This window comes from Curvibacter sp. GW821-FHT01G03, assembly GCF_059422285.1.
Genome location: NZ_JBWKWP010000024.1, coordinates 1 through 56,002 on the forward strand (window position 1 = coordinate 1; position 56,002 = coordinate 56,002).

Annotated in this window: 51 protein-coding genes; 29 read left to right on the forward strand and 22 right to left on the reverse strand. The window is 64.8% G+C overall.

Translation table 11 applies throughout. The features are described from left to right. Positions 1-50: 50 nt before the first annotated feature. The 5 genes from AC07VS_RS25545 to AC07VS_RS25565 all read right to left on the reverse strand — a co-directional run bounded on the left by AC07VS_RS25545 (position 51) and on the right by AC07VS_RS25565 (position 6,293). Positions 51-575, reverse strand: a complete 525-nt coding sequence (locus AC07VS_RS25545) for an SNIPE associated domain-containing protein (RefSeq protein ID WP_494752364.1) — start codon at positions 573-575, stop codon at positions 51-53. A gap of 287 nt (positions 576-862) precedes the next feature. After that, the gene (gene rtcA, locus AC07VS_RS25550) at positions 863-1,912 is read right to left on the reverse strand and encodes an RNA 3'-terminal phosphate cyclase (RefSeq protein ID WP_494752365.1); all 1,050 of its coding nucleotides are present in this window, start codon (positions 1,910-1,912) and stop codon (positions 863-865) included. A 40-nt stretch (positions 1,913-1,952) separates the two neighbouring features. Beyond that, positions 1,953-2,768 (reverse strand): nucleotidyltransferase domain-containing protein, encoded by an 816-nt coding sequence (locus AC07VS_RS25555; RefSeq protein WP_494752366.1) that lies wholly within the window; start codon positions 2,766-2,768, stop codon positions 1,953-1,955. A 50-nt stretch (positions 2,769-2,818) separates the two neighbouring features. Next, on the reverse strand, positions 2,819-4,045 hold the full coding sequence (locus tag AC07VS_RS25560) for an RtcB family protein (protein WP_494752367.1): 1,227 nt from the start codon (positions 4,043-4,045) through the stop codon (positions 2,819-2,821). 673 nt (positions 4,046-4,718) lie between these two features. Beyond that, positions 4,719-6,293: a vWA domain-containing protein gene (locus AC07VS_RS25565; protein ID WP_494752368.1), complete on the reverse strand. Its 1,575-nt coding sequence runs from the start codon at positions 6,291-6,293 to the stop codon at positions 4,719-4,721. A 206-nt stretch (positions 6,294-6,499) separates the two neighbouring features. Between AC07VS_RS25565 and rtcR the strand changes: the two genes are divergently transcribed. The 7 genes from rtcR to AC07VS_RS25600 all read left to right on the forward strand — a co-directional run bounded on the left by rtcR (position 6,500) and on the right by AC07VS_RS25600 (position 14,288). Continuing rightward, a complete protein-coding gene (gene rtcR, locus AC07VS_RS25570; RefSeq protein WP_494752369.1) occupies positions 6,500-8,107 on the forward strand; it encodes an RNA repair transcriptional activator RtcR in 1,608 nt (535 codons plus the stop codon). A 156-nt stretch (positions 8,108-8,263) separates the two neighbouring features. After that, a complete protein-coding gene (locus tag AC07VS_RS25575; protein ID WP_494752370.1) occupies positions 8,264-9,133 on the forward strand; it encodes a cysteine hydrolase family protein in 870 nt (289 codons plus the stop codon). A gap of 23 nt (positions 9,134-9,156) precedes the next feature. Beyond that, positions 9,157-10,344, forward strand: coding sequence for a nicotinate phosphoribosyltransferase (gene pncB, locus AC07VS_RS25580; RefSeq protein ID WP_494752371.1), 1,188 nt, complete (start codon positions 9,157-9,159; stop codon positions 10,342-10,344). A 25-nt stretch (positions 10,345-10,369) separates the two neighbouring features. Then, complete coding sequence (locus tag AC07VS_RS25585) at positions 10,370-12,070, forward strand: NAD+ synthase (RefSeq protein WP_494752372.1); 1,701 nt, start codon at positions 10,370-10,372, stop codon at positions 12,068-12,070. 9 nt (positions 12,071-12,079) lie between these two features. Further along, positions 12,080-13,153: a bifunctional nicotinamide-nucleotide adenylyltransferase/Nudix hydroxylase gene (locus AC07VS_RS25590; RefSeq protein ID WP_494752373.1), complete on the forward strand. Its 1,074-nt coding sequence runs from the start codon at positions 12,080-12,082 to the stop codon at positions 13,151-13,153. Then, on the forward strand, positions 13,150-13,734 hold the full coding sequence (gene pnuC / locus AC07VS_RS25595; RefSeq protein ID WP_494752374.1) for a nicotinamide riboside transporter PnuC: 585 nt from the start codon (positions 13,150-13,152) through the stop codon (positions 13,732-13,734). Before AC07VS_RS25590 ends, pnuC begins: the two co-directional genes overlap by 4 nt. Further along, entirely contained in the window at positions 13,731-14,288 is a 558-nt protein-coding gene (locus AC07VS_RS25600) for an adenylyltransferase/cytidyltransferase family protein (RefSeq protein WP_494752375.1), read from the forward strand. Before pnuC ends, AC07VS_RS25600 begins: the two co-directional genes overlap by 4 nt. Before the next feature lie 20 nt (positions 14,289-14,308). Here the strand turns inward: AC07VS_RS25600 and AC07VS_RS25605 are convergent, their stop codons facing one another. Genes AC07VS_RS25605 through AC07VS_RS25625 form a run of 5 tightly spaced genes read right to left on the reverse strand, consistent with a single transcriptional unit; the run spans position 14,309 to position 17,850 of the window. Then, on the reverse strand, positions 14,309-14,902 hold the full coding sequence (locus AC07VS_RS25605) for a DUF4291 domain-containing protein (RefSeq protein WP_494752376.1): 594 nt from the start codon (positions 14,900-14,902) through the stop codon (positions 14,309-14,311). 10 nt (positions 14,903-14,912) lie between these two features. Beyond that, entirely contained in the window at positions 14,913-15,287 is a 375-nt protein-coding gene (locus tag AC07VS_RS25610) for a hypothetical protein (protein ID WP_494752377.1), read from the reverse strand. Continuing rightward, positions 15,284-15,835 (reverse strand): RNA 2'-phosphotransferase, encoded by a 552-nt coding sequence (locus AC07VS_RS25615; RefSeq protein WP_494752378.1) that lies wholly within the window; start codon positions 15,833-15,835, stop codon positions 15,284-15,286. The genes AC07VS_RS25610 and AC07VS_RS25615 overlap by 4 nt, the downstream gene beginning before the upstream one ends. Before the next feature lie 36 nt (positions 15,836-15,871). Next, positions 15,872-16,804, reverse strand: a complete 933-nt coding sequence (locus tag AC07VS_RS25620) for a diacylglycerol kinase catalytic domain-containing protein (RefSeq protein ID WP_494752379.1) — start codon at positions 16,802-16,804, stop codon at positions 15,872-15,874. After that, a complete protein-coding gene (locus AC07VS_RS25625; protein ID WP_494752380.1) occupies positions 16,801-17,850 on the reverse strand; it encodes an SPFH domain-containing protein in 1,050 nt (349 codons plus the stop codon). Before AC07VS_RS25625 ends, AC07VS_RS25620 begins: the two co-directional genes overlap by 4 nt. Before the next feature lie 90 nt (positions 17,851-17,940). Between AC07VS_RS25625 and AC07VS_RS25630 the strand changes: the two genes are divergently transcribed. From AC07VS_RS25630 to AC07VS_RS25680, 11 genes are all read left to right on the forward strand, one after another. Continuing rightward, on the forward strand, positions 17,941-18,708 hold the full coding sequence (locus tag AC07VS_RS25630; RefSeq protein WP_494752381.1) for an NUDIX hydrolase: 768 nt from the start codon (positions 17,941-17,943) through the stop codon (positions 18,706-18,708). Positions 18,709-18,841: 133 nt separating this feature from the next. Then, complete coding sequence (locus tag AC07VS_RS25635; RefSeq protein ID WP_494752382.1) at positions 18,842-19,357, forward strand: O-acetyl-ADP-ribose deacetylase; 516 nt, start codon at positions 18,842-18,844, stop codon at positions 19,355-19,357. An 811-nt stretch (positions 19,358-20,168) separates the two neighbouring features. Continuing rightward, positions 20,169-21,482, forward strand: coding sequence for an ABC transporter substrate-binding protein (locus tag AC07VS_RS25640; protein WP_494752383.1), 1,314 nt, complete (start codon positions 20,169-20,171; stop codon positions 21,480-21,482). An 83-nt stretch (positions 21,483-21,565) separates the two neighbouring features. Then, complete coding sequence (locus tag AC07VS_RS25645; RefSeq protein WP_492350093.1) at positions 21,566-22,426, forward strand: carbohydrate ABC transporter permease; 861 nt, start codon at positions 21,566-21,568, stop codon at positions 22,424-22,426. Positions 22,427-22,433: 7 nt separating this feature from the next. Next, entirely contained in the window at positions 22,434-23,264 is an 831-nt protein-coding gene (locus tag AC07VS_RS25650; protein WP_492350092.1) for a carbohydrate ABC transporter permease, read from the forward strand. A 21-nt stretch (positions 23,265-23,285) separates the two neighbouring features. Continuing rightward, entirely contained in the window at positions 23,286-24,338 is a 1,053-nt protein-coding gene (locus AC07VS_RS25655; protein ID WP_494752384.1) for an ABC transporter ATP-binding protein, read from the forward strand. A gap of 32 nt (positions 24,339-24,370) precedes the next feature. Next, complete coding sequence (gene dalD / locus AC07VS_RS25660; protein ID WP_494658479.1) at positions 24,371-25,786, forward strand: D-arabinitol 4-dehydrogenase; 1,416 nt, start codon at positions 24,371-24,373, stop codon at positions 25,784-25,786. Beyond that, complete coding sequence (locus AC07VS_RS25665) at positions 25,783-26,571, forward strand: L-iditol 2-dehydrogenase (protein WP_494752385.1); 789 nt, start codon at positions 25,783-25,785, stop codon at positions 26,569-26,571. Before dalD ends, AC07VS_RS25665 begins: the two co-directional genes overlap by 4 nt. A 48-nt stretch (positions 26,572-26,619) precedes the next feature. Then, entirely contained in the window at positions 26,620-27,543 is a 924-nt protein-coding gene (locus tag AC07VS_RS25670; protein WP_492350088.1) for an AraC family transcriptional regulator, read from the forward strand. 12 nt (positions 27,544-27,555) lie between these two features. Continuing rightward, positions 27,556-29,019 (forward strand): xylulokinase, encoded by a 1,464-nt coding sequence (gene xylB / locus AC07VS_RS25675; protein WP_494752386.1) that lies wholly within the window; start codon positions 27,556-27,558, stop codon positions 29,017-29,019. Between the two features lie 55 nt (positions 29,020-29,074). Beyond that, on the forward strand, positions 29,075-30,103 hold the full coding sequence (locus AC07VS_RS25680) for a PfkB family carbohydrate kinase (protein WP_492350086.1): 1,029 nt from the start codon (positions 29,075-29,077) through the stop codon (positions 30,101-30,103). 27 nt (positions 30,104-30,130) lie between these two features. On the opposite strand, the gene AC07VS_RS25685 is transcribed toward AC07VS_RS25680, so the two are convergent. Then, complete coding sequence (locus AC07VS_RS25685) at positions 30,131-32,086, reverse strand: GspE/PulE family protein (RefSeq protein WP_492350085.1); 1,956 nt, start codon at positions 32,084-32,086, stop codon at positions 30,131-30,133. 372 nt (positions 32,087-32,458) lie between these two features. Here AC07VS_RS25685 and AC07VS_RS25690 point away from each other — a divergent pair, with 372 nt between their 5' ends. Continuing rightward, complete coding sequence (locus AC07VS_RS25690; protein WP_492350084.1) at positions 32,459-33,343, forward strand: LysR family transcriptional regulator; 885 nt, start codon at positions 32,459-32,461, stop codon at positions 33,341-33,343. A gap of 10 nt (positions 33,344-33,353) precedes the next feature. Here the strand turns inward: AC07VS_RS25690 and AC07VS_RS25695 are convergent, their stop codons facing one another. Together AC07VS_RS25695 and AC07VS_RS25700 are read right to left on the reverse strand one after the other, a co-directional pair. Next, positions 33,354-34,343 carry a Tim44 domain-containing protein gene (locus AC07VS_RS25695; protein WP_494752387.1) on the reverse strand — a complete coding sequence of 330 codons (990 nt, stop codon included), beginning with the start codon at positions 34,341-34,343 and terminating at the stop codon, positions 33,354-33,356. A gap of 164 nt (positions 34,344-34,507) precedes the next feature. Next, a complete protein-coding gene (locus tag AC07VS_RS25700; protein WP_492350082.1) occupies positions 34,508-35,296 on the reverse strand; it encodes an exodeoxyribonuclease III in 789 nt (262 codons plus the stop codon). A 10-nt stretch (positions 35,297-35,306) separates the two neighbouring features. Here AC07VS_RS25700 and pyrE point away from each other — a divergent pair, with 10 nt between their 5' ends. Both pyrE and AC07VS_RS25710 read left to right on the forward strand, forming a co-directional pair. After that, positions 35,307-36,005, forward strand: coding sequence for an orotate phosphoribosyltransferase (gene pyrE, locus AC07VS_RS25705; RefSeq protein ID WP_492350081.1), 699 nt, complete (start codon positions 35,307-35,309; stop codon positions 36,003-36,005). Between the two features lie 3 nt (positions 36,006-36,008). Beyond that, a complete protein-coding gene (locus tag AC07VS_RS25710; RefSeq protein WP_494752388.1) occupies positions 36,009-36,632 on the forward strand; it encodes a DUF4124 domain-containing protein in 624 nt (207 codons plus the stop codon). 59 nt (positions 36,633-36,691) lie between these two features. Here the strand turns inward: AC07VS_RS25710 and gatB are convergent, their stop codons facing one another. The 3 genes from gatB to gatC are packed head-to-tail and all read right to left on the reverse strand — an operon-like array spanning position 36,692 to position 39,951. Next, positions 36,692-38,143 (reverse strand): Asp-tRNA(Asn)/Glu-tRNA(Gln) amidotransferase subunit GatB, encoded by a 1,452-nt coding sequence (gene gatB / locus AC07VS_RS25715; protein WP_494752389.1) that lies wholly within the window; start codon positions 38,141-38,143, stop codon positions 36,692-36,694. A 2-nt stretch (positions 38,144-38,145) separates the two neighbouring features. Continuing rightward, entirely contained in the window at positions 38,146-39,639 is a 1,494-nt protein-coding gene (gene gatA, locus AC07VS_RS25720; RefSeq protein ID WP_492350078.1) for an Asp-tRNA(Asn)/Glu-tRNA(Gln) amidotransferase subunit GatA, read from the reverse strand. A gap of 12 nt (positions 39,640-39,651) precedes the next feature. Continuing rightward, on the reverse strand, positions 39,652-39,951 hold the full coding sequence (gene gatC, locus AC07VS_RS25725) for an Asp-tRNA(Asn)/Glu-tRNA(Gln) amidotransferase subunit GatC (RefSeq protein WP_019577859.1): 300 nt from the start codon (positions 39,949-39,951) through the stop codon (positions 39,652-39,654). A 235-nt stretch (positions 39,952-40,186) separates the two neighbouring features. Between gatC and AC07VS_RS25730 the strand changes: the two genes are divergently transcribed. The 4 genes from AC07VS_RS25730 (at position 40,187) to mrdA (ending at position 44,728) form a co-directional block, all read left to right on the forward strand. Next, positions 40,187-41,230 carry a rod shape-determining protein gene (locus AC07VS_RS25730; RefSeq protein WP_019577858.1) on the forward strand — a complete coding sequence of 348 codons (1,044 nt, stop codon included), beginning with the start codon at positions 40,187-40,189 and terminating at the stop codon, positions 41,228-41,230. 83 nt (positions 41,231-41,313) lie between these two features. Continuing rightward, the gene (gene mreC / locus AC07VS_RS25735) at positions 41,314-42,231 is read left to right on the forward strand and encodes a rod shape-determining protein MreC (RefSeq protein ID WP_492350077.1); all 918 of its coding nucleotides are present in this window, start codon (positions 41,314-41,316) and stop codon (positions 42,229-42,231) included. Beyond that, positions 42,228-42,749: a rod shape-determining protein MreD gene (gene mreD, locus AC07VS_RS25740; protein ID WP_492350076.1), complete on the forward strand. Its 522-nt coding sequence runs from the start codon at positions 42,228-42,230 to the stop codon at positions 42,747-42,749. Before mreC ends, mreD begins: the two co-directional genes overlap by 4 nt. Further along, positions 42,746-44,728, forward strand: coding sequence for a penicillin-binding protein 2 (gene mrdA / locus AC07VS_RS25745; protein ID WP_492350075.1), 1,983 nt, complete (start codon positions 42,746-42,748; stop codon positions 44,726-44,728). The genes mreD and mrdA overlap by 4 nt, the downstream gene beginning before the upstream one ends. A 39-nt stretch (positions 44,729-44,767) precedes the next feature. Here the strand turns inward: mrdA and AC07VS_RS25750 are convergent, their stop codons facing one another. Continuing rightward, a complete protein-coding gene (locus tag AC07VS_RS25750; RefSeq protein WP_492350074.1) occupies positions 44,768-45,526 on the reverse strand; it encodes a sulfite exporter TauE/SafE family protein in 759 nt (252 codons plus the stop codon). A 334-nt stretch (positions 45,527-45,860) separates the two neighbouring features. On the opposite strand from AC07VS_RS25750, the gene AC07VS_RS25755 reads away from it, so the two are divergent. Both AC07VS_RS25755 and AC07VS_RS25760 read left to right on the forward strand, forming a co-directional pair. Further along, entirely contained in the window at positions 45,861-47,198 is a 1,338-nt protein-coding gene (locus AC07VS_RS25755; RefSeq protein WP_494752390.1) for an ammonium transporter, read from the forward strand. A gap of 45 nt (positions 47,199-47,243) precedes the next feature. Continuing rightward, complete coding sequence (locus AC07VS_RS25760; RefSeq protein WP_494752391.1) at positions 47,244-47,567, forward strand: hypothetical protein; 324 nt, start codon at positions 47,244-47,246, stop codon at positions 47,565-47,567. Positions 47,568-47,585: 18 nt separating this feature from the next. Here the strand turns inward: AC07VS_RS25760 and AC07VS_RS25765 are convergent, their stop codons facing one another. From AC07VS_RS25765 to AC07VS_RS25780, 4 genes are all read right to left on the reverse strand, one after another. Continuing rightward, on the reverse strand, positions 47,586-48,311 hold the full coding sequence (locus AC07VS_RS25765; protein ID WP_494752392.1) for a TonB family protein: 726 nt from the start codon (positions 48,309-48,311) through the stop codon (positions 47,586-47,588). Then, on the reverse strand, positions 48,308-48,703 hold the full coding sequence (locus tag AC07VS_RS25770) for an ExbD/TolR family protein (protein ID WP_494658488.1): 396 nt from the start codon (positions 48,701-48,703) through the stop codon (positions 48,308-48,310). The genes AC07VS_RS25765 and AC07VS_RS25770 overlap by 4 nt, the downstream gene beginning before the upstream one ends. A 6-nt stretch (positions 48,704-48,709) precedes the next feature. Then, positions 48,710-49,360, reverse strand: a complete 651-nt coding sequence (locus tag AC07VS_RS25775) for a MotA/TolQ/ExbB proton channel family protein (RefSeq protein ID WP_492350069.1) — start codon at positions 49,358-49,360, stop codon at positions 48,710-48,712. Between the two features lie 91 nt (positions 49,361-49,451). Further along, positions 49,452-51,710, reverse strand: coding sequence for a TonB-dependent receptor (locus tag AC07VS_RS25780; protein ID WP_494752393.1), 2,259 nt, complete (start codon positions 51,708-51,710; stop codon positions 49,452-49,454). 185 nt (positions 51,711-51,895) lie between these two features. Here AC07VS_RS25780 and AC07VS_RS25785 point away from each other — a divergent pair, with 185 nt between their 5' ends. Next, the gene (locus AC07VS_RS25785; protein ID WP_494658490.1) at positions 51,896-53,071 is read left to right on the forward strand and encodes a metallophosphoesterase family protein; all 1,176 of its coding nucleotides are present in this window, start codon (positions 51,896-51,898) and stop codon (positions 53,069-53,071) included. 6 nt (positions 53,072-53,077) lie between these two features. Here AC07VS_RS25785 and AC07VS_RS25790 read toward each other — a convergent pair whose 3' ends face one another. Beyond that, entirely contained in the window at positions 53,078-54,817 is a 1,740-nt protein-coding gene (locus AC07VS_RS25790) for a GMC family oxidoreductase (protein WP_494752394.1), read from the reverse strand. 142 nt (positions 54,818-54,959) lie between these two features. Between AC07VS_RS25790 and AC07VS_RS25795 the strand changes: the two genes are divergently transcribed. Next, on the forward strand, positions 54,960-55,871 hold the full coding sequence (locus AC07VS_RS25795; RefSeq protein ID WP_494752395.1) for a LysR family transcriptional regulator: 912 nt from the start codon (positions 54,960-54,962) through the stop codon (positions 55,869-55,871). The last annotated feature ends 131 nt before the right edge of the window (positions 55,872-56,002 follow it).

The following is a 56,002-nucleotide window of genomic DNA, read 5'->3' on the forward strand; positions in this document are numbered from 1 at the left end:
TGATGGTGGCCTGACTTAAACCAAACAGCCTCCTCGAAACCCGGGGCGATTCACTCGCTGTTGAAGGACCTAAGAGCAAACTTGAGTACGTCCTTGCGGAGTTGCTTCCACTCAGCCTTGGTCAAGGTGACGCCAGGCGCATCCCATGCGTCGACTGATGCGCTCAGCCCTCTTGCAGTCGCCTTCTGGTCTTCTCGGATCTGTTCGAGCCGCGCTTTGTATTCAAGGCTGTTCGTGAACTGGTACTTCGGGTTGTAGAGAGCAAACTCTTCAAGTTCGATGGTGTCCTCAGCGACGAGGATCTGCTTGCGCAGTTGTGCAAGCTTCTCCTGTGCTTTGGTCAGCTGCGCCTGGGCGGCTTCAACCTCGGTGCAAACACCGGCCAGGCGAGCTTCCTCGCCCCTGATCCGCTCCTGCACCTCCAACAGACTCAGAAGCCCCATCTCCTTTGTCTTGGCTTCCAGATCGTCGAACCGGGCCTGGAGGGAGCAGTACTCCTGCCGTGCGCGATCCTTGACCGCCAGCAGGTCTGCCTCGAGGCGCACTGCCTTGGCCGCGTGCTCCGGGCCCTTCAATTAGTGCCACACATGCCTCCCTTCAGTTCCTTGACGTGTCTGGGCAACTGGGGCTGCTCTCAACGGCCGCCGGGGTGGGGTTACCTCCGGCGGCGCAGATCCTCGCACGCTAGCCTGCCCGGGGCGGATTCTCACTGTTTCGCACGCTCTGTGTCATAGGAGACGGGGCGTTCCGCCACGAACCCGGACATGGACTGGACCTAGTTGCAGTTCTAGTTCGATGGGTTGCGCGGCTCACCGATCAGACGAGAATTCAGATGCCCTCCCGAATCTGCTAGATCGCTTCCCTATATGTGAAGGGCCTGCGGTGCGGCGCGAACTTGCCAGCCATTTCCGCTCGAGGAACTCGAGAACCGAACGGGAAGGAACCGCTCAATCACCTCGAAATTGGTCTTCGCATGAGCGGTCAGCTCCGTGCAGGTGTAAGTAGCTTCGCGCTGACGCTTCCACACCGCCAAAGCCAGCGGCAATGCCCATTGGTCAGCCAGGTGCGATCCCAGCGCAGCCTCGCTCAGCTGGTAGGCCCGCACCTCGCGCACCAGGTCCCGCGCGACCTTCTCTGAGCTGACCCCCTTCTCGCCAAATTGCGTGAAGACCTCGATGAGGTTCTCGTACACGAGCGTCGCCAGCAAGGCGTTCCCCGGCCCTTCGTTCTGCCGGACGGGCGCCACGCGCAGCTGTTCTTCGCTCCAACCCAGGGCGGCCCCCAGTTGCTCCAGCTCACGCTGGGCAACCGTGCGAGGTAGCGCTGGTGCAAAGCATTCGGCGTAGCCCTCGACCTTTGGCCCACGCTCAGTCAGATCGAACGGTTGCAGCTTGTTCTCGGCGGGCCAGATCGTCACCTCGATTTCACCGCCGCCCGCCGGATAGAAGCCCAGCCGACGCAGGGTCAGTTCGACGTCTGCGCCAAGCCTGCGCATCAGCGGCGCATAGCTGCGCTCCAGGAAATGGAAGGGCGGAGCCATCGGGTTGTGGGTGCCGCCACCCAGCTTCAGACGGCTGGGCGCTTCCGCCATCAGCAATGCCGGCCAGACAGTCTGAAGCACGAGCGTGCAGCTGCCTGCCGTGCCGACATTGAAGCTGTAGTCGCCCGCGCGAAGCTTGCCGGGCATGAAGGTCAGCGACTGAGAGTTCATCTCGGCCCCATGAACCTCGGCCCCGCAGATTTCGGTGGCGGCATTCACGCAGGTCAGATGCTGACGCATCAAGCCAGGCTTCGCGCGGCCGGCACGGATTCGAGTCAATGTGAAGGGCTGGCCTGTGCAGACGGACAGGGCCAGCGAGGTGCGCAGGATTTGTCCGCCGCCTTCGCCGACGGAACCATCAATTTCGATCATCTTCTTGTTTCTTCTTTTCTTCTTTTCTTCTGTTCTTGTACTAAGACTGGGCGGCGAAGTGCTGCACCGCATCGTGCAGAAACTGGTCGAGCGGGTGCCCGTCAGGCTTCGGTCCCTTGTCGAACGAATGAGCCATTGCGATGGCCAGTTCGCGCTCGATAAAGTCGTGGATGCCGACCCAGCGTGGGCTGGTAGCCGACTCCCCCGCGCGCATCTTGACTTCGAGCAACGCATTGACCTCGTCGATCAGCGCCTGGTCCGTCAAGGACTGAGCTGCCAGCTCCGCGAAGCGCATGGGCGGAACGCCGTGTCCCTCTCTTATCCAGCGAGCTGCCAGCAATGGACGCAAGACATAGAGGTACTTCTTGTACCGCACCACATCGCCGTAGAGGTGCTCTCGGAGGTTCTTCTTGGCCATCGACACATAGTGGTGGTATCCGCGAACCGGAGAGAAGCCCTCTTCGGCCAGCACCCGCAGGCGATCCGCCCAGGGTGCTGCTTGCTGGTACACGATGGGCGAACGCAACCATTCGAGCAGAGTCGGGTTGGACTCGCGCAGCAACTGGAGCGTCTTGCGCAAGTCCCAGCCGTTGATGTCAAGTTCGCCGCTTATGGGCTGCTCAATGATGTCTCGGCCTGGCTCGACGGTCAAATACCAGGGCAGCCTATTGACGTAGACGAAACGCACGTCGTAGTCGCTGTCCGGCGAGGCGAAGCCCCAACCGCGGCTGCCCGACTCGCAGGCGAACAGCACCTTCACTTGATGCCGACGCTCAAGCTCTGCCAAATTTTCCAGAACTGCGACGCGCATCTCGTCGGAAACGGGATGCGCGCTCAACAAGGTTTCGGCCTTCATTCCCTCACTCCCATCTTGTAGAGGGGTGAGGGCACCCGGCCCTCACCCATTCATCCCTTCACGCACACCACTTGCTTCAAGGTGTGTACCACTTCGACCAGGTCCTTCTGGGCCGTCATGACGGCGTCGATGTCCTTGTAAGCCATCGGAATTTCGTCGATGACGTTGGCGTCCTTGCGGCATTCGACGCCTTCCGTCGCCTTGATTTGGTCTTCCACGGTGAACATCTTCTTCGCCTTGGTACGACTCATCACGCGGCCAGCACCGTGGCTGCAACTTTCGAAGCTCTCCGGGTTGCCCAGACCGCGCACGATATAGCTGCGCGCGCCCATGCTGCCCGGGATGATGCCCAGTTCGCCGCGCTTGGCACTGACCGCGCCCTTGCGGGTCACGAACACGTCCTCGCCGAAGTGGCGCTCTTGCTGCACATAGTTGTGGTGGCAATTCACCGCCTCGACGTGCGACTCGAAGGGCTTCGCGATGACCTTGCGAACCGTGGCGATCAGGTTGGCCATCATCACTTCGCGGTTCTTCATCGCAAAGCGCTGCGCCCAGCCAACACCGCGTACGTAGTCGTCAAAGTGCTCGGCACCTTCTTCGAAGTACGCCAGGTCCTTGTCGGGCAGGTTGCGTTGGTTGCGCTCGGCGTCCTTTTTGGCCAGCTCAATGAAGTGAATACCGATGGCGTTGCCCACGCCGCGCGAACCCGAATGCAGCATGAACCACACGAAGCCCAACTCGTCGAGACAGACCTCGATGAAGTGGTTGCCGGTACCCAGGGTCCCCAGGTGCTTGCGGTTGTTCGTGTTCTTCAGGCGCGGGTGCAGTTCGCACAACGCGTCGAAGTCGTCAGCCAGTGTTGCCCAGACCTGGTCCACTGACACGGGCGGGTTCTCCCAGCTGCCCGTATCACGGCCACGGCCGCGCGGCACGGAACCGTGAGGCACGGCCTTCTCAATGGCCGAGCGCAGCGGGCCGAGGTTGTCAGGCAGGTCCTCAGCGCGCAGCGTGGTCTTCGCGGCCATCATTCCGCAACCGATGTCCACGCCGACAGCTGCCGGGATGATGGCCTTGATGGTCGGAATCACCGAACCGACGGTGGCGCCGATGCCCAAGTGCACGTCCGGCATCGCCGCGACGTGCTTGAACACGATGGGCAGGCGCGCCGCATTGGCAAGCTGCTCCATGGCTTCGGTCTCTACGGGCACGCCCTTGGTCCACATCTTCACCGGCACACCGCCAGGGACGTCTTCAATGTTGTAGTTCAGGTCTGACATGTTGTTCTTCTCAATCAAAAGTGCGGCGACAAGAGGCGATGAAATCTTCACTCCGCCATCCATTGCTGGACCGGGACTTGAACCCGGGCGCCCCGTGATCGCTCACGGGACACGCAGCAAATGCTGCGTGCGTCTACCTGTAATTCCATCTGCATTCACCGCCAAAAGAGTGATGCCATGCTGCGACAAGGTCTTGGTGAAACATCGTGCTCTACCAACTGAGCTACGGCTCCTTGAGAGGGCCGACGGGACTCGAACCCGCGACACCGAGATTAATAGTCTGTAGTTCCACCTGCATTCGCAGCAGGGCATCGCAAAAGTGCGCGACAAGGGACAGCAAGAAGATGCCATGCCGGTTTCCCGGTTGAGGATTCGAACCCCCGGCGTTCCGATGTACTCCTGCCAGCATTCGCGCGAAATCAATTCCTTGACCAATGCCCCCGCGCGTGACGACTAAGCGGTGATGAGACGCTAACAATCTGAATGTAGTCTCATCGGCATTCGTCCAACAAAGGTACCGGCTGGGGGATGCCGCAAGCGACGAAATTCACAAGAGGTGCCGGCCGCCTTCGCAAGCTCGGGCAGCTGCGGGCTTGCTGGCCCGCGTGGCTGGTTGGTGCTGTACTCCTGTGGGCATTCGCAAGCGACATCCCTTACTTCTTCATCCATCCGTTTACTGCGGTGCCAGCGAGACCTTGTCGATCTCGCCGACCCAGTGTTCGGCGTCCATCTTGCCGTCGGCAAAGGTCGCCACCATCGTGAACACAGCATCGGAGAAGCCGCCGACATTCAGAATGTCGTGGCGCTCCGCCGCCTGGGTGGTCGCGGTCGGCTGGATGTCGATGCACACCAGGCGCGCCTTCGGGTTGCGCTTCTTCAGCACCTCCCATTCGCGCAAGGTCTGCGTCCCACCACGCCGGTTAGCATCGACCCAGGACTCGTTGTCCGAGACCAGGACCACCAGGTCCACCGAAGCACGCTCACGGTTCAGCAGAGCCAGCGGCGCACTGCAGTTGGTCCCACCACCGCCGATCTTGGCCAGCGCTTGCGCATTGGTCATGACCGAGTCGCGGGCGTTCAACGACAGCTTCACCACATCCTGCTCGAATGGCAGCACACGGGCCTGCGGGTTCTTGCGCAGTACCGCCGCAGCCACCAGGGCAGCCACGTCGATGCAACGCACGCTGGACGTCGCCGAACCGCGGTTGCCCGTGACGGCCGAGCTCATCGAGCCCGACACGTCGGGGCACACCACCACGCGCCCCTCAAAGCTGGGCACGTTGTTCAGCGCGACTTCCATCGCATCCTGCAGCGCGTCACGAACCACCTGCGGCACAGTTTCGACGGTCGCCTTGAACGCCGCCATGAGCTGGTACGGCATTACCCGGGCCTTCGCCACGGCTTGCGGATCGCTCAACTTGACAGCGACAACGTCAGCCATGCCTTCGATGTCGAACACCCTATGACGAGCAAAGGTGTTCAGGTTCTGACGCACCATCTGCCACGAGCCGGTGCGAGCGATCTGCGCCCACTGGGCTGAACTCAGCTCCAGTGCGGTCAGCATCTGGAACGGAACGTCCGGCACATCGGTCGCAGCGCCTTGAGCACTTTCGCGCTTGAAGCGTTCGAACGCTTGGGTGATGGGCGGCAGAGCCGATTCATCAACCGGCTTGCCGATCAGCCATGCGAACCAGGCGGCACGCCAGGCTTCGGCAGGCTTGGGATGAACCATCTTGACCACGTCAGCCAGCGACGGCGTACTACCCACGGCCGCATTGAGCAACTGCTTTTCGGTTGCCGTCAGCAGCCATTGCTGCGCCAGCTTCTTCGGGCGAGTACCCAGCGACTTGCGACCTACGGCGCCACTGCGCAGGAATTGCACGAAGTTGCGCAGCATCTTGCCGTTGTCGACCACGCGCGAGAACACCTGGGTCAGCAGGGCCACGTCACGAACAGCGAGGCCGGCCGCCAGCAGCGCCGGCATGTCCTTCATGTGGCCGGAATGACGGGCGTAGATCGCAGTCTTTGCGACGAAAGCGGCTTCGACTTCTTGCGCCAGCGCCGTCACCTTGTCGAGCTGGTCTTCCGCGTTGGCGTAGAAGGTTTGGCTCAGGCAACTCGTGGCTGCGAGTTGAGCCAGCTGATGGCGGGGGGTGAAGGCGTAGGCCGGTGCTTGCTCAGCGTTGCGCGCTGTGGCGGCAGGCAGCAGAGCTCCCTTGAGGGTTTGGAAGAGTTGCGTGTTGACCATGAGTGTTCTCCTCTTTGCATTCAACTTGTTGTTCGTACCTTCTTATTCGCAAAGCGTGTGCCAGCTGTGCCCGTTTTTGATGACTGGTTCGATAACTCATTGATTTGCATAAAGATATTTTTCATTCCCCGGTGCGTTCGCAGAAATCAACCCCCATAAGATCTCCTATTAACTAGAATTGTCGCTAGTTAGTTATCCAAATGGCTATGACGAAGAAGAACGTTGTCATCGGATTCATGGGAACCCAACTGGATTCCGGGCAGGGTGCCGGCCGCTGGGAGAAGTGGCGGCCTACGATTTCCTTGGTCCAGCACGAAGACACGCTGATTGACCGGCTGGAGTTGCTCTATCCGACGCGCTACGAGGCGCTGGCGCAGACCCTGCTGCGCGACGTTGCGAATGTGTCGCCCGACACCGTCGTGAACCTGGTGCCGATGGACGTCGCCGATCCTTGGGATTTCGGGGTGATGTACGCGGCGCTGTATGACTGGGCGCGTGCCTATCGCTTTGACCCAGCGCATGAGCAGTACTGGGCACACATCACGACCGGCACACATGTGGCGCAAATCTGCATGTTCCTGATGGTGGAGTCGCGCTTCATCCCCGGCGTACTGCTGCAGACGGCACCGCCGAAGAAGCAGGAACGAGGCAATCCCGGCAGCTACACACTGATCGACCTGGACCTCTCGCGCTACGACGTCTTGGCCCAGCGCTTCAACCAGGCTCACACGGAAGCTCTGGAGTTTCTAAAGAGCGGTATTCCGACCCGCAACAAGCGCTTCAACGCGCTGATCGAGGAGATTGAGCGCGTGGCGGTTCGGTCGCAGGCGCCCATCTTGCTGACTGGCCCCACGGGCGCCGGCAAGTCTCACCTGGCGCGACGCATGTTCGAGCTGAAGAAGTCTCGTCACCAAGTCCAGGGCGACTTCGTCGAAGTGAACTGCGCCACGCTACGCGGGGATGGCGCGGCATCGACCCTGTTCGGGCACAAGAAGGGCGCGTTCACAGGTGCGGCGGCCGACAGACCTGGCCTGCTCCGCACCGCGCATCACGGCGTGCTGTTTCTTGATGAGATCGGCGAGCTCGGGCTGGACGAGCAAGCCATGCTGCTCAAGGCCGTGGAGGAAAAGCGGTTTCTACCTATGGGCAGCGACAAGGAGGCGAGCAGCGACTTCCAGCTTATTGCGGGAACCAACCGTGACTTGCGCGTCGATGTTGCGCAGGGTCGTTTCCGGGAAGACTTGTTCGCCCGTATCAATCTCTGGTCCTACACACTGCCGGGTCTGGCGCAGCGACCCGAGGACATCGAGCCCAACGTCGAACACCTGCTCACCCGAGCAGCGACCGAGACCGGACGAGCCGTTCGGTTCAACGCCGAAGCCAAGACCCGGTATATGCAGTTTGCGAAGTCGGCAGAGGCGCTGTGGAGCGGCAACTTCCGCGACCTTTCGGCGAGCGTCACGCGGATGGCGACACTGGCAGATTCAGGACGGATTTCTGCAGGTCTGGTCGATGCCGAAGTCCAGCGACTTCAATGGCTATGGCAACGTGCCGGTGAGTCGAACAAGTCCGGAGACGATCCTGCCACCATGCTGCCGGCCGACGTTACCGAGGGCCTAGACCTATTTGATCGAATGCAACTAGAGGCAGTCGTCCGCATATGTCGTGAGTCGCAAACCCTGTCCGACGCGGGCCGCAAGCTTTTCGACGTCTCGCGTGCGCAGCGCTCGGTAGTCAATGACGCAGACAGGCTGCGCAAATACCTACTCAAATTCGGACTGAACTGGGAGTCGATTGCGGGCGGCACTGTGTGAACGCAGACGGCGTTCGCCCCACTTGCCTGCTCACGCCAGCACCCGCCGACCATAGCCGTGAGGCAGCTTGGCCAGCCGAATATCAGATCCTTCTTTATTAGTTGTTCAGTACATCTTATTGGGATACACTGCTTTCACGCAAACAAGGGAGGCCACATGAAGCAAGCCATCCATCTCCTGGTGATTGACCCGCAAAACGACTTTTGCGATTTGCCCGAAAGTTATCTGAGCAGTGATCCCCTCACAGGGGTCAGGCTGATGCCGGCCCTGCCAGTGACCGGTGCTCATCAAGACATGCTCCGTTTGGCCAATCTGATACGTGTCGGCAGTGGCGGGCTGTCTGACATCACCATCACGCTCGATTCACATCAGCGCCTCGACATCGCCCACCCGACCTTTTGGCAGCAGGCCGACGGATCGCAGGTCGCACCCTTCACCACCATCACCGCCGCACAGGTGAGGGCGGAAGAGTTCCGGCCGCGCAGCAGCGAAGCACTGCCTCGCACGCTAGCCTATCTGGACGAACTCGAGGCGCGCGGGCGCTACACGCTGATGATCTGGCCCGTGCACTGCGAGATCGGGACATGGGGTCACAACGTCCATGCCGACCTGCGCGTCGCCTACAACCGATGGGAAGAGCAGGCGCTGCGTGTGGCCACCAAAGTCACCAAGGGCGAGAACCCCTGGACCGAGCACTACAGCGCCGTGCAAGCCGAAGTGCCGGACGGTGAGGACCCGCACACGCAGCTCAACAGCCAGCTGATCGCCCGGCTCGATCAAGCGGACATCTTGCTGATTGCTGGCGAGGCCAGCAGCCACTGCGTCCGCGCCACCACCGAGCATGTCGTCGCCAACTTGCCGGGCGGCCGACCAGAGCGCGTGATCCTGCTGACCGACTGCATGAGCCCGGTCAGTGGTTTCGCGGCCGAGCACGATGCCTTTCTGGCCGACATGAGCCGCCGCGGCGTGCGACTGAAAACCGCCGCAGAGGTACTGCCCATGCTCCTGGCCAATGCCGCAGGCTGACTTGATCCATCGGACATCAAACCATGACACCCATCATCCACAGCCTGCTCGAGACGGATCTCTATAAGTTCACGATGTGGCAGGCCATGCTTCACCGGCATCCTCAGGCACAGGCCGAATACCGCTTCGTCTGCCGCAACACCCCGGCATTCCCCTTGAGTGAACTTCTGCAGGAGGTGAACGCGCAGCTGGACAGCCTTTGCGCCATGTCATTCACCGAAAATGAGCTCGGCTACCTTGGCGGGCTGCGCTACATCAAGTCGGACTTCGTGGACTACCTGCGCATCTTCCGCTTTCAGCGTCGCTTCATCGAGGCACGTACCGAGGGCGCGGCGCTGGAGATTGTCGCCAGCGGCCCGCAGGTGCATGTGATGGCTTTCGAGATCTACGTGCTGGCCATCGTCAACGAGCTGTACTTCCGCCGCGCCGACGCGAGCAAGGCGCTGACCGAGGGTCGAGCCAGGCTGCAAGCCAAGATCGCTCAGTTGCGCGCCTTCGGGAAGGAGCCTGGGGGGCAGCATCCCTTCGAGTTCTTCGACTTTGGCGTGCGCCGCCGGTTTTCGGGTGCCTGGCAGGAAGAAGTCGTGCGCACCTTGCAGCGCGAGGTTCCCGCTTACTTCAAGGGCACCTCCAATGTGCACCTGGCCCGTACTCTAGGCCTGGTCGCCATCGGCACCATGGCCCATGAATACCTTCAGTCCTACCAGGCCCTCGATGTGCGCCTGCGTGATTTCCAGAAAGCGGCCCTTGAAGACTGGGTGCAGGAGTACCGGGGCGACCTGGGTGTCGCCCTTACCGATGTCGTCGGCATGGACGCCTTTCTTGCGGACTTCGACCTCTACTTCGCCAAACTGTTCGACGGCCTGCGCCACGACTCGGGCGACCCGGTCATCTGGGGCGAGAAGGCGCTGGCCCACTACGAGAAGCTGCGCATCAATGCGCACACCAAGCGATTGGTGTTCTCAGATGGCCTGGACCTGCCAACCGCATTCTCGATCTACCGTCATTTCGCCGATCGGACTCAACTCGGCTTCGGCATTGGAACCAATCTCAGCAACGATGTTGGACTGGTGCCACTCAACATCGTCATGAAGCTCGTGCGCTGCAACGGCCAGGCGGTGGCCAAGCTCTCCGACTCGCCGGGGAAGACGCTTTGCAAGGATGAGACCTTCCTGGCCTACCTGCGCCAGGTCTTCAACGTGCAGGGATAAGCAGAAATCAAAGGGAGGAGGAGCCATGCTCAAGATCACGATTGCGCAACTGAACTACACCGTGGGCGATGTCGAGGGCAATGCCCAGAAGATGATTGCCGCTGCCCGACAGGCGAACCTGGAGGGCGCTGAGCTGGTCGTCTTCTCCGAGCTCTCGCTCACCGGCTACTACCCCGGCGACCTGCTGGACGAGCCGAGCTTCCTTGAGCGCGTGACTCAGGAACTGGCATCCCTGCAGCAGGCCTCGCGTCAGCTGCCAAACCTGCACTGGATGCTCGGCGCACCACTGACACGCACAGGGCCGGGCAAGCAGCTCGAGAACGCGCTACTGGTGCTCAAGGGCGGCGAGGTCGTACTTCGCTACGCCAAGCAACTGCTGCCGACCTACAACATCTTCGACGACAGGCGCCACTTCGAACCGGGTCCCGATGTCGCGCGCGTCATTCGCATTGGACAAACGCAGGTCGGCGTGATGATTTGCGAGGATGGCTGGAACGACGATGGTGACGACTACGCAGTCAATCCCTTCACCCGGCTGGCTGACGCAGCGCCAGATCTGATCGTCTCCATCAACGCCAGTCCCTCCAACATCGGCAAGCGGGAGCAGCGGCACCAGGTCTTCTCCAAGGCCTGCCAGCGCCATGGGTTGCCATTGCTGTACGTCAACCAGATTGGTGGGCAGGACCAGATCGTCTTCGACGGCGCTTCATTCGCTGTGCAAGCCGACGGCACCGTGAGCTTCGAGGCGCGGCGCTTTATCGAAGATGTGCGCACGCTGCGTTTCGACGAGGGGTGCTTCTCGGCATTGGACGGGTCGCCCTTGCCGGCGGTGAATCCGCACGGCCTCACGACCATGGCCTTCTATCGCGCGCAAATCGTACTGGGCCTGCGAGACTATGCCCGCCGCTGCGGCTTTCAGACCGCGGTGATCGGCTCGTCTGGCGGCATAGACAGCGCGCTGACGCTGGCGCTCGCGGTCGATGCACTGGGCGCGGGCAAGGTTGCGGCTATCACCATGCCGTCGGTCTATTCATCGACAGGCTCTGTCGATGACTCGGTCACGCTGTGTCGTAACTTGGGCATCGAGCTCCTGACACATCCCATTGCCGACACGGTCAGCAGCTTCAGTGCGCAGTTCGAGGCCAGCTTTGACCGCGCCTTGACTGGCCTGCCGCTGGAGAACCTTCAGGCACGCGTTCGGGGCACCGTCTTGATGGAGTACTCCAACGCCTTTGGGCATCTGCTCCTCACCACGGGTAACAAGTCTGAAATCTCGGTCGGCTATTGCACCTTGTATGGCGACACAAACGGCGGCCTGGGTCTCATCGGCGACCTCTACAAGACTGAGGTCTTCGCACTCGCGCGCCATATCAACGAAGCCGCGGGCAGGGAGCTGATTCCTCAAATCATCATCGACAAGGAACCTTCGGCCGAACTAGCGCCGGGTCAACGCGATGTCGACAGCCTGCCGCCCTATCCGGTGCTCGACGAGATTCTGAAACTGCTCATCGAAGGGCGCCGACTCGATCCAGCCGAATACCGGGCAGCAAGCGGTTTCGTCGAACAGCTGCGCAAGGAGTCGACTGGCGAAGCCCTGGTACAACGCGTCCGCAGCATGATCGCGCGCAACGAGTACAAGCGTGGGCAAGCGCCGCCCATCATCCGCGTGCGCTCGAGGGCCTTCGGCACCGGGCGTCAAATGCCCATCGCCGCGAAAGTTCTTTGAGGATTCCCCGTGTCCTACACCACACCCGAAGTTTCAGTCCTGGTGGGTCGCTTCCAACCCTTTCACCGGGCCCATCTCGCCTTGTTGCAAAAGGCCTTGGACTTGTCGCCGAGATGCATCGTCGTCATCGGCTCCGCATTTCAGGCGCGCACGCCGAAGAATCCTTTCACTTGGGCCGAGCGGGCCGAGATGATCCGCTTGGCCTTGCCAGAGGCGGACCGGGAGCGTATGCAGTTTCTTCCGGTGCGCGACTACTACGATGAGGGCCGCTGGGTCCGCGCTGTGCGCGAAGGCGTCGAGGCTCTGCTCGCCAACTCCGGCGGTGTGCGTCCGACCCATGTCACCCTGGTCGGCCACTTCAAAGACGCGACCAGCAGCTATCTGCGCGGCTTTCCCGGCTGGACCCTGAGCGCCGTAGACCGTCTTGCTGCGGCCGACGGGACCCATCTCCGCGATGCCTACTTTGGCGCCGATCCTGAAACCATTGACGCTACCCTGGCCGCGCTGACCGATCTTGCTCCGCCATCAACGCTTGCGTTCATGCGCTCCTGGTCGGTACTGCTCTTCTTTGCTGAGCTTGCAGAGGAATGGCGGATGTTGCGCCGCTACAAGCAAGCTTGGGCCTCGGCGCCCTACGCACCGGTCTTCGTGACCGTGGACGCTGTGGTTCGTTGCTCGGGCCGCGTGCTATTGATTCAGCGCGGCAAGGCCCCCGGGCGTGGCCTATACGCGGTGCCTGGCGGCTTCATCGAGGCGCGCGAGACCGCCTATCAATCGGCACTGCGCGAACTGGAGGAAGAAACCCATCTGAAGCTGCTGGACGACACCATGAGCCGCAGCTTGTGTGAGGCTGCCGTCTTCGACCATCCCGACCGCAGCCTGCGAGGCCGCACGATCACCCATGCGCACTTCTTCGACCTTGGCGAGCGCGAACTGCCCGAGGTGCGTGCCGACGACGACGCCCAGTCCGTTGAATGGGTACCGATTGAGCAGCTCGCCGCGATGGAAGACAGGTTCCACGACGATCACTTTCACATGCTCGACCACTTTCTGGGTCTGACCAAAGAGCCTTCCATCCGATGAGCAGCCTGGAGATCGCAGCCAACCTCATGACGGCTCTCTCGATCTGGCTCGCGGCACGCAACAACGTGCACACATGGACCACCGGAGTAGTGGGCTGCGTGCTCTTTGGCATCCAATTCTTCCAGAGTCAGCTCTACGCCGATGCGAGCCTGCAGTTGTTCTTCATCGCTACCAGCGTCATTGGCTGGGTGCAGTGGCGTCAACGCCAGAATGCCGCTCCGCGTCCGATCAGTCGAGCGGCATCCAGAACGCTAGTCTGGATGGCCGCCGCAACGCTCGCGGTCACGGTGGCCTACGGGTGGCTGCTGCATCGCTTTACGGACGCCTACATGCCGTTCGTCGACGCCAGCGTTCTCTCGCTGAGCGTCGTCGCCCAATGTCTGCTCATGCAACGGAAGTTGCAGGCCTGGCCTTGGTGGCTCGCCGTCAACACCGTATCCGTGCCCTTGTTCGCCTCTCGCGGGCTCTGGCTGACTGCAGTTCTGTATGGCGCCTACTGGTTCAATGCTTGGTATGGCTGGTGGCGCTGGCGTCGCGACGCTTTGGTTTCTCAATCGTCAAGCGTTGCCATGCCGATATGAGTACAGGCATCCTTCGCCGATTCGGACTTGGCCTTGTGGTCGGCAAATTCGCTCCGCTTCATCTGGGCCATGAATGGCTGGTTCAACAGGCTGCGGAGCAGTGCGAGAACTTGCTCGTGCTCAGCTATACGAAGCCGGAATTCGAAGGTTGCGACGTCACACGACGGCGTCAATGGTTGGCCGCACGATTCCCGGGGCATGAATGCCTGGTCATTGACGACGATTGGCTGGCCGGCGCATGCCAGCGCCGTGGCCTGGCACTGTGCCCGATGCCAACGAACGCCGCAGAGGACGCCGTGCAGCAAGACTGGCTGGCCTGGCTGCTGCGCGATGTACTAGAGCGGCGACCGACCACCATGTTCAGCAGTGAAGACTATGGCCCGCCATGCGCAGCCAGGCTGGCGCAAGCGTTCGGTCAAGCCGTCGAAGCGGTGGTTGTTGACCGAGCACGGCTTCATGTGCCCATCAGTGCAACGGCAATTCGTTCGTCTCCTCAGGCTGCTCGCCAATGGATGGCGCCCGAGGTCGCCGACACCTTCGTTCGCCGCGACTAGCTCCGAACTGTTCCGCGGCTCTAGCGAGGATAGACCTGCTCCTTGGGGGTCAGCAATTGGCCCCAGTCCGCGAGTGAATGGGGACGCTGCTGGGCGACGAAGCCCGAGACATCGATCACCTCCAGCAGCTCCGGGCCCGCCAGCGCCTTCAAGGCATCGCCGCGCAGCCCGAGCTGGATGGCCCGACGGTCCAGCTTGGAACCATCGGGAGCATGGTCGGGGTCCCATTGCAGCCGAACATCCGAGTCCTGAACGTCGGCCTTCCAGCCCTCATGCGTCGCGTGCTTCGATGGATCGAAGGACGATGCGACGGCTCGACCCAGGATCGCCTCAAAGAAGGCGCGACGAATCCTCAAGCAGAGGATGACCTCTTGACCCGGCTTGGTTCCCCATCCGGATCGGTACATCATCCACAGGAAGTTCGGCTTAATCCAGCTCATTCGCTCGAAGCTGAAGTCCGGCCCGCCTAGGCGTCCGTGCTCGATGGCGTAGTTGCCCGTCGATGGGCGATAGGCCTGATAGACGACCACGCTAGCGTCGTCGAATTGCGCGAGGATGTGCTCGCCACTGTCGGGCCAGCGCTGAGCTTGCTCGGCGTAGCTTTCAATCTTCAAGTTCATTGTTCTAGTTCTTGTTGGTTTTGGTTGGGCTCGTGCCCTGGAACGTGTGGATGACTTCTATCAGGCCCTCAATCGCGTCGTTCATCGCTTCGAGGTCTTCAGAAGGAATCCACCACTCGGTATGGCGCGCAGCCCCCACGATTTGCATCGGGTATCGGTCCATGAAGTCCTTGCGCACCTTGAAACGCGTGACAAAGCCCGCGCCACTGCTCGGGACATTCCAGTCACGCGCGATCTCGACGGCGTACTGCTCGTTGGTCACGGGGTAGAAGATCGGTTGGTCGGGCAAGCGCGGCGGCCAGCGACGAAAGCCACTGCCTGCCACCAACTCAAGCTCCTTCGGCCCCGTCGGCCGGTAGAGGGTGATGGTCTCGCTCACGGTTCGACCTGGATGAACTCGGCAGGAACGCCATCGACCAACCAGACGCCGTTGGCGGAACAACGGAACTCGTGGCCCAGCGCTGCCATCCGACGTGCATCGATCCGCAACACCACTGGTGCTCCATAGCGCTGACCAACGGACACCGCCGTCTGCCGGTCCTGCGTCAGATGCACATGGTGGCGGGCTCGACGCTCCAGACCTGTGTTCAGGATCGCTTCACTGAATCGCGAGGCCGTGCCATGAAACAGCACATCGGGCGGGTCCACCACCGGCAAACCCAGGTCGACGTCAATGGAGTGCCCTTGATTGGCGCGAATGGACTGGCCATCCTCACTGAAGGCAAAGCGCTTCTTGTCGCTGGTCGCGACGATTTCGTCCAGCACATCGCGTGAGATGGGCCGGCCGGCCGCCGCCGCCTTGCGGAGCAGTGCTTCGACAGGCGTCCAACCGGCCTCGTCCAAATCCAGGCCAAGGCGCTGAGGTTCGTGCCGAAGCACGAGGCTAAGAAATTTGCTGATCGACGTCAGCTCGGATTTCGTATTCATAGTTTTCTCTTCTTCTTATCCAATTCTCGGTGCCGGTCACATGACCAGGCACCCTTGTGTTTCTGCCACCGTCACAGTCACCTCGACCCCAGCTGTGAAGCGCAGGAAGTCTGCCTCCATGCCATCCGAGAAGATGACGCCATGCTCTGGCATGCGCGAGCGCAGGCTCAAGGGCAAAGCCTTGGTCACTTGGCCGTAAACCAGCGTCGCCTGCGCGCGCTTCATTGGAAATGGCTCCCGGACGGCAAATGTCAGCCTGTCGCTGTTCCACGCCATCGGCTTGTATTCGCCTTGTCCGCGCCCGCCGTTCGCCGCAGCCAATGCCAACGATCCGGTCATCACGCTCTTCAGCCAGGCAGTCGACCCGAGCCCAGTTGACACGATGACGCCCGAGGACGACTGCTGCTCCCGGCTGTCTCCGAGAGCGATGTCGTACAAGGCCGAGGTGTGGCTGCGCGGGCCGATGAAGAGGTCATTGACCGCTCTCAGGGTCTGGCCATCCGACAAGCGTGCCTGAGCCATAGTGACCGCCGTGGTCGGGCGACGCCCGTGCGCGACGTCCGCCAGCAACTTGTCGACATGATCCGGCTCAAACGGCAGCAGCAGTCCGTCCCAGCGACTAGGTTCTGGGTTGATGCCCACCAGGGGCTGGCCCTCCAGATATTTCATCGTGTTGGCGACCAGGCCGTCTTGGCCCAGCGCCACCACGATGTCGTCCGGCGCAAACATGAAGTTCGGCAGATGGGCCCGATCCAGCACTTGGTGTCGGCCCCAGCCGCGCAGTGCCTCGCTCACCTGACCCAGGCTCCCGCTGTAGGCCATGTTCTCCTCGACGTAGTCGGTGAAGTCGGCGCCCAGGTGCTCGATGTAGAAGCGCGCCTGAGCCAGCGTGTGGTATTTGGCCACCAGCTCTTCCAGCCGCGTCTTGCGCGTCACCAGCACGACCTTGCGTTCAGCGGCTGCGCTCACGGTTGCTCCTTGGCGCCTCGTCTACGGGTGCCGCGTTGTGGCCCAGCAGCACCTGCAGCAACTCTGGTGCCATATTGAACTGGCCGATCCGCTCTGCGTTCTCGGCGATACCGCCAAAGGCCTGTGCGATCAACTGGGCCGGCTGCATGCCGACGGCTGCGAGGGCTTGCACGATGCGCGGGTCGGCTTGACTCAATGCCGTCATGACGCTGGAGCGCGCGATGCGCTTCGGCCTCGGCCAAGGTGCGGCTGTTGCTGGCCTGCCCTGCGACAAAGGCTTTGCGGCTTTCTTCCAGTTCCACGTCGGAGCTCATCTGCTCAGCCCGCAGGGCGTTGTCCTTGCGCATGAGCGCGGCCTTGGCCTCCAGCTTGGTCTCGCTGATTTCACGCCGCTTCTGTTCGACCGCCACCTCAGTGTCCAGCTCGTTCTGCCGGATGGCGCGCTCCTTCTCAACGGCCGACATGCGTCGCGCATACACGGCGTCGTCTGCCGCGCGGAGGTTGGATTCGCGTGCTTCGGCTTCCAAGGCGCGCGCAATGTCCGGCGTCGGCTTCACGCTGAGAATGGATACACCGAGGATTTCCAGACCCAGTGCTTCGATTTCAGGCTGTACGCCCAGCTCCCTCTGGGCGGTGCGGGCGATCAAAGCCGAAGAGCGCAGTGCCTGCTTGAGATCGAGCGCTTGGACGGCCTGCTGGACGATCACCTCGGCCTGTTGCGCCACGCGGTCTGCCAAGCGCGTGGGGTCTTCGGATGCGTAGGTCTTCCCATCGGGGCGCAGAGAGAAATCCATCATCGCTGCCGTTCGCTGCGGCGCATTGATGCGATAGGTCACCTGGCCCTGCACGGTCACGCTTTGAAAGTCCGCAGTGACCAGGTCGAGCATGAAGGGGCGGTCATGACTTGCGACCGGCACTGCTACCAAGGTCGTGGCGGGGGCGTAGTAGAAGAACGAAAGCCCGGCCCCTTGGCGCGCCAGCTTGCCGCCCCGGAACTGCATCAGGTGAGTGGTCGGTTGAGACTTGATGAATCGAATGCCGAACATGTATTCCTCCCGTATTGATTAGTTGTTCTATGCATCTTGCATAAGGTGTACAGTACAACCCATATTCAAAGACGTCAAGAGGTTTATGTCATGGCGACCAAGGCAGCACCGATGAAGAAGCCGCGCACAACACCTGCTCCGCAGTCCCCTGCGCATGATTTCCCGCGGCCGTACACCACGGTGGACGTGGTCATCTTCACCGTCCTCGACGATGCCTTGGAGGTGCTGCTGGTGCAGCGCCCTTCGGATACGAAGGAGCCTTGCCCTGGTCAATGGGCTTTACCTGGCGGCTTCGTCAATGTTGATTTGGACGCAGACTTGCAGGCTTGCGCGCGCCGCAAGCTGCTGGAGAAGACAGCCGTGAACAGCCCCTATCTGGAGCAGCTCGGCAGCTGGGGCAGCGCGACGCGCGACCCACGAGGCTGGTCGGCCACTCATGCCTATTTCGCCCTGATTCCTACGCAAGACATCCAGCTGGCCAAAGGCGCCAACGCCGCTGACGTGGCCTGGTTCAAGGTGGACGATCTGCTGAAGAAGCCTCGGCTTGCCTTTGACCACAGCGAGATCTTGCAGGCGGCAGTGGAGCGGCTGCGCAGCAAGGTGGAGTACACCTCCTTGCCGGCCTATCTGCTGACCGAGCCTTTCACGTTGCCCCAGCTCCAGAAGACCTATGAGGTCGTGCTCGGCCGCGCCGTCGACAAGAGCGGCTTCCGGACTCGCATGATGGCGGCCGACTTCCTTGAAGAGGTCGGCTTCGTCGAAAGCTCGTCCAATCGACCGCCAATGGGCTATCGCCTCAAAGACCGCTCATCGCCGGTCTTCTTTCCGCGCACGTTCAGCCCGCGTGGCGGAGACTGAGGTTTGCCATGTCAATCGACCATCTTGACCGCTACCGTGGCAGCCTGCTGATAGGAGAGATTGAACGCCTTGCCCAAAGGTGGGTCGAGCAAGCACAAGTCGGCAGAGTGCCCAACAAGTAGAGAGGTAGGACGTGCCGCAAATCCAAGTCATTCACGCCAACATAGTCACCCTTGAGGTAGATGCCATCGTCAATGCAGCCAACTCGTCTCTGCTTGGCGGCGGGGGTGTGGACGGTGCAATTCACCGGGCTGCGGGCCCTGAGTTGCTAGACGCCTGCCGCAAACTGAATCGCTGCCGAACAGGCGAAGCGAAGCTGACCGAAGGATTCCGTCTGGCTGCGAAGCACATCATTCACACGGTGGGGCCGGTCTGGCAGGGCGGAGCCAAAGGCGAAGAGGCCTCGCTGCGCAACTGCTATCTCAACAGCCTGGCATTGGCTCAAGAACACAGCCTCCGGTCCATCGCCTTCCCAAGTATCAGTACGGGGGCGTATCGATATCCCATCGAGGCCGCGGCGCAGGTTGCGATCAGCACCGTGCAGGAATGGGTGCATTCGAACGAGCTGCCGGACGAGATCCTGTTCTGCTGCTTTTCTGAGCAGGATCTGGCGGTGTATGTCACGACCATGCAACGGCTTAGCAGGTAAATGCAGGCGACTCGCGTGGCGTCGACTTCAGGCTGGGAGCGGCCGCTCGTCTAAGCCCCGTCGACTGGCGACAGTCGACCATGGTTAGACCTTCGAAAGGTTGATCTCGCTGCCTGAAGGCGGTCGTTCACCGCGTTACTGTCGCCTCAGTACTATGAGATGACGCCATTGGCACACGCCATGGCGAGTCGAGACCTCGCCGGTCTGTCTAAGTGGGAGGACATTCCCATCGACTATCTCGAGTTTCCCGTAAAGCGCCAGCTGCTGCGAATTTCCGTCTACGCATCCATCCAGCGTTGCGCGAGCCTGCATCAAGGACCAGGCGGAGGCAAGCTTGGGAAAGCTGGGAATCACTTGTTTGAAACTTTGTTTGGAAGAGCTTTGTCGCGCGATTGACTGAGCAGCCCTGTTTCAACTCTTTGAGTTCGATCTCTCGCCCGCACCTCTGCGATTCGTTCCGATGGAATCAGCAGATGGTTTTGAGTCTTTGTTCAGAGCAAACACAAAAAAGAGGGGGATGGACTCCGTGGGCCCGACCTGGGGGTGAAGGTCGGCGCCCAGCCTGGGTCGCATTGTGCCTGTCACCGCCTCGGGGCCGCCCGAGGCGGTGTGGCTTGGATTTCGTTACTTAGGTACGAATTTGTAGCGTCTAGGTAGAAATCCTAGGCAGTCAATGCAATTTCGTATTGGGATTGATTTTTTTCGTACCAAAGTCGATTGAGCGCATCGGTATCGTTCAAACCATCGATGCTGGCTGCAAAAAAGCATTGACGACGCGAACCTCAATCGATTCCCCAAGAGGAGACAAGCCATGAAACAACACACCCGTCTGGCCCTGACGGCGGCCCTGGCCCTGGCCGTCAGCGCGACGGCCCAGGCCGAGACCGAACTGGTGATTGCCACGGTCAATAACGGCCACATGATCGAAATGCAGAAGCTGGGCAAGAACTTCGAGCAGGCCAACCCCGACATCAAGCTCAAATGGGTCACCCTGGAAGAGGGCACGCTGCGTCAGCGCGTCACCACCGACATCGCCACCAAGGGCGGCCAGTTCGACGTCATGACCATCGGCATGTACGAAACCCCGATCTGGGGCAAGAAAGGTTGGCTGCAAGAGGTCAAACCCGCCGCCACGTACGACGTGGACGACCTGCTGCCGGCCATGCGCCATGGCCTGTCGGTGGACAGCAAGCTGTTTGCCGTGCCTTTCTATGGCGAAAGCTCCATGCTCATGTACCGCAAGGATCTTGCCGACAAGGTCGGTGTGACCGTGCCCGAGCGCCCCACCTGGAGCGAGGTTCGCGACCTGGCTGCCAAGATCCATGACCCCAAGAACGGGGTCTATGGCATCTGCCTGCGGGGCAAGCCGGGCTGGGGCGACAACATGGCCTTTCTGTCCACCATGGTCAACACCGCGGGCGGGCAATGGTTCGACATGGGCTGGAAGCCCCAGATCGACAGCAAGCCCTGGCACGACGCGGTCAATTTCTATGTCGACCTGCTGAAGAAGTACGGCCCGCCGGGCTCGTCGGCCAACAGCTTCAACGAGATCCTGGCGCTGTACAACGAAGGCAAGTGCGGCATGTGGGTGGACGCCACCATCGCCGCCTCGTTTGTCAGCGATCCCAAGCAGTCCAAGGTGGCCGACAAGGTGGCGTTTGCCCAGGCCCCGACCCTGGTCACGCCCAAGGGCGCCAACTGGCTGTGGGCCTGGGCCCTGGCCATTCCGGCCGGCTCGCAGAAGGTCGACGCGGCCCAGAAGTTCATCAACTGGGCCACGTCCAAGGAGTACATCCAGTTGGTGGCCAAGACCAACGGTTGGGCCAGCGTGCCCACGGGCACCCGCAAGAGCACCTATGCGACCCCCGAGTTCCAGAAGGCGGCTCGCTTCGCGGCCGCCGAAAAGACCGCCATCGACAGCGCCAACCCGAACGACAGCACCCTGCCCAAGTCGCCCTATGTGGGCGTGCAGTTTGCCGCCATCCCCGAGTTCCAGGCCATCGGCATTTCGGTGGGGCAGCAGATGAGTGCGGCGCTGGCCGGCAAGGTGACGGTCGATGCCGCGCTGAAGACCTCGCAGGCGGCGGCCGAGCGCGAGATGAAGAAGGCCGGCTACTACAAGTGAGCTGATGCCGCGTTCGCCGGTGTGGTGCCTGTGCGGGGCGCCACACCTTTCGACTTTGCCCATCGTCTGAAGAAACCCGCCCCATGAAACGACTGCTGCCCCGGCTGCTGCTGACCCCGGCGGTGCTGAGCCTGTTCCTGTGGATGATCGTCCCGCTGGGGATGACGATCTACTTCTCGCTCATCCGCTACAACCTCATGCAGCCCGACCAGACCGGCTTTGCCGGGCTGGAGAACTTCGAGTACTTCCTCACCGATCCCTCCTTCGGGACCGCGGTGATGAACACCCTGCTGCTGCTGGGCAGCGTGATCCTCATCACCACGGTGCTGGGCATTGCTCTGGCCCTGCTGATCGACGCCCCTTTTCCGGGGCGCGGCCTGGTGCGCCTGTTGCTGATCTCCCCGTTTTTCGTCATGCCCACCGTGAACGCCCTGCTGTGGAAGCACATGATGATGAACCCCATCTATGGCGTGCTGGCCCAGGTCTGGCAGTTCTTCGGCGCCACGCCGGTCGACTGGCTGACTGATTACCCGCTGCTGGCCGTGGTCATCATGGTGGCCTGGCAATGGCTGCCCTTTGCCACGCTGATCTTCATGACCGCGTTGCAGAGCATGAACCGCGAGCAGATCGAGGCGGCCCGCATGGACGGCGCCAACTACCTGCAGCAGTTGCGTTACCTCTACCTGCCGCACCTGGGGCGCTCGGTGGCCGTGGTGGTGATGATCGAGCTGATTTTTCTGCTCAGCGTGTTTGCCGAGATCTACACCACCACCGGGGGCGGGCCAGGCGATGCCAGCACCAATGTGGCCTTCCTGATCTTCAAGCAGGCCCTGCTCAATTTCGATGCCGGCGTGGCCTCGGCCGGCGCGCTGTTCGCCGTGGTGCTGGCCAACATCGCCGCTGCTTTCATGATCCGCCTGGTTGGCAAGAACCTCGACAAGTGAGCCCAGCATGTCGCGATCCACTTCTTTTTCGCCCGCGCTGATGCTGCGCACCCTGGTGGCCTGGGGCATCACCCTGCTGCTGTTTTTTCCCTTGGGGTGGCTGGTACTGACCGCCTTCAAGACCGAGATGCAGGCCATTGCCGTGCCACCGCTGCTGGCGTTCAGCCCCACGCTGGACAACTTCCGTGAGGTGCAGCTGCGCAGCGACTACCTGCTGTATGCCAGCAACTCGGCCATCACCAGCGTCCTGTCCACCCTGTTGGGCCTGGCCATCGCGGCGCCGGCCGCCTATTCGATGGCTTTCTTCAAGAGCGCCCGCACCAAGGACCTCCTGATGTGGATGCTGTCCACCAAGATGATGCCTGCCGTGGGCGCCCTGGTGCCGGTGTACGTGATGGCCCAGCACAGCGGGCTGCTCGACACCCGGCTGGGCCTGGTGATTCTCTTCACCCTGTCCAACCTGCCCATCATGGTGTGGATGCTGTACTCGCACTTCAAGGACATCCCGCACGAGATCCTGGAGGCTGCCCGCATGGATGGCGCCACCCTGTGGCAGGAGCTGCGCCTGGTGCTGCTGCCCCTGGGCCTGGGTGGGCTGGCGTCAACCGGCCTGCTGTGCCTGGTGCTGTCGTGGAACGAGGCCTTCTGGAGCCTCAACCTCAGCTCGGCCAAGGCGGGCACGCTGGCCACGCTGATTGCCAGCTATTCCAGCCCTGAAGGCCTGTTCTGGGCCAAGTTGTCGGCCGCTTCGCTGCTGGCCATCGCGCCCATCGTCGTGTTTGGCTGGTTCAGCCAGAAGCAGCTGGTGCAGGGCCTGACCTTCGGCGCCGTCAAGTAAACCCTTTCAAGAGATTTCCCCATGGCCTATCTGCAACTGCATGGCATTGAAAAATTCTTTGGCGAGCACCGCGCCATCAAGGGCATCGACCTGCACATTGAGCAGGGCGAGTTCATCGTTTTCGTCGGCCCCTCGGGATGCGGCAAATCCACCTTGCTGCGCCTGATCGCGGGCCTGGAGAGCAGCGACGGCGGCCGCCTGATGCTGGATGGGCGCGACATCACCGAGCAGCCCTCCAGCAAGCGCGATCTGGCCATGGTGTTCCAGAGCTACGCGCTGTACCCGCACATGAGCGTGTTCGAGAACATGAGCTTTGCCCTCAAGCTGGCCAAGGCCGACCCCGCCGTGATTCGCGACAAAGTGGAGCGTGCGGCCCACATCCTCAACCTGGGACCCTACCTGCAGCGCACCCCCAAGGAGCTCTCGGGCGGCCAGCGCCAGCGCGTGGCGATCGGCCGCGCCATCGTGCGTGCGCCCAAGGTGTTCTTGTTCGATGAGCCGCTGTCCAACCTCGACGCGGCCCTGCGTGGCCAGACCCGGGTCGAGATCGCCAAGCTGCATCGCGAGCTGGGGGCCACCACCATCTACGTCACTCACGATCAGGTCGAGGCCATGACCCTGGCCGACCGGGTGGTGGTGCTGCGCGACGGGCAGATCGAGCAGGTCGGCACCCCGCTGGAGCTGTACGACCGCCCCGCCAACCAGTTCGTGGCCCAGTTCATCGGTACGCCGCAAATGAACGTGGTGGCCGCTCAACTGCTGCCGGCCCAGCCGGGCTGGGACCTGCCTGCGGGCGGCTCGGTGGGGCTGCGCCCCGAGCACCTGACCCTGTGCCCGCCGGGCCAGGGCCCGTTGCGCGGCCGGGTGGAACTGCTGGAGGCCCTGGGGGCTGAGACCTTGATCTATGTCGGTACCCCCGAAGGTGCCCAGCTGGTGGCCCGCCAGAACAGCCGCAGCGCCCTGAAGGCGGGCGATGAGGTGGGCTTGCAGATCGATTTCGATGCGGCCCACCTTTTTGACGCCCAGGGCCGCATCACCCGCACTGGCCTGGCCCGCGAAGCCCTGAGCCATTGACTGATCCCAGACCGACCCATTCCTTTTTTCCCATGGCCGACCACGACACCCCTTTCCTCATGCTCCACCTGGGGCTGGGCTCATTCCACCGCGCCCATCAGGCCGTCTACCTGCATCAGTTGCAGCAACTCGGCGACCGCCGCTGGGCCCTGGCTGCCGGCAACCTGCGCCCCGACATGGCTGACACGATCGAGGCCCTGCAGGCCCAGCACGGCGCCTACACCCTGGAGACCGTGAGCCCGCAAGGCGAGCGGGTGTATCAGCGCATCACGGCTTTGCAGACCGTGGTGCCGTACGACCCGGCACTCAGCGGGCTGATCCGGCTTGGGAGCGACGCGCGCACCGGCATCATCTCCTTCACCGTCACCGAGGCGGGCTACTACCTCGACTCGGCCAACCGGCTGGAGCTGGCCCAGGCCGATTTGCAGGCCGACCTGCTGGCCGCCCGGCAGGGCCGGGCCGGCAGCACGATCTACGGCGCCTTGTGCGCCATCCTGCGTGAGCGCATGCGCCTGGGAGGCGGCCCGGTGACCCTGCTGAACTGCGACAACCTGCGCCACAACGGCGACCGCTCCCGCAGCGGGCTGCTTCAGTTCATCGAGCAGCTGGGTGACACCGCCTTGTCGGGCTGGGTGCAGCGCCACACCAGCAGCCCCAACGCCATGGTCGACCGCATCACGCCGCGACCCACGCCCGCGGTGCGTGAGCGCGTGGCTGCCGCCACCGGTGTGGACGACCCGGCGGCCCTGATGGGCGAAAGCTTCATCCAGTGGGTGATCGAAGACCGCTTTGTGGCGGGGCGGCCCGAATGGGAGCGGGTAGGGGTCGAGATGGTGGGCTCGGTCCAGGCCCATGAAGAGGCCAAGATCCGCCTGCTCAATGCCACCCACAGCTGCATCGCCTGGGCCGGTACCCTGCTGGGCCTGACCTGCATCCACGAGGGCACACTGCACCCGGTGATCCGCCGCCTGGCCTACGACTACGTCACCGACGATGTGATCCCGGTGCTCGACACCCCCGAGCACCCCAGCCCCATCGACCTGGCCCGCTACCGCGATGTGGTGCTGGAGCGTTTCGGCAACCCGGCCATCGCCGACACCAACCAGCGCGTGGCCATGGATGGCTTCTCGAAGATCCCGGGCTTCATCGTGCCCACGGTGCGCGAGCGGCTGGCCGCAGGGGCCAGCATCCGCAGCGTGGCGGTGCTGCCGGCCCTGTTCCTGGCCTACCTGCAGCGCTGGCATCAGGGGCGCATTCACTACGTCTACCAGGACCAGGCGATGGACCCGGCCCAGGCCCACACCGTCTGCGAGGCGGCCGACCCGGTACGGGCGTTCGCCGCCCTGCCCACGTTGTGGGGCGACCTGGCCGGCGACCGCCGCCTGGTGGCCGCCCTGCGCGAAGCCAGCCAGCGCGTCACCCAATTCATCGAGGAGCAAAAGGCATGAGCGAGCGACTGAAGCACAAGCACGCCCTGTTGACCGGGGCCGCCGGCGGCATCGGCCTGGCGGTGGCCGGGGCCTACCTGGCCCAAGGGGCGCACTGCACCGTGGCCGACATCGGGGCCCAGCCCACGCCCGAGTTGGCGGCCCTGATGCAGCGCCACCCCGAGGCCCTGCACTACCAGCAGGCCGATGTGACCCGGCTGGCCCAGATCGACACCCTGATCGAGCAGGCCCGCAGCCGCTACGGGGCCATCACCACCTTGTTCAACAACGCGGCCATTTTTGACATGGCCCCCTTGCTCGACAGTCATGAGGCCATGTACGACCGGATCTTTGCGGTCAATGTGAAGGGCGCCTTCTTTGTGATGCAGAAGGTGCTGGCCCACATGGTGGCCGAGGGCGTGCAGGGCGGCGCAGTCATCAACATGGCCTCGCAGGCCGGGCGCCGGGGCGAGGCCCTGGTGTCGCACTACTGCGCCAGCAAGGCTGCCGTCATCAGCTACACCCAGAGTGCCGCCCTGGCCATGGCACCGCACGGCATCCGGGTCAACGGGATTTCGCCCGGCGTGATCGACACCCCCATGTGGCAGCATGTCGATGCCCTGTTCGCCCGCTACGAGCACCTGGCCCCGGGCGAAAAGAAAAAGCAGGTGGGCGCCGCCGTGCCTCTGGGGCACATGGGCCAGCCCACCGACCTGTGCGGGGCCGCCGTGTTCCTGGCCAGCGACGAGGCGGCTTACATCACGGCCCAGACCCTCAACGTCGATGGCGGTAATGTGATGTCCTGAGCCTTGTCCTGAGTCCGTCCTGTTCCGAGTCCACCCTGCTGCGCCGCCATGTCCACCAAACCCCGCCAGCTCAAGCCCGAGCTTGAACACGACTACAGCCGCCCGACCGAGCTGGGCTACGAGGCGCCCGATGAGGTCGGGCTGATCCGCTGCCTGTCGCACGGCTTTCCCACGCCGCTGGCCCGTTGGCACTACCACGACGAATACGAGCTGCACCTGATCACCGCCACCACCGGCAAGGCCTTTGTGGGGGACTGGATCGGCCAGTTCCAGCCCGGCCACCTGGTGCTGACCGGGCCGCGCCTGCCGCACAACTGGGTGAGCGTCGATGTGCCCGAGGGCGGTGTGCCGCAGCGCGATCTGGTGATCCAGTTCCGCCATGAGCCCATCGAGCAGGGCAGCCAGCAGATTCCGGAGCTGCGTGAGCTGCTGCCCCTGCTGGAGCGGGCCCGCCATGGCATCGAGTTCTTCGGCCTGCAGCAGCAGGCGACCGAGCACTGGCACCGCATCAAGCGCCTGCAGGGCCTGGCGCGGTTTGCCGCCTTCTGTGATTTCATGGCCGAGTTGGGGCGCTGCACCGACTTCAGGCTGCTGTCGAGCGCCCGGCTGCAGAGCGAGGACAACGACGCCCAGCTCGACCAGATCAATGCCATCCTGATGCGCATCACCGACCGCCTCAGCGAGCCGGTGTCGGCCACCGAACTGGCGGCAGAGCTGGACATGAGCGAGAGCCGCTTCTCGCGCTTCTTCCGCCGCGCCACCGGCAACACCTTCACCGACTTCGTCAGCCATGTGCGGGTGAATCGCGCCTGCCAGTTGCTGATGGAGTCGGATCGTCTCATCACCCACATTGCCTATGAAGTGGGTTTCAACAACATGGCCAACTTCAACCGGCGCTTTCTCGACATCAAGGGCATGACCCCCAGCGAGTACCGGCGCCAGGTGGACAAGCGCTTTGGCCTCAAGACCTGAAAGGCTGTGCCCATGTACCTCGGAATCGATCTCGGCACCTCGGGTGTCAAGGCCTGCCTGCTCGACCCTGAGCTGGGGATGATGGCCAGTGCCGACGCGGCCCTGACCTTGCAACAGCCCCGCGAGGGCTGGAGCGAGCAGGCCCCGCAGGCCTGGTGGAAGGCGGTGGAGCAGGCGCTGCAGCGCCTGCGCGCCCAGGCCCCGGCAGCCTGGGGCAGCGTGCGGGCGTTGGGCCTGTCGGGCCAGATGCATGGTGCCGTGCTGCTCGACGCCCAGGACCGGGTGCTGCGCCCGGCCATTCTGTGGAACGACGGCCGCAGCGAAGCCGAATGTGCCGAACTGGAGGCCCTGGCCCCTGGGCTGCACACGGTGGCCGGCAACCTGGCCATGCCGGGCTTCACCGCACCCAAATTGCTGTGGCTGCGCCGCCATGAGCCGGCGCTGTTCGAGCGCACGCGCCGCGTGTTGCTGCCCAAGGACTGGCTGCGCCTGCAGATGACGGGCGAGGCCGTCAGCGAGATGTCCGACGCCTCGGGCACGCTGTGGCTGGATGTGGGGCGGCGCTGCTGGAGCGAGCCCTTGCTGGCGGCCTGTGGCCTGGGCCTGTCGCACATGCCTCGGCTGGTCGAGGGCGATCAGGTGTCGGGCCTGCTGCGGCCCGTGCTGGCCGAGCGCTGGGGCCTGCCGGCCGGTGTGCGGGTGGCGGGGGGCGGGGGCGACAACGCCGCCAGCGCCATCGGTGTGGGGGCGGTTCGGGCGGGGCAGGGGCTGGTGTCGCTGGGCACCTCAGGCGTGGTGTTCCGCGTCTGCGACGCGTTCCGGCCCCTCACGGATCAGGCCGTGCACACCTTTGCCCATGCTCTGGCGGGGCGCTGGCACCAGATGTCGGTGATGCTCAGCGCCGCCAGTGCCCTGAGTTGGCTGCGGCGCCTGACCGGCGTGGCCGATGAGGCCGAACTGAGCCGCCTGGCAGGTCGCTTGAGCCTGGCTGAGCGGGCCGAGGCGCCCTTGTTTCTGCCCTACCTCGGGGGCGAGCGCACCCCTCACAACAATCCTCAGGCCAGTGGCGTGTTCTTGGGCCTGCGCAGCCGCCACGGGCCGGCGGATCTGGCCTGGTCGGTGATGGAGGGGGTGGGCTTCGGCCTGCTTGACGGTCTGCAGGCGATGGGCCCGTCGCCCAGTCAAGCGCCAGCGGCCTTCTCGCTGGTGGGGGGCGGGGCGCGCAGCGATGTCTGGGCCGGTCTGCTGGCCAGCGGCCTGGGCTGCCCCTTGCTGCGGCCCGTCGGGGCCGATGCAGCGGCGGCCCTGGGCGCGGCACGCCTGGCCTGGCTGGCCGATGGCGGCGACGAAGCCACCGTGTGCCAGGCCCTGCCCACCCAGGCCTGTTTCGAGCCTGAGCCCGAGCTGCAGGCGCTGCTGCAGGCGCGCCATCCACGTTTTCGAGCCGCCTACCCGGCGCTGCAGGCCCTGTTTTGAGCCTTTTCCTGACCCCTGTGACGGACCCCGCTTCCGAACCCATTGCCCGACTGCCATGACCGAATCCCCTTTGCCACTGCGCGTGGCTGTTGCCGGCGAAGCCTTGATTGACCTGGTGGGCCTGGCCGACGGCCACTACCAACCCTGTCTGGGCGGGGCGGTGTACAACCTGGCCCGCGCCCTGGCCTGCCAGAGCGTGGGCACGCTGTACCTGAACCCGTTTTCACGTGACCGCTTTGGCCGTGAACTGCAGGCCCAGTTGTTGCGCGATGGCGTGCGTCTCGCGCAAGCCGAGCCCGTGCCCCAGGCCACCTCGCTGGCCTTGGTGGGGCTCAATGCCGACGGGCACCCTGATTACGCCTTCTACCGTGAGGGCGTGGCCGACCGGCAGGTCAGTGCGCAGGGGCTGGCCCAGGCCCTGCGGCCTCATGACAGCCTGGAGCTGGTCTGCACCGGCGGCCTGGCGCTGGATGCCCGCGATGCGGGCATCTACCTGCCCTGGCTGCAAGCCCAGCGTGCGGCCGGGCGCGGTGTGGTGGTGGACGCCAACCTGAGACCCTCGGTGATGCCGGACCTGCAGGCCTACCGACAGCATGTGCTGGCGGTGCTGGCCCAGGCCCACATCGTGAAGGTCAGTGACGAAGACTTGCTGCACCTGGCGCTGCCCGGCGACACGGCACTGGAGCGTGCAGTGCACTTGCAGCGCCAATCGGGCTGCCCTTGGCTGCTGCTGACCCTGGGGGCCGAGGGGGCCTGTCTGTTGACCGGGCCGGGGGCGGCCTGGCAGGCGCGTGAGACCGATGCCTTGACAGTGGTCGATACTGTGGGGGCGGGCGACAGCTTTCTGGCGGGCCTGCTGGCGGCCTTGCTGCAGCGCTTGCCTTCACCGCTGGAGGCGTCGAACTGGGCCGACCGCCTGCAGCGCTTGTCGGGCGACGATGCGCAGGCCCTGCTCGGCCATGCCCTGGCCTGTGCCAGCCTGTGCGTGCAGCAGCGCGGCTGTGTGCCGCCACACTGGGCCGAGGCCCAGGCCTGGCGGGCGCAGCACAGCTTGCAGTCCCGGGCCTTGGCGCTGCCGCACTGAGCGCTCAAGCCCCGGCCACCGCGGCGCTCACAGGTTGGTAGCCGCCAGCACCTCGTTCAGGTCGGTCAGGCCGTGCAGCATCTTGTCGATGCCGTCCTGGCGCAGGGTCTTCATGCCGGCGGCCAGGGCGCTCTGGCGCAGCTCGCTGCCGCTGGCGCGGTGGCGGATCTGGCCGCGGATGGTGTCATTGCTCAGCATCAGCTCGTGCAGCCCCAGCCGGCCCTGGTAGCCATGGTGCTCGCAGTGCGGGCAGCCGGCTTCGTGGGCGCGGTACAGCATCAGGCCTTGTGGCCCCCGGCCGTGGGTGTGTTGCCATTGCTCGACCTGGTGCTGAACATCTTCAGCGCTGGGTTGGGCCACACCATCGCAGGCGCTGAGCAGGTACTGACGGGCCAGGCCCTGCAGTGCCTCGGTGGTGGCGGGCTGGGCTTCGCGGCAATGCGGGCACAGCCGGCGCACCAGGCGCTGGGCCAGGATGGCCAGCAGCGAGTCGGAGAAGTTGAAGGGGTCGAGCCCGATCTCCAGCAGACGCCCGACGCTTTCGGGGGCCGAGTTGGTGTGCAGGGTGGACAACACCAGGTGGCCGGTGAGCGAGGCCTCGATTGCGATGCGGGCGGTCTCCTCGTCGCGCATCTCGCCGATCATGATCACGTCGGGGTCGGCACGCAAAAAGGTGCGCATGGCGGCGGCAAAGGTCCAGCCGATGCGCGGGTTGATCTGCACCTGACGCAGGCCCTCCTGGGTGATCTCGACCGGGTCTTCTGCGGTCCAGATCTTGCGGTCCTCGGTGTTGATGTCGCGGATCAGCGAGTGCAGGGTGGTGGTCTTGCCGCAGCCCGTGGGGCCGCAGACCAGGATCAGGCCGTAGCTTTTCTGGGCCATGGCGCGCAGGGCCAGCAGGTTGTCGGGGTTCAGGCCGATGCTGTCCAGCGGAAGCGGGCGGTGGCTGCCCAACAGGCGCAGCACCACGTCCTCCAGGCCCTGCGAGGTGGGCACGGTGACCATGCGCATCTCCAGGCGTGAGTTGCCAAAGCGCGAGAAGTCGATCTTGCCGTCCTGCGGCTTGCGGTGCTCCGAGATGTCCAGCCCGGCCATGATCTTGAGCCGGGTGACGAGTGCGAAACGCCAGTGGCAGGGCACTTCGAGGTAGTTGATCAGGCGGCCATCCACGCGCAGCCGGATGCGCACCGGTGCCGGTGCGGGCTGCATCTCGATGTGGATGTCCGAGGCCCGGTGGGCCTGGGCCTCGCTGATCAGGGTGTTGATCAGGCGCACCAGGGTGTTGTCCGATTCGCTGACCTGGGTCGGGTCGACGTGGGTTTCCACGTCGCCGGCAGGCGCCAGTTCACTGGCCAGCGCGTGCGCGTCGAGCACCTTGGGGGCGTCCGCCGTGGCCGGGGTGCCCGTTGGTCCGGTGGTGCCGGTCCGACGCGGATAGAAGCGCGCGATGGTGGGCTGCAAGGTACCGGGGGCGGCCAGGGCCGGCAGCAGGCGGTGCTGGGTCAGGAAGCGCAGCTCATCGAGCAGGCGCTGATCCCAGGGGTCGGCCATCAGCAGCACCAGCACCTCGTCTTCGAGCAGCAGCGGCAGCACGGATTCACGCTCGGCCACATGGTGGGGCACCAGGGCCAGTGCGGCGGGGTCGGGTGAGAGCTGGCGCGGGTCGATCACGGGGCTGCCCAGCCAGGCCGCAATGGCGGCCTGCAATTGCGCCTCGCTCAGAATGCCGTTGCGCACCAGAATCTGGCCGAGCAGGGTCCTGTCCTGGTGTTCACCCGCGGGGGCGTTGTGCCGTTGCTTTTGCTGGTGGGCCAGGGCGCTTTCGATGGTGGCGCGTCCGACCAGCCCGCTTTGCTGCAGGGCCTCACCCAGGTGCCGGGCCCGGCTCAGGGTGGGGTGGTGGGCATGCAGGCCGTCCCAGAGTTCGCGGCTGGTCGCGGGGCGCAGAGGTGGGTTCAAAGCGGTGGCTGGCGGTGCAGTCATGAAGGCGCGATCAAAAAAAGGACTTGGTGGGTTTCAGGTCCTGGCCCTTCTTGCTGGGGCCCTGTCACCTGATCGCGTCCTTCCCGGGCCCTGTGCAGCACAGGGTCAGCGCGTGATGTAACTATATGTTAAAGCTTGTGTGAGCCTGGGTGTGTTATCAGACCTCGGCAGGCAGGGGCATGGCGACTTCGCCGGCCCCCACTGTGCTCACGGCCTGCTCGTGCGGCCCGGTGCCGTCAGGGGGCGAGGCTCGAAAATGACCTGCATGACGATCTCCAGTGAGTGAATGGCGTCTCAAAGACTGGGGGGCAATGACTTCATTGAAAGCAGATAATTTCGCATCAAGGTTCCTGAAAATACAGAGCTTTCGTCATGAGCGCCTCTTTCAATTACAAGCACCTGTATTACTTCTGGGTGGTCGCCAAGGAGGGCGGTATCTCCAAGGCGGCCGAGCGGTTGGGCATGGCGGTGCAGACCATCAGTGCCCAGGTCCGAGAGCTGGAGCGTTCGTTGGGCTATGCGCTGCTCAAGCCGGCCGGGCGAGGGCTGGTGCTGACCGATGCGGGCATGGCCGCCATGCAGCAGGCGGACCAGATCTTCCAGCTCGGCGAGAGCCTGCCCACCCGCGTGCGCGATGCGGTCAGCGCGCCCATGGTGCGGCTGGCCGTGGGGATTTGTGACGGCTTGTCCAAGCTGGTGGTGCGCAGCCTCTTGAACCCGATCATGGAGGTCACGCACCTGCGCCTGCTGTGCCATGAAGGCGAACTGGACGACCTGCTCGGTGAATTGGCGCTGCACCGGCTCGATGTGGTGCTGTCCGACCGGCCGGCACCCGTCAATCCGAACATCAAGCTCTACAGCCACCTCATGGGCACCTCGTCGATCGCCTGGTATGGCACGGCGGCCATGGCCCAGTCTTGCAGCCGCCACTTCCCGGCCAGCCTGGCCGATGTGCCGGTGCTGCTGCCCACGGGCCACACGGCCTTGCGGGCCCGCCTGGATCAGTGGTTCGAGCAGCAGGGGGTGCGGCCCCGGGTGGTCGGTGAGTTCGAGGACAGTGCGCTGCTGAAGACCTTCGGCGCCAGTGGCATGGGGGTGTTTCCGGCTTCCGAGCTGGCGCATGAGGATCTGCAGTCCCACTACCCGGTGCGCCGCATTGGCCCTTGCGAGGGGGTGACCGAGCATTTCTATGCCATTGGCACCGAGCGCAAGGTGCAGCACCCCATCGTGCAGCGGCTGCTGCAGGCGGCGGCCTGAGGCCGGGCTCTCAGGCGGTCTGCTGGATCCCGGCCAGCACCCAGCCGCCGGCGCCTGCCAGGGGCTTGCTCAGGTTCCAGACCTCGTCGAACACCTCATCGTCGATGCCCGCGCCGTAGCGGATGAAGCCGGTGAAGCGGACGCTCACCAGGTAGCGCGGGGGTTCTTGCGCCACGTCGAGCACCTGGGCCTCGAGTTGCAGGACTTCACCGCGTTGCGGGGCTGCGCCACGCTCTCCGAATTCCTGTTGCAATTGGGCCAGCATCTCCGGCGTGGTGAACTCGCGCAGGGCGTCAAGCTGGCCGCTGTCATAGGCCGCCTGGAGCCGGACGAAGTTGGACTTGGCATGGTGCTCGAAGCCCGCCCGATCGAAGTCCGCCGGAATCGCGGCTTGTTGAGCCACCGGTTGCAGGGCCGAGCCGATGAGCGAGCCGGACCCGGTGCCCAGTGGGCTGGATGGCGTCGCAACTTTGTAGGCGTTCTGCGGCTGCGTGGCTTGAGGCGCGGTGGCGTAGGGCGCACCGGGGCCGACCCCTGGGGCGACTTGAGGACCGATGGCGGCCGGCATCAGGCCTGGAGCCGCTTGGCCAGTGCCCGGGCTGCCCTGGGCGCGCCGGCGCAGCACGAAGCCGATCACGGCCATGACGGCGACGGCCAGCAAGCCCATCATCATCATGGAGGCCAACTGCTCGCCAAAGCCGAAGTGCGAGGCCAAGGCCGCCAGGCCCAGGCCGGCGGCGAGGCCGGCCAGCGGCCCGGCCCAGGAGGGCTTGCGGGCCGCGGCCGTGCCCGCAACAGCGGCCGGCACGGCCGCTGTTGCGGGCGTCGCGCTGGGGCTGGCCTGGGCGGCCGGGCTGGACGGGGCCTTGTTCTGCACCGCTTCGCGTTGGGTGCCGACGGACTTGCCGCCGCCCATGCGTTTGGCGGCCTCGGCGTCCATGGAGGCGGTCGCCAGGCCCAGCGACAGCACCACGGCCAGTGCGGTTAAGAGTTTCTTCATGGTCTGCTCCTGGATGAAAAATGATCCTGGGCGCAGCGTAAGCAGGAAGACGCTCAAAAAAAAGCTGGGTTTAGTGGATCCTCATTCCTAAAAAACCTGAATCAAATCCGGTGTGGCGCAGCCCGTTGGCGGCTGGCCGGGCGCCATCGATGGGCGGCGCGGTGTCAGAGCGCCAGCTCGTACTCCACCGTGATCGGTGCGTGGTCGCTGAACTTCTCGCCCTTGTAGATGGCCTCGGTGCGCGCGGTCTCGGCGATGGCGGGGGTGGCCAGGTGATAGTCCAGGCGCCAGCCCACGTTCTTGGCGTAGGCCTGGCCGCGGTTGCTCCACCAGGTGTAGCAGGCCTCGGTGGTGTCGGGCTGCAGGCGGCGGTAGACGTCGACCACGCCATCGGCCAGCAACTGGGTCATCCAGGCGCGTTCTTCGGGCAGAAAACCACTGTTCTTCTGGTTGCCCTTCCAGTTTTTCAGGTCGGCCTGCTGATGGGCAATGTTGATGTCGCCGCACAGCACGAAGTCGCGCTGTTGCTTCAGGGCCATCAAGTGCGGGTGCATCAGCGCCAGGAAGCGGAACTTGGCCTGCTGGCGCTCCTCGCCCGAAGAGCCGCTGGGGAAGTAGCTGCTGATGACCGAGAACTTGCGCTGGGGGGTGTCAAAGCGCAATTCGACATAGCGACCTTCGGCATCGAACTCGCCGCCATCGAAGCCGACCACCACGTCGCTGGGCGCGTGACGGGTGTAGACGCCCACGCCTGAATAACCCTTTTTCTCGGCCAGATGAAAGTACCCCTTGAGCTGCGCCAGCTCTTCGAAGCGGCCGGCCAGATCGGGGGCCTGGGCCTTGATCTCCTGCACACAAATACAATCCGGCTGGGTGGCCGCAATCCAGGCTTCGACGCCCTTGGTGGTGGCCGAACGGATGCCGTTGAGATTGAGGCTGGTTAATTTGAACAAGGAATTCCCCATGGTGGTTGAGAGCGTGCAAGGGTCTGGTCAAGACCTGCTGGCCCAGGATTTTGTGCAGTTTGCGGTGGATGCAGGGGTGCTGCGCTTTGGTGAATTCAAGACCAAGGCGGGCCGCCTGAGCCCCTACTTCTTCAATGCCGGGCTGTTTGACGATGGCGCCAAGCTGGGCCGTCTGGCCGAATTCTATGCAAAACGGATCCTGGAAAGCGGCATCGAGTTCGACATGATTTTTGGCCCGGCCTACAAAGGCATTCCACTGGCCGCGGCGGTCGCGATCGAGCTGGCCCGCCTGGGCCGCAACGTGCCCTTTGCCTACAACCGCAAAGAGGCCAAGGACCATGGCGAGGGCGGCACCCTGGTGGGCGCGCCGTTGAAGGGGCGGGTGCTGATCGTGGACGATGTGATGTCGGCCGGGACTGCCGCGCGCGAGTCGATTGCCATCATCCAGGCGGCCGGGGCCCAACCCCATGCCGTGGCCCTGGCCCTGGACCGTCAGGAGAAAGCCACCGAAAACGGGCAGGACGTGCCTTACAGCGCTGTGCAATATGTCCGGGATCGGCTGGGTTTGCAGGTTTGTGCCATCGCCAGGCTGGCGGACTTGTTACAGTATCTGCAACAAACCGGGCAGGGTGGTTCGGCGGCAGATCACGAGCGTGTTCTGGCCTATCGCCAACGCTACGGAGTCAGCGAAGGATAAAGAGTGACGATCAGGGTTTGGGCCGTGATGGGCTTGCTGGCAGTCCACAGTGGACTGCAGCTTGCCCATGCCCAAGCCATCTTCACCTGCGTGGACGGCAAGGGCCGTCGCATCACCTCAGACCGGCCCATTCCCGAGTGCCTGGACCGCGAGCAACGCGAGCTCAACCCCAGCGGGACCGTCAAACGCCAGATTCCCCCCAGCCAGACCGCTCAGGAGCGTGCCTCAGAGGAGGCTCGCCAACGCCAGGCCGAAGAGGAGCAGGCGCGGGTCCTGGAAGAAAAGCGCCGCGACCGCGCCCTGCTGGCGCGCTACCCCGACCGGGCTTCGCACGACGCGGAGCGTGGCGAGTCGCTGAAGCAGGTTGACGAGGTGGTGGTGTTGGCGCAGCGTCGCATCGATGATCTCAAGGCCCAGCGCAAGGCCATTGACACCGAGTTCGAGTTTTACCGCCACGACCCGAGCAAAGCACCTTTGGCGCTGCGCATGCGGCGCCAGGACAACCTGGCGACCGAGCAGGCGCAACTGCGTTTCATCGAGGAGCAGGCGCAGGAGAAAAAACGCATCAATCAGCGTTTTGACCGCGAGCTGACGCGCCTGACCCTGCTCTGGGGTGGCGCCCGCTGAGCGCACCCGGGGCCGTGCGGGCCCCGGTGCTGACACAGGCGTAGGCGCTCGCTCTGGCCTCAGGCCAGTTTGCTCTTGAGCAGTTCGTTGACCTGGCCCGGGTTGGCCTTGCCCTTGCTGGCCTTCATCACCTGGCCCACCAGGGCGTTGAAAGCCTTGTCCTTGCCGGCCTTGTACTGCGCCACGTTGTCGGCGTTGGCGGCAATCACCTCGTCGATGATCTTCTCGAGCGCGCCCGAGTCGTTCATCTGCTTGAGGCCCTTGGCTTCGATCACGGCGTCGACTTCGCTGGCCTCGCCACTCCAGAGCGCTTCAAACACTTGCTTGCCGGCGTTGTTGGAGATGGTGCCATCGGCAATGCGGGCGACCAGTGCCGCCAACTGGGCCGCGCTCACGGCAGCGGTCTCGATGCTGGCTTCGCCGCTGTTGAGGCGGCGCGACAGCTCGCCCATCACCCAGTTGCTGACCAGTTTGGGCTGGCCGCTGGCCTTGGCCGCCGACTCGAAGTAGGCCGCCATGGCCTTGCTCTGGGTCAGGGTGGTGGCGTCGTACTCGGGCAGGCCGTAATCGGCCACGAAGCGGGCGGCCATGGTGCGCGGCAGCTCGGTCATGGCCGCCTTCACGCGCTGCACCCATTCGTCGGCGATCACCAGTGGGGGCAGGTCGGGGTCCGGGAAGTAGCGGTAATCGGCTGCGTCTTCCTTGGTGCGCATGGCGCGGGTTTCGCCGGTGTCGGGATCGAACAGCACGGTGGCCTGCTGGATGGCATGGCCGTCTTCGATCTGGTCGATCTGCCAGCGCACCTCGTAGTCGATGGCTTGCTGCATGAACTTGAAGCTGTTCAGGTTCTTGATCTCGCGGCGGGTGCCCAGGGGCTGGCCGGGTTTGCGCACCGACACGTTGGCGTCGCAGCGAAAGCTGCCTTCCTGCATGTTGCCGTCGCAGATGCCGATCCAGGTGACGATCTTGTGCAGCTCTTTGGCGTAGGCCACGGCTTCGTCGCTGGAGCGCATGTCAGGCTCGGTCACGATCTCCAGCAGCGGCGTGCCGGCACGGTTCAGGTCGATGCCCGACTGACCGATGAAGTCTTCGTGCAGCGACTTGCCGGCGTCTTCTTCAAGGTGGGCGCGTACCAGACGCACCGTCTTCTTCTCGTCACCGAGGAAGAACTCGACCTGGCCGCCGACCACCACCGGGATCTCGAACTGGCTGATCTGGTAGCCCTTGGGCAGGTCCGGGTAGAAGTAGTTCTTGCGCGCGAAGATGCTTTTGGGCGAGATGTGCGAGCCGATCGCCAGGCCGAACTCGATGGCGCGTTCGACGGCGCCCTTGTTCATCACCGGCAGCGTGCCGGGCAGGGCCAGGTCCACGGCGCAGGCCTGGGTGTTGGGTTCGGCACCAAAGGCCGTGGGCGCTCGGCTGAAGATCTTGCTCTGGGTGGAGAGCTGGGCATGGGTTTCGAAGCCGATCACGACTTCGTAGCCGTGCACGAGTTTGGGTTGACTGCTCATGATCAGATGCTCTCCGGACGGCGGAGGTGGAAGTCAGTGGCTTGCTGGAAGCGGTGGGCGGCGTTCAGCAGACGGGTTTCGCCGAAGTAGTTGCCGATCAGCTGCAGGCCCACGGGCATGCCGCCTTCGCCGAAGCCGGCCGGCAGGCTCATGCCGGGCAGGCCGGCCAGCGAGCCGGGCAGGGTGAAGATGTCGGCCAGGTAGTTGGCCACCGGGTCGGCTGATTTCTCGCCCAGCTTCCAGGCCACGGTGGGGGCCACCGGGCCGGCGATCACGTCGCATTGCTTGAAGGCCTGCTGGAAGTCATCGGCAATCATGCGGCGGATCTTCTGCGCCTGCAGGTAGTAGGCGTCGTAGTAACCGTGCGACAGCACATAGGCACCGATCATGATGCGGCGCTTGACCTCGTCGCCAAAGCCTTCGGCGCGGGTCTTCTTGTACATGTCGGTCAGGTCGCCGTAGTCCTTGGCGCGGTGGCCGAACTTCACGCCGTCAAAGCGGCTCAGGTTCGAGCTGGCCTCGGCAGGGGCGATGATGTAGTAGACCGGGATGGACAGTTCGGTGCGCGGCAGGCTGATCGGCACCAGGGTGGCGCCCAGCTTCTCATACTCTTTCAGGGCGGCGTCGACGGCGGCACGCACATCAGGGGCCAGGCCTTCGCCAAAGAACTCGGCCGGCACGCCAATGCGCAGGCCTTCGATCGAGTCGTTCAGACCACGCGAAAAGTCTTCGGCCGGCACGTCGAGCGAGGTCGAGTCGCGGTCCGGGTCGGGGCCGCAGATCGCCGACAGCAGCAGGGCGCAGTCTTCGGCGCTGCGGGCCATGGGGCCGGCCTGGTCCAGGCTGGAGGCGAAGGCGATCATGCCGTAGCGTGAGGCCCGGCCATAGGTGGGCTTGATGCCGGTGATGCCGCAGAAACTGGCGGGCTGGCGGATCGAGCCGCCGGTGTCGGTGCCGGTCACGGCCGGGGCCAGGCGGGCCGCCACGGCCGCGGCGCTGCCACCCGACGAGCCGCCGGGCACGCGGTTGCGGTCCCAGGGGTTGCGCACCGGGGCGGGCTGCTCGAAGCCCAGCGGGGCGATGGCCGAGTTCTCATTGGCCGAACCCATGGCGAACTCGTCACAGTTGAGCTTGCCCAGGGTCACCGCGCCAGCATCGGCCAGCCGTGTGACCACGGTGGCGTCAAACGGCGACTGGTAGCCCGCCAGCATCTTGGAGCCGGCGGTGCTGGGGAAACTCTTTGTAACAAAAATATCTTTGTGTGCAATCGGCACACCGTCCAGGGCGCGGGCCTGGCCGGCCGCAATCCGCTCATCGGCGGCCCGGGCCTGGGCCAGGGTGGCCTCTTCGTTCAGGGCGACAAAAGCCCCGAGTTCAGGTGCGGCCTGGATGCGGCCGAGAAAATGCTGGGCCGCCTCGACGGCGGAAACTTCACGCTTCTGAAGCTGGCGGGCCAGTTCGGCCACGCTGAGGTCATGCAATGCAGGGGAGGTCATTCGAACGATTCCTTACTCGATCACCTTGGGCACCAGGAACAGGCCCCGCTCGACGGCGGGCGCGCTTTGCTGGTTGGCCTCGCGCTGGTTGGGCTCGCTGGCGATGTCGTCACGCAGGCGCAGCGCCACCTCCTGGATGGCGGCCACCGGGTGAGCCAGGGGCTCCAGACCGGTGGTGTCGACAGCGCGCATTTTTTCGACGATGTCAAAGAAACCATTGAGCTGGGTGAGCATGCGCTCGCTTTCGGCAGGTTGAAGTTCCAGCCGGGCCAGGTTGGCGATCCGGGCTATGTCCTGAGAGGTGAGGGCCATAGAGTTTGAGCGGGTGGTATCTGAAAAAAGCCGCTGTCGCAGCGGTGTTCCGAGGAGGTCGGAGGAAGTTATTCACAGGGGATCGGGTATTATCCCGTCTTTGTCGCGTTACCCCCCAAAGTGCTGGTAATTGAGCTAAAAACCGCTCATTTTGACCCCTGGTGACCCTGTAACTGACCCCGAAAATTGAGGCGACGGCGGGCCGAAGCGCATGCCGTGCCTGAGAGGATTTTGAATGTTTGGAGCCTTCCGTCGGTATTTCTCCACCGACCTTGCCATTGACCTTGGCACTGCCAACACCCTGATCTTTGCCCGCGACAAGGGCATCGTGCTGGACGAACCCTCTGTGGTCGCCATCCGCCATGAAGGCGGCCCGCACGGCAAGAAGGTCATCCAGGCCGTGGGCCGTGAGGCCAAGGCCATGCTGGGCAAGGTGCCTGGCAACATCGAGGCCATCCGCCCCATGAAAGACGGCGTGATCGCCGATTTCGTGATCACCGAGCAGATGATCAAGCAGTTCATCAAGATGGTGCACCCGCGCACGTTGCTGGCCCCCAGCCCGCGCATCATCATCTGCGTGCCCTGTGGCTCCACCCAGGTTGAGCGTCGCGCCATCAAGGACGCGGCCGAGGCCGCAGGTGCCACCGCGGTGTACCTGATCGAAGAACCCATGGCGGCCGGCATCGGCGCCGGCCTGCCGGTGTCCGAAGCCAGCGGCTCGATGGTGGTGGACATTGGTGGCGGTACCACCGAAGTCGGCGTGATCTCGCTGGGCGGCATGGTCTACAAGGGCTCGGTCCGCGTGGGCGGCGACAAGTTCGACGAGGCCATCATCAATTACATCCGCCGCAACTACGGCATGCTGATCGGCGAGCCTACCGCTGAAGCCATCAAGAAGCAGATCGGTTCGGCCTTCCCGGGCTCTGAAGTGCGCGAGATGGAAGTCAAGGGCCGCAACCTCAGCGAAGGCGTGCCGCGCAGCTTCACCATCTCCAGCAACGAAGTGCTGGAGGCGCTGACCGACCCGCTCAACCAGATCGTCTCGGCCGTCAAGAACGCGCTGGAACAAACCCCGCCCGAACTGGGCGCCGACATTGCCGACCGCGGCATGATGCTGACCGGCGGTGGTGCTTTGCTGCGCGACCTGGACCGCCTGCTGGCCGAGGAAACCGGCCTGCCGGTGCTGGTCGCCGAAGACCCGCTGACCTGCGTGGTGCGCGGTTGCGGCATCGCGCTGGAGCGCATGGACCGTCTGGGCAGCATCTTCACGAGCGAATAACACCACCATGTCCGCACCAAGCCGGTTCGTCGTTCAGGCGGCCGGCTTTTTGCGATTCTGGTGACACCTGGGTCTAGCCGAACATGCCTCTGGGAACCCTGGACCGCAACGCGCCGTCGCTTTTCCGGCAAGGGCCAACACCGCTGACCCGGCTGTTGTTCTTCAGCGCCTTGTCGGTGTTTCTGATGGTGGCCGATGCGCGCTTTCACCTGACGCACCCTCTGCGGGCGGCGGTCGACACGGCCTTGTACCCGCTGCAATGGGTGGCCTTGCAACCGGTGCGGGCAAGCCAATCGGCGGCTGAGTACTTCGAGTCGCTGAATTCGGCACAGGCGATCGAAGAAGAGGCCCGCCGCAAGCTGGCCTTGCAGTCGCAGCGCGCCAACCAGGTCGAGCAACTGCAGCAGGAGAACACCCGCCTGCGCGAGCTGCTGGGGCTGCATGAGCGATTCAAATCCGAGGCCCAGGCGGCCGAGGTGCTGTACGACGCGCCCGACCCCTACACCCGCCGCGTCATCATCGACCGCGGGCAGCTCAAGGGCGTGGCGCTGGGCTCACCGGTGATCGACGAGGCCGGGGTGCTGGGCCAGGTGACACGGGTCGACCCGCTGCTGGCCGAGGTGACCCTGGTGATCGACCGCGATTTCGCGATTCCTGTGCTCAACACCCGCACCGGCGCGCGCAGCGTGGCCTATGGCGACCCGATCGCCAACGGTGGCGGCCTGGAGCTGCGCTACATGCCTGCCAATGCGGATGTGCAGGCCGGCGATCTGCTGTCCACCAGCGGGGTCGACGGCGTCTACCCGCCCGGCCTGCCGGTGGCCCGGGTGGACAAGGTGGAGCGCCGGGCCGATTCGGCCTTTGCGCGCATCCATTGCGTGCCCCTGGGCCTGGTGATGGCGTCGCGTCACGTGATGGTGCTGAGCCCCCTGGGCGACCAGGTGCCGCCGCGGCCGCAGCCCGAACCCGCCGCACCGCAGCGCAAGGGAGGCCGCAAATGATGGGCAAAGCGAGCGGCCAGCAGCTTTTGCTGCCAGCCAATCCGGTCTTCATCTGGACCTCCGTGGTGGTGGGCCTGCTGGTCAACCTGCTGCCGCTGGGCCGCATGCCGGGCATGCCCGATGTGCTGCTGCTGTTGCTGATGTTCTGGTCGGTGCATCAGCCCCAGCGGGTGGGCATTGGCGCGGGTTTTGTGCTGGGCCTGGTCATGGACGTGCACCAGTCGGCGCTGCTGGGGCAGCATGCCCTGGTCTATGCCGGCTTGAGTTACCTGGCCACGCAGATGCAGCGCCGCCTGCTGTGGTTCAGTGTGCCGTCGCAGGCGCTGCAGTTGCTGCCATTGTTCCTGGGCGCGCACCTGGTCGAGTTGGCTTTGCGGGTGCTGCTGGGCGGCATCTTTCCGGGTTTCTGGTTCCTGCTGGCGGGCACGCTCGAGGCCTTGCTGTGGCCGCTGGCGTCCTGGGTGCTGCTGGCGCCTCAACGGCGTCCGCCGGATCGCGATGAAAACCGGCCGCTATGACCGAGCTGCGCAACGTCGAGGTCGACCTGTGGCGCTTCCGCACCCGTGTGGTGGCGGCGGGCGCGGTGGTGTTGATTTGTTTCTCTTTGCTGGTGGCCCGCCTGATCTACCTGCAGGTGGTGCGTCACGAGGACCTGGCCGAGCAGGCTGAGAACAACCGCACCGCGGTGGTGCCCATCGTGCCCAACCGCGGCCTGATCGTGGACCGCAATGGCGTGGTGCTGGCCACCAATTACTCGGCCTACACGCTGGAGATCACGCCCTCCAAGGCCGGCCCGCTGGACGAGGTGATCGATGGCCTGGCCACCGTGGTCGACATCCAGGCCCGCGACCGGCGTCGCTTCAAGAAGCTGGTCGAAGAGTCCAAGAGCTTCGAGTCGCTGCCCATCCGCACCCGGCTGTCAGACGAAGAGGTGGCTCGCTTTGCCGCCCAGCGCTTCCGCTTTCCGGGCGTCGAGATCAAGGCCCGGCTGTTTCGCAACTACCCCTATGGGCCGCTGGCCAGCCACGTGATCGGCTACATCGGCCGCGTCAACCAAAGGGAAAAGGAAGACATCCAGGATTCGGACGACGAAGCCAACTACCGAGGCACCGAGTACATCGGCAAGCTGGGCGTGGAGCAGAGCTTCGAGCGGCAGTTGCATGGCATCACCGGTGTCGAGCAGATGGAGACCTCGGCCGGTGGCCGCGCCGTGCGGCGCCTGGCCAGCCACCCGGCCACACCGGGCAACACCGTGATGCTGTCGATCGACATCAAGCTGCAGAAGCTGGTCGAAGACCTGTTCGGCGAGCGCCGGGGTGCCCTGGTGGCACTGGACCCCAAGACCGGCGAGGTGCTGGCCTTTGTCAGCAAGCCCACTTTCGACCCCAACCTGTTCGTGGACGGCATCGACCAGGAGAATTGGCAGGCCCTCAACGAGTCACCCGACAAGCCCCTGTTGAACCGGGCCTTGCGTGGCACCTACCCGCCAGGCTCCACCTACAAGCCCTTCATGGCCCTGGCCGCGCTGGAGACGGGCAAGCGCACGCCCCAGCAGACGATCTACGACCCGGGCTATTTCATGTTCGGCAACCACCGCTTCCGCGATGACAAGGAAGGCGGCCATGGCACGGTGGACATGTACAAGTCGATCGTGCAGTCGTGCGACACCTATTACTACATGCTGGCCAACGACATGGGCGTGGACCTGATCCACGACGAGATGCAGAAGTTCGGCTTTGGTGCGCTCACCGGCATCGACATCTTTGGTGAGGTGCGCGGCATCCTGCCCTCCACCGATTGGAAGCGCAACGCCTACAAGCGTCCTGAGCAGAAGCGTTGGTACTCGGGCGAGACCATCTCGCTGGGCATTGGCCAGGGCTACAACAACTTCACCATGCTGCAACTGGCCACGGCCACCGGCGTGCTGGCCAACAATGGCGTCAAGATGAAGCCGCACCTGGTCCGCCAGGTGACCGATGTGGTGACGCGCCAGTCGCAAGACACCCAGCAGGAAATCAAGGCCGAGCTGACCGCCAAGCCCGCCAACATCGCTGTCATTCGCAATGCGCTGGTGGGTGTGAACACCGAGGGCACCGGGGCCACGGCCTTCCGGGGCGCTGGCTATGTGGCCGCCGGCAAGACCGGCACCGCCCAGGTGGTGACGGTCAAGCAAAACGAAAAATACGACGCCGCCAAGCTGTCCGAGCGCTACCGCGATCACGCGCTGTACATGGCCTTTGCACCGGCCCAGGACCCGCAGATCGCCCTGGCCATGGTGGTCGAGAACGCGGGCTGGGGTGGGGCCACGGCAGCGCCCATCGCACGCCGGGTGTTCGACTACTGGCTGATGCAGCAATACCCCAGCGAGCCGGACCTGGCCGCCGTGCAGGCCGGCCAGGCCCAGACCCCGATAGGCACCCCGCGCAAGGTGTCGGAAGTGCCCGGGTTGCCCGATCTGTCGCAGGGCCAACTGCCGGCGCGCGGCAGCAGCCGTTGACGCACCGAGCGGGCGGCGGCGTGCCGCGGCCCGCCGGCCTCAGCGCAGGAAGGCGTCGTAGCCCGTCTTGAGGATCAGGAGCGACACCACGGCGATGAACACGCCGCGCACAAAGCCTGCCCCATGTTTGAGGGCCAGCCGCGTGCCCAGCACGCTGCCCAGCACATTGGCCGCCGCCAGCGGCAGCGCGTAGTGCCACCACACATGGCCCTTGAGGCTGAACAGGATCAGTGCGGCCAGGTTGGTGGCGGTGTTCAGCAGCTTGGCATTGGCCGACGCGTTCAAAAAGTCGTAGCCCAGCCAGCGCACCAGCAAAAAGACAAAGAAGCTGCCCGTGCCCGGGCCGAAGAAACCATCGTAGAAACCGATCACCAAGCCGATCAGGCTGATGGCGGCGGTCTCATGCAGGCCCGCAAAGCGCGGTGCATGGTGACGTCCGAGTTCCTTGCGGGCCAGGGTGTAGGCCAGCACACCAAGCAGGATCAGGGGCAGCAGGCGGCGCAGAAACTCGGGCGAGATCTGGGTCACGGCCCAGGCCCCCGCAAAGGCCCCGGCAAAGCCCGCGGCTGCGGCGGGCAACACGGTGGGCCAGCGCAGGCTCACGCGGCGCTGGTACTGCCAGGTGGCGATGCCTGTGCCCCAGATCGAGGCGCTCTTGTTGATGCCGAAGAGGGTGGCCGGTGGCGTGGTGGGGTAGATGGCGAACAGGGCTGGTACCAGGACCAGGCCGCCGCCGCCGACGATCGAATCGATGAATCCTGCCAGCAACGAGGCCAGCGATACAAGAAAGAAGTCCATTGGGCGGATTGTCGCATCGCCTGCCGGGGGGATCGGCTGATCGGGTCGGAGGCGTTTCAGCCAATAAAAAAGGCGCCCGGTTGGGCGCCTTTGTCAGGTTGCGGCAGCTTCTTTGAGCACCGTCCAGATGATGTTCTGGTTGTTTTGAAGGTTTGTCTCCTCGATCCCCCGCCATGACAGGTCACTGTGTGCCCGTCGCGAGTGCATGAAATGTATAACTTTGGACCATTTCGGTGCATTGGGGGTTTCCCTGCCCCCAATCGTGCTGCAGGCCCCGTTCAGCCCCTGGCATGAGTCATGCAGCTTGTGCGTCAGAAGAACCCCTGGAGGCAGGATGCGCGCAAGAGTGTTGGGAAACAGCAAGGTGATTGGGACGCTGGGCTGGGCCTGTCTGGCCTGTTCGGTGCGGGCCGAGTCGGCGCTGGCGATCAGCCGCCCGGGCCTGGTGCCCGAGGCCAGCCTGAACCCGGCCGACACGGCCTGGATGCTGAGCGCCACCGCCCTGGTGCTGCTCATGACCCTGCCGGGCCTGGCCTTGTTCTACGCCGGGATGGTGCGGCGCAAGAACGTGATCAACACCATGGCCAGCGTGCTGGCGGTGGCGGCCCTGGTCAGCCTGCTGTGGCTGGGGTTGGGGTATTCGCTGGCCTTCACGCCGGGCACGCCCTGGTTGGGCTCATGGGCGCGGGCCGGCTTTGCAGGCATGGACTACGTGAAAGAGGGGGCCCAGGTGGCGGTGAGCCATCTGGCGCCGCATGTGCCCGAGTCGGTGTTCGCCATGTTCCAGCTGACCTTCGCCGTCATCACGCCGGCCTTGATCGTGGGGGCCCTGGTCGAGCGCATGCGGTTTTCTGCCCTGCTGTGGTTTGCCGGCCTGTGGTCGCTGCTGGTGTACGCCCCGGTGGCCCATTGGGCCTGGGAGCCCGGGGGCTGGATGGCCCAGCTGGGCACGCTGGATTTTGCCGGTGGCACGGTGGTGCACATCAACGCCGGTGCGGCTGGTCTGGTCTGTGCCTATGTGCTGGGGCCGCGCCAGGGTTACGGGCGGGAGCCTTTTGAGCCCTACAGCCTGGCCTTGACCATGGTGGGCACGGGCCTGCTGTGGGTGGGCTGGTTTGGCTTCAATGCCGGCTCGGCGCTGGCCGCCGATGGCCGTGCCGGCCTGGCCATGCTGGTCACCCACCTGGCGGCCTGTGCCGGTGCGCTGGCCTGGATGCTGGGGGAGTGGGTGCGGCGCCGCCGCCCTTCGCTGCTGGGCCTGTGCTCCGGGGTGGTGGCGGGGCTGGTGGCCATCACCCCCGCCTCGGGCTATGTGACACCGGCCTCGGCCGTGCTGATCGGTGCGGTGGCTGGGCTGGCCTGCTATTGGGGGGCCACCGGCCTGAAGCGGCTGCTGCGCGCCGACGACTCACTGGACGTCTTTGGCGTTCATGGCATCGGGGGCCTGGTGGGCTGCCTGATGACGGGCTTGCTGGCCAACCCGGTGGTGGGTGGGGCCAAGGGGCAACTCGTGGTGCAGGCCCTGGGGGCTGTGGCGGTGCTGGGTTACAGCTTGGTGATGACTTGGGTGGTGCTGGGGCTGACCCGCGTGTTGGTGGGCCTGCGGGTGGACGAGGCCAGTGAGCAAGGGGGCCTGGATGTGGCCCAGCACCGAGAGCACCTGGGGGCATGAGCTTGCGTCCCCGCTGCCCGATGGAATTTGTCTGGAGAACCGCTCATGCTTGCCAGTGAAAAGTTGGCCATCGCGGCCCACCTGCATGTCTTGTTGCGCCGCAAGGCCGGTCGGGTGACGGACACCGAGTGGATGGCCGTCAATGCCGACTACGCGGCTGAAATGGTGCGGGTGGCGCGCAGCGTGGCCCAGGAGGGCGCTCACGCCGACCTGGCCGAATGGGCTGACAAGCTGGATCAGGCCTGGAACCCTCGGCCGGCGCCGGCTGTGTCGGCGCGCGAGCAGTTGGCGCGGGTGGGCCTGCGTGCTGCGGCCCCAGCCAGCCCGGCCGACCCGGAGGCCCCGCGCTATATCGGCGGCCTGCGCTGAACCTGCCCCTGACCGTGGTCAGGGCTTGAACTCCACCCACACCTCGAACTGCGACTCCGTCTGGCTCATCTCCGGGGGCGGTGGTGGATAGATGGCCGAGCGCACCGACTGCAGGGCGGCCCGGTCCACCAGGCCCATGCCACTGCCCACCAGCACGCGGGCGTTGGCCGGGGTGGTGCCCCGCAGCGTGAAGGCCACCCGGGTGCGTCCATGGAAGTCGGCCGCCACGGCCGCGGGCGGGTAGATGAAGGCGGCCTGCACAGCGGCGCGCACCTTGGCGATGTACTCGGGCGAAGGCCCCGTCGGGCCGGCGGGCGGCGGTGGGGGCGGCGGTGCCGGTGGCGCGGCCACGGCCGGCGCAGCGACGGCCTGGGCCTGGGGCGTGGCTGCCACCTCGCTGGGGGCACTGCTCACCGGCAGCGGTGGCGTGGGGGCCGGCGCTGCGGGCGGGGCCATGGCGGGGCGCGGGCTGCGTTGCACGGGCTGGGGGGTCGGCAGCGGTGGGGGCGGCTTGCTCACCGGCGGTGTCGGTGCTGCCTGGGGCGTGGGGGCAGGCACTGCCTCGATCTGCAAGGGCAGCACGCGCAGCGGTGGCTCGGCCGGGTGCAGGCTCAGCCAGAGCAGCAGGCCCGCCACGGCGGCGGCTTCCAGGGTCAAGGCGGCACCAAACGCTGGCCACAGCGGGGGCCGCGTGGGCGCTGCGGGGCGGGGCAGCAGCCTGGTGGCGGCAGACAAGGTGCTCATGGCCGCACGGTGCGTGCCGCCAGCCCGATCTGGGTGGCGCCGCCCAGTCGCACGGCGTCGATCGCGCCCATCAGCTGCTGCAGGTTGACATGCTCGCCACCCGCGATGGTGACGGCCAGGTGGGCGGCGTCGCGCTGCTTGACCAGGGCCGTCAGCTCGGGGGCTGGCAGGGCCTGTCCATCGACATGCAGCGAGCCGTCCTCATGCACCTCCACCAGCAGTTTGGGCGAGGGCATCGCGGTGGCCGTGCTGCTGGTGGGCAGCTTGCTGACGTGGCCCGAGGTGGGGATCATTTTCAGGGTCATCATGGCAAAGAAGACCAGCAGGAACAGCATGATGTCGATCATCGGAATGATCTCGATGCGGGCTTTCTTGGTTTCGAAGTAACGCATGGCGACTCACACGGCCTTCAGGTGCGAGGCCTGCTGCGTGGGCTGTGGGCGGCGGCGGTTCAGCAGCATGATCTTGAGGGTTTCGAGCTGGTGCACGATCACGCGCACCCGGGTGCTCAGCCAGTTGAAGAAGATCAGGCCGAGCATGGCGATGAACAAGCCGCAGGCGGTGGCGATCAGGGCTTCGGCGATGCCGCCGGTGACCTGGCTGGCCCCGTTCTGCACATCGTCCAGCACCGAGAAGGCGCGGAACATGCCCACGATGGTGCCGAACAGGCCCAGCAGCGGGGCCAGGGTGATGACGGTGTCCAGCACCCACAGCGATCGGTCCAGCAAGGGCACCTCGTGCATCAGCGATTCTTCGATGTGGCCGGCTGCGGTGTCGCTGGACGATTCGGCGGGCTCGTTGTCCAGGCTGCGGATCACCCGCACATGCGGCTGATCGGCATGTTTTTTCAGCAACACCTGGGTGGCCGGCGCCAGCAGGGCCGGGTCGTCGCGCAGGGCATTCATCAGGTCGACGCCGGCTTGCTGCATGTTCAGCAGGTGGCGGCTGCGTTCGATGATCACGGTCAGGGCAATCAGCAGCAGCAGGCCCATCAGGTACAGGGTGCCGCCGGAGGCGTTGGCCAGTTCAAACAGTTTGGAGGGGGTCATGTCGGGCTCGTGCAGTGGGTCAGTGGCGGGGCAGAAGGCATCTGGGGCCAGCGGGTGCTGGCCCCAGTCAGAGCGCCAAGGGCTCGGCGTCTCAGAAATCGGCGCGGGCCGACAGCATGTAGCTGCGCGGGGCCTGCCACTGGTACTGGGTGGAGGCGCTGCTCAGCGGGCCGCTCACGGCGACCAGGTTTTGCCGGTTGGTCAGGTTGAACACGCTGAACTGCAGCTTCAGGGCCTTGGCACCCATCAACGCACCGACGTTCTTGAAGGTGTAGGCCACGTTCAGGTCGGTGTTGTCGATGTGGCTGAGCTTGCCACCCAGCTTGGCGTTGTACTGCTCGCCGATGCGCTTGAAGATCAGCGAGGCGTTCCAGGGGCCAATGTTGTAGAGCGCGCCCAGGGCAGTGGTCACATTGGGGGCGTTGGGCACGTCGCCGGTGGGTTGGCCGTTGGCCGCGTTGCCAGCCTTGTACTTGGCGCTGTTGACGCCCACGTTGCCGTAGGCGGCCAGGCCCTGGCCGATCATGTAGGTGGCCTCGCCTTCAATGCCCTTGTAGATGGCGCCGCCGGCGTTGATGTAGTTCGGGTTGGCGCTGGTGCCGGTGTTGAGCTGCAGGTTGTTGACCGTGATGTAGTAGATGTCGCCCGACAGCGTGAGCGCGTCCGACTTGTGCACGGCACCCACCTGGTAGTTGGTGGTGGTCTGCGGGTCCGGCGCGGCACCGTTGGGCGAGCCCACGCCCAGGAAGGGCAGCTGCATGCCCTTGGCGTACTGGGCGTACAGCGAGTTGCTGCCGTCGAGCTGCTGGTTCACGGTCAGGAAGGGCAGCACCGCGTGGTAGGTGTACTGGTAGTCCTGCGGGGTCAGCGACTTCTGGTTCATGGCCGATTTCAGGCCCATGTGGTACCACATGGTCTTCAGGCCCGGGGTCACGGTGAGGCCCTTGGCGGCGGCCCATTCGAACTCGGCAAAGGGCTGCACCTGGTGCCAGTTCGAGTTCTGCTCGGCAAAGTTGGACGAGGTGACCACGCCGGTCGGGTAGGACCCATTGGCCCCAGGCAGTTGCTGACCGGTGGTCAGGTCGGCCTCCAGGTTGTGGCGCTGGGTGCGCGAGCCCTCGTACCAGAAGCCAGTGCGCAGCAGGCCGGCGTCGAACTGTTTGGTCGCTTTGAACACATCGCCCCACACGCGGTACATGTTGAGCTTGTAGTAGCCGGGCACGTCCCCGTTGGGCAGGGTCACGGGCCTCTTGAGCAGGTTGGTGAAGCTCAGGCTGGTGTCGGCGGTGCCGTTGTACAGCGAGGGGTCCTGGCCGGCCGTGGTGCTGTTGGTGTAGGCGTAGGTGTAGGCGTTGTTGTCGATTTCCCAGCCCGACGCCAGGCGGCTTTGCAGGCGCACATATTCCATGTCGGTCTGCTTGGCCGCGTAGTTGTAGCCGTAGTAGCCCTGGCTGCGCGGATTGCTGTTCAGGCTGTAGTTGGCGCCCATGGCGTTCACCTGGGCACGGGTCGGGCCGCTGGCGTTGTCAGGGGTGTTGGTCTTCACATCGGCCAGGCTCATGAACAGCGTCAGCAGGCTGCTGTCGCCCACGGGGCGCTGGTACTTGGCGGTGATGTTCTTGTTGACCTGGTCGTTGTGGGTCAGGTAGCCCTTGGCGCCCATGTGCTGGGCATTGAGTTGCAGGGTGGCGTCGCTGCCCTCCATGCGGCCGCTTTCGTAGGCAATGCCTTCCAGCACCGTGCCCCACGAGCCCACCGAGCCATACACCTGAACCTGCTGCGTTTCCGAGGGGGTCTTGGAGAACAGGTTGACGCTGCCGCCGTAGGTCGAATAACCGATGTTGCTGGCATTGCCCGGGCCACGCTCGATCACCATGCCGCCGATCACCGAGGCCGGAAAGTAGGCGGTCGAGTGGTGGGTCGGGCCGTTCGAGTCGCCGAAGGGGATGCCGTCGAAGGTGACGTTGTACTCACCGTCCTGGAAGCCGCGCAGGCTCATCTTCTGGTCGGCCAGGCCTGGGCCGTTGGTGGAAGGCATCGACGCCACGCTGGGCGCAATCGCCGTGATGGTGTTGAAGTTGCCGGTGGGCGGGGTCGAGTCTTCGATGAAGGCGCGCGAGATGATCGACTGAGGCTGGGTGGCTTTCAGGCTGGCTTGCGTGGGGGCCACCGAGGCTGCGGTACCGCGTTCGGCTTTCACGGTCGGCGTGGCGGCGGCGCCACCGCTGCCGCCGACGGTGCCAAGGTCAACGGTGTCGGCCAGGGCGGCCTGTGAGGCCCCCAGTGAGATCAGGGCCAGCGTCAGCAGGCGGGTCAGGGGACGTGTTGGGAAAGGACAGACGTGGGACATGTTATGGGTTCTTCTGCAAAGGGTGGGACACAAGGTCAAGCCATGGGGAACCCCGGGAATCTAGAGATGGCCCGTGACATGCCGTTGACGTTGTTGTGACAAATGGATACAAGTCGACGCCCCACCGGCAGGCGTTAAGCTCTGCGCCTCCTGAGGTTTCCGGTGCGCATGAGAGAGGGCTGCCCATGAATTTGCGATTGAACTGGCTTCTGGCGGGCTGCTGTGCCTGGCTGCTGTCGGCCTGTGCCCTCCCTGAGGGCGGTACCTTGGTCCCGACGCCTGCAGTGGCAGCCGCTGCACCGGTGCCTGCGATGCCCCAGACGGCCGATGTGGCGCCGCCGGCCCCGGTGTTTCACTTCACCACCGTGGGTGACAGCCGGCACGACCCGCGCGCCCCGGGCTTGACGGGGCAGGATCGGCGCTGGTTACAGGCCACCCAGGTGTTGGCGCGCATGACCCGGGAGATGGCGGCGGTGCGGCCGCAGGCCCTGGTCTTCAACGGCGACATGATCATGGGCTACACCCGCGATGCCACCCAGGTCGAGCGCGAGTACGCCTACTGGCGCGGCATGGTGGCTGGCTTGATGGAGCAGGGCACCTATGTGCTCCCGGTGCCTGGCAACCATGAGGTTCAGGTGCCGACGCGGCTGGGCAATGGACGCACCGAGAAGCTGGCGCAAGCCTGGCTCGAAGACGCCTGGCGGGCCAACATGGGCGATCTGATCCTGGACGAGACGCGCTGGAGCCGCCTGACGGGCCAGCCCGCCCAGGCCTGGCGCCCCTCCCACGCTCCGGCCTCGGGCAGCGATGGCGTCAGCACGCCGCAGCAGCTGCTCAGCTATTCATTCGATGTCGGCTCGGTGCACCTGGCCGTCATCAACACCGACCCGGTGGGTTTTGACAGCTCGGCGCCGGTGCGCTGGCTGCGCGCCGACCTGGCTGCCGCCAAGGCGCGCGGAGCGAGGCACTATTTCGTGTTTGGCCACAAGATGGCCTATGTGTATGAGTTTCAGGCCGGTGTGGCCGAGCGTGAAGATGGCCTGAACGTGCGCCCGGCCTTGCGCGACGCGTTCTGGGATGTCATCGAGGACTATGGCGCTACCTACTTCTGCGGCCACCAGCACATCTACCACGCCTCGCAGCCCCGGCTGGCGCAAGGGGGCCGGGCCTGGCAGGTGATCGTGGGCTCGGGCGGATCCCCTTTTGCCGCCTGGCCCGGCCAGAGCAGCAACCCTTTCGACCGCTTCTATGCCTGGGCGGATGTGAAGGTCTATGCCGACGACCGCGTGCAGATCCAGGTGCTGGGCTTTGACGAGCACTTCGGCCCCACCCAGGTGCTGAAGACCTGGGATCTGCCCTGATCGGGCTCAGCTCCGCCCGGTGATCCAGCCGGCGGCGCGCTCGGCCATCATCAGCGTGGGGCTGTTGGTGTTGCCGCTGGTGATGGTGGGCATCACCCCGGCGTCGACCACACGCAGGCCGGCGATGATGCGCCGGGGCTGGCCGGGCAGGCCCACGCCGTCGAACACGCGCAGGCGCGAATCGACCACGGCCTGCGGGTCGTCGGCGCGCCCCATGCGCGTGGTACCCACGGGGTGGAAGATGGTGGTGGCAATGTCGCCGGCCAGCCGGGCCAGTTCTTCATCGCTCTGGTACTGGGTACCGGGCTTGAACTCTTGGGGCTGGTAGCGCGCCAGCGCAGGCTGGGCCACGATGTGCCGCGTCAGGCGCAGGCTGTCGGCGGCCACCTGGCGGTCTTCGTCCGTGCTGAGGTAGTTGGGGGCGATGGCGGGGGCTTCGTCAAAACGCGGGCTTTTCACCAGCACCGAGCCGCGGCTGCTGGGGTTGAGGTTGCACACGCTGGCGGTGAAGGCATTGAAGCTGTGCAGGGGCTCGCCAAACGCGTCCAGGCTCAAGGGTTGCACGTGGTACTGGATGTTGGGGTGGGGCAGGTCGGGCCGGCTGCGCGTGAAGGCCCCCAGCTGGCTGGGCGCCATGCTCATGGGGCCGCTGCGTTTGAGAGCGTACTCCAGACCGATCATCGCCTTGCCCCACAGGCTGTTGGCCAGGGTGTTGAGCGTTTTCACGCCCTGGACCTGGAACACGGCCCGGATCTGCAGGTGGTCCTGCAGGTTGTGGCCGACCCCGGGCAGATCGACCTGGGGGGCAATGCCGCGTGCCAGCAGTTCCGGGGCCGCGCCGATGCCCGAAAGTTGCAGGATCTGCGGCGTGCCGATGCTGCCGGCACACAGCACGACCTCGGCGCTGGCCCGGGCCGTGACCATCTCGCTGCCCGTCCAGACCTGCACGCCGGTGCAGCGTCGGCCGCCGTCGGCCTGGGTTTCAAGCAGCAGGCGCGCCACCTGGGCTTGGGTCCAGAGTTCAAAGTTGGGGCGTGCATAGCAGGTGGGCCGCAAAAAGGCCTTGGCCGAGTTCCAGCGCCAGCCGCTTTTCTGGTTCACCTCGAAATAGCCCACGCCTTCGTTGCTGCCCTGGTTGAAGTCGTCGCTGGCCGGCACGCCCGCTTGCTGGGCTGCCTGGGCAAAGGCGTCAAGGATGTCCCAGCGCAGGCGCTGCTTTTCAACCCGCCACTCCCCGCTGCTGCCGGTGCGCCGGTGGCCGTGCCATTGCTCGAAGCCGGCCGGTGATTGACCCGCCACATCCAGGCGCCAGTGGTCTTCGTGGCGCATGAATTCGGGCAGCACCTGCTGCCAACGCCACGCGTCATCCCCCGTCAGTTCGGCCCAATGCTCGTAGTCGCGGGCCTGGCCACGCATGTAAATCATGCCGTTGATGCTGCTGCAGCCACCCAGGGTCTTGCCGCGCGGGTAACGCAGGGTGCGCCCGTTCAGGCCGGCGGCCGGTTCGGTCTGGTAGAGCCAGTCGGTGCGCGGGTTGCCGATGCAGTACAGGTAGCCCACCGGGATGTGGATCCAGTGGTAGTCGTCCTTGCGGCCCGCCTCGATCAGCAGCACCCGGCGGCTGGGGTCGGCACTGAGCCGGTTGGCCATCAGTGCGCCCGCCGTGCCGGCACCGATCACGATGTAGTCGAACAAGGCCTCTGCCGCTGGGGCCGGTGCCTGGGAAGAGGAGGGGGCTTGGCTCATGGTGTCTCCGGGGCGTGTATTTGCCAATCTCATGATTCGTTGGCGATCTGTGGCGCAGTTTCAGGCAGATTGGCCCGTTAATCCAATGAGTTGTTCAAAACTGTCTTATAAGAATGGCAAATATCACAAAGGGATTGCGCCCATGTCACCGTCCCTCATGACCGACCCTCAAAGCCTGCGCGCCTTCGTCATGGTGGCCCGCGAGGGCAGCGTGTCGCGGGCGGCGGCCCGCTTGCACCTGTCGCAGCCGGCGGTCAGCCTGCAGCTCAAGGCGCTGGCCCAGGCCACCGGTTTGAGCCTGTTCAGCCGCAGCCCACGTGGCCTGGTGTTGACCGCCGATGGTGCGGCCCTGCTGCCCCAGGCCGAGCGGGCCTTGGGCGCGCTGGTCGATTTTGCCCAGGCGGCCCAGCGTCTGCACCACACCGTGCGCGGCAGCCTGCGCATCGGCACCATCCTCGACCCCGAGTTCACCCGCCTGGGCGCCTTTCTCAAGCACCTGGTCGAGGCCGCCCCGCAGGTCCGCACCGAATTGCGTCAGGCCATGAGCGGCGATGTCTGGGATGCCGTGCAGCGCAATGCGCTGGATGGGGGCTTCTACCTGGCCGAACCGGATCAGCCACCCCCCGAGCCGCTGGCCCAGCTCACCTTGACCCGGTTCACCTACCGGGTGCTGGCGCCGGCGGGTTGGGGGCCGCAGGTGCAGGGGCGTGGTTGGAAGGGCCTGGCGGCCCTGCCCTGGCTGGCCACGCCGCCCGCATCGGCCCACCATCGGCTGCTGGCGCGGGTCATGGGCGTCGGTTCGCCTGCCGGTCTGGAGCCCCGCTGGGTGGCCCTGGTGGACCAGGAGTCCAGCATGCTGGACCTGGTGCGCTCCGGTGTGGGCCTGAGCCTGGTGCGTGACTCCATCGCCATGCGCGAAAGCCAGGCCCGAGGGCTGGTGATTGCCGATGCCGTCAGCCTGGATTGCGACCTGGCCTTTGTGTACCCGGCGGCCCGGCGTGATGACCCGGTGCTGGCCTGTGCCTGTGCGGCTTTGGCGGCGGTCTGGGCCTGAGCGCGTGGTCTTGGCGTGTTGTCCAAACGTCAGCTTTGTGTTGCTTTGCAATCTATTTGATGCTGTGCCGTGGCGGCCTTGAGAGCCCGGGCTGGCTGGCGTTACGATGTGACAGTTTTGACCCCCCCCTT

What these genes read in the sequence shown, in the direction of transcription:
- AC07VS_RS25785 (WP_494658490.1), top strand. Translation starts at nt 51,896, where the DNA reads ATGAATTTGCGATTGAACTGGCTTCTGGCGGGCTGCTGTGCCTGGCTG.
- dalD (WP_494658479.1), top strand. Translation starts at nt 24,371, where the DNA reads ATGGCCGACCACGACACCCCTTTCCTCATGCTCCACCTGGGGCTGGGC.
- AC07VS_RS25630 (WP_494752381.1), top strand. Translation starts at nt 17,941, where the DNA reads ATGGCGACCAAGGCAGCACCGATGAAGAAGCCGCGCACAACACCTGCT.
- AC07VS_RS25730 (WP_019577858.1), top strand. Translation starts at nt 40,187, where the DNA reads ATGTTTGGAGCCTTCCGTCGGTATTTCTCCACCGACCTTGCCATTGAC.
- gatA (WP_492350078.1), bottom strand. Translation starts at nt 39,639, where the DNA reads ATGACCTCCCCTGCATTGCATGACCTCAGCGTGGCCGAACTGGCCCGC.
- AC07VS_RS25650 (WP_492350092.1), top strand. Translation starts at nt 22,434, where the DNA reads ATGTCGCGATCCACTTCTTTTTCGCCCGCGCTGATGCTGCGCACCCTG.
- mrdA (WP_492350075.1), top strand. Translation starts at nt 42,746, where the DNA reads ATGACCGAGCTGCGCAACGTCGAGGTCGACCTGTGGCGCTTCCGCACC.
- AC07VS_RS25750 (WP_492350074.1), bottom strand. Translation starts at nt 45,526, where the DNA reads ATGGACTTCTTTCTTGTATCGCTGGCCTCGTTGCTGGCAGGATTCATC.
- AC07VS_RS25655 (WP_494752384.1), top strand. Translation starts at nt 23,286, where the DNA reads ATGGCCTATCTGCAACTGCATGGCATTGAAAAATTCTTTGGCGAGCAC.
- pncB (WP_494752371.1), top strand. Translation starts at nt 9,157, where the DNA reads ATGACACCCATCATCCACAGCCTGCTCGAGACGGATCTCTATAAGTTC.
- AC07VS_RS25795 (WP_494752395.1), top strand. Translation starts at nt 54,960, where the DNA reads ATGTCACCGTCCCTCATGACCGACCCTCAAAGCCTGCGCGCCTTCGTC.
- AC07VS_RS25790 (WP_494752394.1), bottom strand. Translation starts at nt 54,817, where the DNA reads ATGAGCCAAGCCCCCTCCTCTTCCCAGGCACCGGCCCCAGCGGCAGAG.
- xylB (WP_494752386.1), top strand. Translation starts at nt 27,556, where the DNA reads ATGTACCTCGGAATCGATCTCGGCACCTCGGGTGTCAAGGCCTGCCTG.
- AC07VS_RS25640 (WP_494752383.1), top strand. Translation starts at nt 20,169, where the DNA reads ATGAAACAACACACCCGTCTGGCCCTGACGGCGGCCCTGGCCCTGGCC.
- AC07VS_RS25585 (WP_494752372.1), top strand. Translation starts at nt 10,370, where the DNA reads ATGCTCAAGATCACGATTGCGCAACTGAACTACACCGTGGGCGATGTC.
- gatB (WP_494752389.1), bottom strand. Translation starts at nt 38,143, where the DNA reads ATGAGCAGTCAACCCAAACTCGTGCACGGCTACGAAGTCGTGATCGGC.
- AC07VS_RS25645 (WP_492350093.1), top strand. Translation starts at nt 21,566, where the DNA reads ATGAAACGACTGCTGCCCCGGCTGCTGCTGACCCCGGCGGTGCTGAGC.
- AC07VS_RS25560 (WP_494752367.1), bottom strand. Translation starts at nt 4,045, where the DNA reads ATGTCAGACCTGAACTACAACATTGAAGACGTCCCTGGCGGTGTGCCG.
- mreC (WP_492350077.1), top strand. Translation starts at nt 41,314, where the DNA reads ATGCCTCTGGGAACCCTGGACCGCAACGCGCCGTCGCTTTTCCGGCAA.
- AC07VS_RS25600 (WP_494752375.1), top strand. Translation starts at nt 13,731, where the DNA reads ATGAGTACAGGCATCCTTCGCCGATTCGGACTTGGCCTTGTGGTCGGC.
- AC07VS_RS25625 (WP_494752380.1), bottom strand. Translation starts at nt 17,850, where the DNA reads ATGTTCGGCATTCGATTCATCAAGTCTCAACCGACCACTCACCTGATG.
- AC07VS_RS25755 (WP_494752390.1), top strand. Translation starts at nt 45,861, where the DNA reads ATGCGCGCAAGAGTGTTGGGAAACAGCAAGGTGATTGGGACGCTGGGC.
- pnuC (WP_494752374.1), top strand. Translation starts at nt 13,150, where the DNA reads ATGAGCAGCCTGGAGATCGCAGCCAACCTCATGACGGCTCTCTCGATC.
- pyrE (WP_492350081.1), top strand. Translation starts at nt 35,307, where the DNA reads ATGGTGGTTGAGAGCGTGCAAGGGTCTGGTCAAGACCTGCTGGCCCAG.
- AC07VS_RS25575 (WP_494752370.1), top strand. Translation starts at nt 8,264, where the DNA reads ATGAAGCAAGCCATCCATCTCCTGGTGATTGACCCGCAAAACGACTTT.
- AC07VS_RS25565 (WP_494752368.1), bottom strand. Translation starts at nt 6,293, where the DNA reads ATGGTCAACACGCAACTCTTCCAAACCCTCAAGGGAGCTCTGCTGCCT.
- AC07VS_RS25680 (WP_492350086.1), top strand. Translation starts at nt 29,075, where the DNA reads ATGACCGAATCCCCTTTGCCACTGCGCGTGGCTGTTGCCGGCGAAGCC.
- AC07VS_RS25665 (WP_494752385.1), top strand. Translation starts at nt 25,783, where the DNA reads ATGAGCGAGCGACTGAAGCACAAGCACGCCCTGTTGACCGGGGCCGCC.
- AC07VS_RS25780 (WP_494752393.1), bottom strand. Translation starts at nt 51,710, where the DNA reads ATGTCCCACGTCTGTCCTTTCCCAACACGTCCCCTGACCCGCCTGCTG.
- AC07VS_RS25685 (WP_492350085.1), bottom strand. Translation starts at nt 32,086, where the DNA reads ATGACTGCACCGCCAGCCACCGCTTTGAACCCACCTCTGCGCCCCGCG.
- AC07VS_RS25775 (WP_492350069.1), bottom strand. Translation starts at nt 49,360, where the DNA reads ATGACCCCCTCCAAACTGTTTGAACTGGCCAACGCCTCCGGCGGCACC.
- AC07VS_RS25695 (WP_494752387.1), bottom strand. Translation starts at nt 34,343, where the DNA reads ATGAAGAAACTCTTAACCGCACTGGCCGTGGTGCTGTCGCTGGGCCTG.
- AC07VS_RS25765 (WP_494752392.1), bottom strand. Translation starts at nt 48,311, where the DNA reads ATGAGCACCTTGTCTGCCGCCACCAGGCTGCTGCCCCGCCCCGCAGCG.
- gatC (WP_019577859.1), bottom strand. Translation starts at nt 39,951, where the DNA reads ATGGCCCTCACCTCTCAGGACATAGCCCGGATCGCCAACCTGGCCCGG.
- AC07VS_RS25690 (WP_492350084.1), top strand. Translation starts at nt 32,459, where the DNA reads ATGAGCGCCTCTTTCAATTACAAGCACCTGTATTACTTCTGGGTGGTC.
- mreD (WP_492350076.1), top strand. Translation starts at nt 42,228, where the DNA reads ATGATGGGCAAAGCGAGCGGCCAGCAGCTTTTGCTGCCAGCCAATCCG.
- AC07VS_RS25615 (WP_494752378.1), bottom strand. Translation starts at nt 15,835, where the DNA reads ATGAATACGAAATCCGAGCTGACGTCGATCAGCAAATTTCTTAGCCTC.
- rtcR (WP_494752369.1), top strand. Translation starts at nt 6,500, where the DNA reads ATGACGAAGAAGAACGTTGTCATCGGATTCATGGGAACCCAACTGGAT.
- AC07VS_RS25555 (WP_494752366.1), bottom strand. Translation starts at nt 2,768, where the DNA reads ATGAAGGCCGAAACCTTGTTGAGCGCGCATCCCGTTTCCGACGAGATG.
- AC07VS_RS25670 (WP_492350088.1), top strand. Translation starts at nt 26,620, where the DNA reads ATGTCCACCAAACCCCGCCAGCTCAAGCCCGAGCTTGAACACGACTAC.
- rtcA (WP_494752365.1), bottom strand. Translation starts at nt 1,912, where the DNA reads ATGATCGAAATTGATGGTTCCGTCGGCGAAGGCGGCGGACAAATCCTG.
- AC07VS_RS25770 (WP_494658488.1), bottom strand. Translation starts at nt 48,703, where the DNA reads ATGCGTTACTTCGAAACCAAGAAAGCCCGCATCGAGATCATTCCGATG.
- AC07VS_RS25760 (WP_494752391.1), top strand. Translation starts at nt 47,244, where the DNA reads ATGCTTGCCAGTGAAAAGTTGGCCATCGCGGCCCACCTGCATGTCTTG.